The following is a 56,531-nucleotide window of genomic DNA, read 5'->3' on the forward strand; positions in this document are numbered from 1 at the left end:
TATGTGTATTATATATGACCGTTGCCAATTCTATAACCGGGTTCCGACGCCAGTGATCGTCGGTCACTGTGCCACCATTCGATCGTTTTCTATCGTCGTCGCGATCAGTTCCGAAATCGCGCGCCGAAGCCGCTGTGAAACCGCCGAGTCCGAGATCTCGAGTCGCTCGGCGAGATCGTCCTGTGTACTGTCCCGTGGAATGTCGAAATACCCACTGTAGTACGCCATCATGAGAATCTCGTACTGTTGCTCCGTCAGATGATACGTCCCGCTATCGGAGACCGACGTGTCGTACAACTGCGTCACGCGAAACGAGACGTCGCGGTCCCGATACCACGCTCGAAGCGCCGTCAACGCGTCCCTGTCTGGCAGATGTATCCGGGCCGTCCAGCCGCGTTCGGCGCTCGTGATCGTAAATACGAACAGCCCCTGTTCACCACAGCGGTCCGGAACGATCTCGAGATCAGTCTCGACTTCGAGCCGGTAGATCGACCGGTTCTCGAAGGTCGCAACACACGTCGGATCGGAGACGGTCGGGTCCGACGTCATCGTCTCCTCGACCGACGTATAGTCGTCGCCGAACACGGAGGCGAACTGTAGCCGCCGGTCGTCGGGCGTCATCTCGTACTCGTATCGAAACGTCGTCTCGGGATGCTCCGAGATCGTCGGCGCCAACGCGAGCTCGTCGTGGGCGAGCTGAACTTCGGCGATAAATCCCATGCGATTCCCCGTTTCCCTACGACATCGTTGGGCCGCTCTGGTATACCTATACGACGAGTAACCGACTGTTGTGACTGCTGCAACTCGACGTTTTCTACCGTCTCATACTGTTGGACAGCACGATTCGACGGTCGGTCGCGCGACTGTGGCCGTCACCGGGGAACGGCCACGAATTCGCGAGCGACGGGGTACTGATGTCTGTCCGGCAGTAGAGACCCGGTCCAAAACCGGTCGACAACGACGCCTCTCATACGGACTGCTGTAGTCAATTACCGCCGATCGCCGACCCCGGATCTGGCGATCGGCGGTAAATAGTTACAGCGATCCGTATCAGTCGCGTTTCGTCGTTACTTTCTCCGCGAGCAGTTCCGAGATCGGATCGAGCGAGACGTACAACCGCGCTGCCAGTATCGCCAGTGGCGGCAGTGCAAACGCGAGGAAGACGACGTCGTAGATCCACGTCATGCCGTCGAGTATCGGCACGATCGCCGGTGCGAGACCGCGGTGAGCGACCAGGACAGCGACCAGGACGACGAACAGCTGGGAAACCGCGGCCACGTCCTCGACGACCGATTCAGGGCCTTCGAGCGTCGACCGTACGAGCGTGGCGAGGGCGGGTGCCAGGGACAACAACAGCCCGACGACGACGATCGTCACGATCGCGCTGACGATGGCGACGAACGTGATCGGCGTTCCGGGAACGAGTCGGTCCACGCCGGGTAAGACCGTGACGAGTCCGAGGACGAACAGAAGCGAGAGCGTCGCAAGTACGAGTTTGCTTACCGACTGTACGACGTCCCGATCGAGCGACGCGGGGATGGAGGGTCGAGCGTCAGTCATGTGCCAGTCGTCAGTCGACCGTGACCGAACAAATATCCGTACGGTCGTCCACATCCGATTTGTTCGCTTTCGGACCGTTCAGAACCGTTTATCGCCTGGGAAAACGAGCAGCGTTCGAGGGGAAGCGGTAGTGGCGAAAGCAGCAAGACGGTCGCCCTACGAAGAGGACAGGGCGTAGCCGGGCTCGAGGTCGTCGGGATCGAGACCGAGGAGATACGTGTCGGCCTCGACGGTGCCCTCGATCAGCCAGCCGACGCCACAGTAGAAGGGGTGGTCGGCCATCTCCTGGATGTCCGTCGCGAGCTGGGGGAGCCACCAGCCGTGAGCTGCCAGGAACGCTCGGCGGAGTTCGTCGGCACCGTCGCGGGCCAGTATCTCGAGGGCGGCGAGTTCGACGGCGGCGTGGTCAGCTTCCTCACGGAGCTGTTCGGAGGGGCGGATGCCGAGGTCGCGATAGGAGCGTTTGACCGCCGCGAGGGGTTCGCCGAGGTAGTCGTCGGCGTACCACGACTCGTGAATCTGCATCCGTGGGCGTGGCCCGACGAACAGCCGGGTGTGGACGCGTTTGAGTTCGTCGGCGGCGTCGGACGGGTCGTCTACGTCGGCGCGCCACGTTCGGAGCTGCCGGTAGCCGTTCGACAGCGCCTGTGGCGAGGCCTCTCTTGGAAACCCCTCGGCGACGAGCCGTTCGACTGCCGCTTCGTCCGGTGGGTCCGCGAGCACGCTCGACAGGAAGGCGTACAGATCTGCGATCTCGGTCGTCTCGTCCGTCGTATCGGTCGTTCGTGTCATATCACTCGAGTCAGTTCGGTCCGGTCGTTTACAACAGCGAAACGAGGGGGTGGCCAGAGATCGATGCCGTGGGCTACATCGGCAGCGGGATCGCCGTGAACTCGGCGGCCAGTAGGTACGTCAGCGCGAGCGTGATTTTTCCGACGATCACTAACACTCCTGCGGCGACGTAGGCCCCCGTGGCTGCAGTCGGTGAGAGCGCGTCACGGCGCTGGCCAACGACGGCCCCGACCGACAGCAGGATCGGGAGGACCAGCCCGCCAAGGATAGCCCCGCCGACGAACAGCGTCGCGTACGTGCTCAGCATGTTCTCGACGGCCGGCTCTGCGGCCGGGACTTGCTCGGGCAACAGGGCGACCGTTGCGAGAACGGCTACCAGCGTCGCCGCCAACAGCCCGGACGCCACCAGCGAGTAGCTCTGAATCGTTCGGCCGACCGAGCGTTTTTCCAGCGCAGCGAGTCCGACCGCAACCGCGGCTCCTGCGCCGAGGCCGGAGAAGACCTGGACCGGAATGAGGTACGTCTTGTCCCACAACGGCACGCGGTCGGCCGGACCGGTACCGTAGGCCATCGCCGAGTAGACCAGTACGCCGGCGGCGAAGACGCCGAAGAGGGCGCCGATTCCGAGCCGAACCGTCTCCGTCGGTCGGGTCCTGTCTGCGAGTGCGTCGAGGTAGTCGAGAATTCCGACACGGTTGAAGACGTTACGGATGCCGCCGGCCTGGCCGCCGGTCGCGGCTTTCGCTGGGCCACTGTCCGTACCGCCGTCGGAGGCGACATCGCGGCCACCGTCGGCGGCGGCGCCCTCGCCCTCTGTTGTGACGGACGGTCCGTGCGGACGCTCCCGCCCGAACGCGACCCAGAGGAACAACAGCAACGAGCCGACCACGAGGCCGCCGAGCAGGTACGGGCCGATCGCCATCCACGAGCCGAAGTTCGTCATTATCAGCGGCACCATCATCGCCCGGAACGGTGTCGCGAGGTGGGACAACAAGACGGGGCCGCCGATGCCGACGCCGACGAGCCCAGTGAGGTATCCCCACTTGGCGATTCGGCCGTGTTCGCGTTCGTCGTGTCGCCGTGAGCGAACGTCGGCGAGATATCCCATCAGATACGCGCCGCTTGCGATGCCGATCAACGCGATGTAGAATCCAACCTTCCAGTCCCACTGCGTGTACGGTAGTTCGAACGTGATTTCGACTGCCATGGTTAGTCACCTCCGACGATCATGTCCGCGTCATCTCCGAAGATGATCGCCGCGGCCTCCTCGTCGAACGGCTGGGTAGTGTCGTCCTCCTCGAGCCGTTCGGACAGTTCCTCGGGGGTGCCAAACAGCAACGCGTCGGTCGGACACTCCGAAGAACAGGCCGGCTCGAGACCCTGTTCCTGACGCGGTTCGCAGGTCGTACATTTGTCCATCAGGCCGTCGCTCTTTGCACCCATCAGGTTCTCCTCGTCGGCCTCGGGGACCTCCCCGTCGGGGTACTGGGGTGCGCCGAACGGACAGCCCACGCCACAGTAGTGACAGCCAATACACCGGCCCGCGTCCACGCGGACGGTGTCGCTCTGGCTGTAATGGAGTGCTTCCGTGGGACAGACGTCGATACACGGCGCGTCCCGACAGTTGTAACACTGCATCGGCTTGTTCGTCTCGTCGTCGGTCCCGTGGGCGAGGGCAACGACCTGGATCCGATCGCTCTCCGGCGGGAGATCCCAGGTTCGCTGGCACGCTACCTCGCAGGCGCCACAGTCGATACACGACTCCCAGTTCGGGATGACTCGTGCCGTTCCGTTGTCGTCTTGTGTACTCATTTGCGTTCACCTATCGTTTGTCGCGGTTCATCCGCTGTTCTTGCCACTGGAGTTGCTGCTCGGACAGTTCCGGAATCTCCTCGTCGTCGGCCACGCGAACGTTACACAGTGTCACTTTGGTCTCTTGCATCTGCGTCTCCCTGTCGTAGGCCGGGGCGGTGCCGGCGTTGATCGACTCACCGATCACCAGCGGCTCGAGGCCCTCCATCTCCCCGCCGTAGTTCTCCGTCAGGTCTTCGCCCTCGAGGATGCCCGACCAGTGATACGGCGCGAACGCGTGATCCTGTGGCACCCGTTCGGTGACGTTCGTCTGGACGAACATCTCGGCGTGGGGCGTCGTGACGGCGATCCAGTCGCCATCGTCGACGCCCAGTTCGTCAGCCACGTCGGGGTTGATCTCGAGGTACATCATCGGCGACCGCGAGGCCGTCCCGAGCGTGCTCCGTGTCTTCGCGCCGGCACCGGTGTGTTCGACCTGGCGACCCGAGGTGAGGACCATCGGCTCGACGTCGCCGTGTTCCTCGAGTTCTTCGTAGGCGTCTAAGTTCTCCTGCTGGACGGCCTCGTTGTCGAGTTCGACGCGCCAGTGGTCCTCGGTGTGCTCGTTACACGGGTAGTCGTCGACGAGATCGGGACGCGGTGTCACCGCGGGCTCGCGGTGGACGGGAATCTCGTCCTCGAGGTTCCAGGCTTTCATCCGGGCGCGGCCACGTCCCCATGGCGCGTCGGGCTGTTCGTTGTCGAACTCCTCGTAGCGGTCGAGGTCGACGTCGTATCCCTCCTCGTCCAGCGCCTCGGCGACGTCCGCGACCGAGACCTCCTCGTCGAGTGCACCCTCGATCGGGATCGTCAGCGACGCTGGCTCGGACGGATCGTCAGGAAGGACGTTCGCGTACAGCGGGTACTGTGGAACACCCTCGAGCGTTCCGTCCCACCAGTCGGGCTCGAACGACTCACGGAGATGGTCGTCGGGTTCGACCTCGGGGTCCTCGTCGTTCTCGACTTCGTCGACCGCGGCGTCCCACCAGTTGGCCCGGAAGTCCATGCCGCCGTCCTCGGGGTGGAGGGAGGCGTCGTAGAGGATCGGCGTTCCGGGGTGGTCCTCGTGCCAACACGGCCACGGGAGGCCATAGACCTCACCGTCCTGGATCTCGACGGTCTCGCCGTCCTCGATCTCGACTTCCTCGTCGTCGTCGAGATCGGCCCGAAGGTCCTCGACGCTGAACAGGTCCGACGCCTCCTGGTGGGCTTTCAGCCGTTCGGGCGTCTGACCGATGTAGCCGACCGACCGGACGCCGAGGTTGATCTCTCTGAGGACGTCTTCGACCTCGTCGTAGTCGAAGTGGTCGCCGAACCCGAGTCGTTCGGCGAACTGGGTCATCAACACCCAGTCTCGCCTGGCGTTGTGCCGTGGTGAAACCGCCTGATTTCGCCACTGAAGCTGCCGACCGGTGTTCGTTGCGCTACCTGCCTCCTCTATGTTGGTCGCCGCCGGGAGCATGTAGACGTCCGTGTCGGCGTCGGCGAGTTCGGCGACCTGGTTCGGGAAGATGTCGATGTTGACGATAAATTCGAGTTCGTTGACCGCCTCGCGGACGCGTTTGTACTCGCTCAGCGAACCGAGGCCGTGGCCCCAGAAGATCGCTGCGCGGAGCGGATCCGGCTGATAGATCTCCCACTGGTCGTCCAGGACGCCCTCGAACCAGCGAGCCACGGTAAAACCGTTTTTCTCCATCAGCTCCGTCGAGTGGAACCGATCGTGCAGCCACTCGTAGTCCATGTCGCCGGAGGTGTACGGCGACTCGTCCCAGACGTTGGCCCAGTGCTCCCAGGCACCCTGGTCGAGCCCGTAGTAGCCGGGCGTATTCCCGGAGTCGACGCCGAGGTCGGTCGCCCCCTGGACGTTGTCGTGACCGCGGTAGATGGGCGTCCCGCCGCCGGGTTGGGCGGCGTGGCCAAGCGCCAGGTTCAACATCGCGTACGCTCGCGTGTTGCCGGTCCCGTTGTTGTGTTGGGTCCCGCCCATCGCCCACTCGACGGAGCTAACGTCGGCGTCGGCGAGCGTCTCGGCGAGCCCCTCGAGTTCCTCGACTGGCGTGCCACAGATGTCCGAGACCGTCTCGACGTCGTACTGTGGAAGCACGTCGTCGCGGAACTCCTCCCAGGTGGGCTCCATCACCCGACTCTGAATGAACTCCTCGTCGTGGAGGTCGTTCTCGACGATGTGGTGGATGAGGCCGTAGATGAACGCGACGTCGGTACCCGACCGGAAGTGGATGTAGTCGTCGGCGGCGGCCGCGGTCTTGGTGTACCGCGGCTCGGCGACGATGTGGGTCCCCCCTCGTCGCTGGGCCTCCTGGAAGTGTTGCCACGCGACTGGGTGGCTCTCGAGGGGGTTGTGCCCGATGATGAGGTTGACGTCGATATTTCGCATGTCGTTGTTGTTGTTCGTCATCGCGCCGACGCCCCACGTGTTCGCGATGCCTGTCACCGTCGTGGAGTGACAGATCCGTGCCTGGTGGTCGACGTTGTTCGTGCCGTACAACGCCGCTAACTTTCGGATCAGGTATGCAGCTTCGTTGCTGTGACAGGCCGATCCACACCAGAACGTACCGTGTGGCCCGGTCTCCTCGCGGATGTCGTCTAACCGTCCAGCGATCTCGTCTAAGATCGCGTCCCACTCCATTCGAACCCACTCGCCGTCCTCGAGTTTCAGCGGCTCTTTCAGGCGTTGTTCGGAGTTTTCGGTCTGGGTAAGTGACGCCCCCTTCGAGCAGAGACCGCCCTGGTTGACCGGGTTGTCGTCCCAACTCTCCTGACCGACGACCGTGTCTTCTTCGACCGCGATCTGTAATCCACAGCCGACCGAACAGTGCGTACAGACGGTCTTGACCAGGTCATCACCTGTGCCTGGATCGACACGTTGCGTCTCCTCGTCGTCCTGTTGAAGTAGCGTTCGTCCACCGACTGCCGTTGCGAGTGCCCCTGCAGCACCGGCTTTGAGGAACCCCCGCCGATCGAGGTCCAGTGAGTGCCGTGCCATAGAATGACAGACAGACTCTTCTACAATAAGTGTCACTGAACAGGTACTCTCGATGAAATTTCATTATATCGCCGGGGGGTATATGTGTAATATATAGTGTATAAGGAACTATCCATTACTCTGTACACCAACGCATTACGCTGTCAGTACGGGATCGGTGAGAGGAGCGCGATCAGGTATCGCGATTCGTAGCGGTTCGTGTCACTCCCCTCTCTATCGGACGATTCGAACCACACACCTCGCTTTGCTCCATTTCCTGCAACGGATACTCGAGAACCGATCCGACGAGACGGGGTGACTACGTGGCGGTGCGTTCTCTTCGACGTTCTTGCAAGGACTGTTCCTCGAGGTCAGTTCGCGTCGAACGTATCACACGCTGTCGATCGTCGCAGTCTCAGTCCCGCAGTACGTCGTCGTGAGGTCCCCTCTGCCGTACCCTGATTCGAAAACGTTTGTCTCACGGAGTTGTTCGCGCAAAAATAGTCCCGGGCGGATTCGAACCGCGAGGACTCGAATCCTCTCGTCCTCTGGGCTCGAACCACCGGGGATACCTGCTGCTCACGAATTTATTCGCAGCAGGATAGTCCCGGGCGGATTCGAACCGCCGTCATGGGCTTGCTTCCGTGACGGACTGAACCGAACACGTCCAAAGGCCCATATGATTGGCCACTACACCACGGGACTCCTCGTCGGTTGCGTGATAGACGACGGTCACACAATAGTGTTACTTTTCGTCGCCGACGAGGACCGTGATCGCTCCCTCTTCGGCGCGGCGATGACAGCTCCGACAGAGCGTCACGACGTTGTCCATCGTGTGGGCGTCCTCGAGTCGGTCGAACGATCGAACCGGCTCGATGTGATGGACGTCCGGATTCCGTCCGAGTTCGTCCCTGTCGGCGCCACAGTGCTGACACTCGTATCCGTCCCGCTCGAGTGCGCGCCGCCGGATCCGCCACCACCGCTGGCCGTAGTCGAACGCACCGCCCTCCCACTGGTGGTGGTCGGAGCCGACGACGTGCTCCGAGAGCCACTCGCCGTAACACTCGAGCGTACAGAAGACCCCGTACCGTTGATCGGCCGCTCGTGAGGGGACGACCGTGAGGTCCGTCCCGCAGTGTTCACAGCGCACGGAAATTCGCTCGCCGGACTCTGACGGATTCTCGGGCAAGAGCCCGTCAGCGTCTTCGACACAGTCGGAGCAGTACGTTCCATCCTTGTTCGAGGGATAGTAGGAAAACGAGCCCCCGCAGCGATCACAGGTCGCCGTCTCCGTCGCGTCGGACCAGTTCCCGTTGTGCGCTCCGGCGTTCGGATCGCAGTCGTCGCAGTACGCCCGCCGCGACTTTGAATCGTAAAACTCCGTCTCACATCCCTTGCACGTCCGATTCGGCAGCGACTCACCGTGAACTTTCGTGTGGTGCTGGCGCATTCCCTGTTCCGTCGCCAGCGACTTCCCGCACGTAGGACAGTCCATGCGGGGGTTCGCCGCGGCATCCGGGATAAACCCACGGTCGCTCGAGTCCGTGAACCGACTCGCTCGCCGTCGTCCGTACACTCCCTCGAGCGCAACGGTACTCTATAGCGACGACGCCGCGTGCACGCTCACGAACGACGGCGACGGCCGTCACTTTCAGGTTCCGTTCGAGAAAACCCGTACTCCGTTCCGATACGATCCACTGTACGTCAGCACCGCGAAATTATCGGTAAGTCGTCGGCTTGCCGGGAAAGTATAGTACCAACTGAAACGATGTCCGCACCGATCGCAGGGCCCACGGGTCACGCCGGCCCCCGCTCGCCAGTTCGCGGCGGTCGCTTCGGTGGTCGGGTCGACCCACGCTCCCGTCGGGCGATCGGGTGTGCAGTGACAGTCAGTGGCTACTATACGACGGGGGAACCGTATGCCGCCGTGACCGAACCGCCGAACTACAGATAGCCTTCTTCAGCCAGCCGCTCGATGCCTTCCTCGAGGCGCTCTTCGCTTGCCGCATACGAGATCCGTGCGTAGCCGGGTGTGCCGAAGGCGCTGCCGGGGACGGTTGCGACGTGGGCGTCTTCGATCGCGCCCTCACACCAGGCCTGGTCGTCGTCGTCGACGGGAACCATCATGTAGAACGCACCCTCGGGAACGGCGACGTCGACGCCGTGGTCCTCGAGGAGGTCGACGACGAGGTCGCGACGCTGTTCGAACGCCTCGGTCATCTCTTCGACGGCCTCGTCGGTGTTTTCCAGTGCCTCGATGCCGGCGTGCTGGACGAAGTTTACGGCCGAGGAGACGGAGTGGCTGTGGAGTTTGCCGGCCTGGTCGATCAGTTCCTCGGGGCCGGCGAAGTAGCCCAGCCGCCAGCCGGTCATCGAGTAGGCTTTCGAGAAGCCGTTGACCGTGACGGTGCGGTCGGCCATCCCCTCGAGCGTGCCCAGGCTCGTCGGCTCGACGCCGTAGGTGATCTCCTTGTAGATCTCGTCGGAGATGACCGTGATATCGTGTTCGACGGCCAGATCGCGGACGCCCTCGAGCGCTTCGTCGGAGTAGACGGCGCCGGTGGGGTTCGACGGCGAGTTGACGATCAGCAGTTCGGTCTCGTCGGAGACGGCCGCCTCGAGGTCCTCGAGGGCGGGCTCGAGCTGGAACTCCGACTCGGAGAGGTCGACGCGGGTCAGTTCGCCGCCGGCCATCTTGACCATTGCCTCGTAGGAGACCCACGCGGGGTCGAGTAGGACGACTTCGTCGCCGTCCCCGACGAGTGCCTGAACGATCTCGTAGAGGGCCTGTTTGGCGCCGGGCGTGACGATGATCTCCTCGGGACCGTGATCTAAGCCGTCGTCGGCGAGTTTCTCCGAGATGGCCTCGCGTAGTTCGAGGATACCGGCGGAGGTCGTGTAGCCGGTGTGGCCGGCGTCCATCGCCTCCTGGCCGGCGTCGATGATGTTCTGTGGCGTCGGAAAGTCAGGCTCTCCGACGGAGAGATCGACGACGTCTGCGCCGTCGTTTTCGAGTTCGGTTGCGAGCGCGGAGATCGCAAGCGTTGCAGACGGTTCGACTCGAGTCAGGCGGTCGGTGAATTCCATAGTCATGGGTGAATCGTAGCGTTAGGCTGTGTCTTCGTCCGTGTCTCCGCCGGCGTCGGGGTCGGGATCGGGAAGCTGGTCGACGAGCTCGAGCGCGCCATCGACGGCTTTGGCCGCGTTTTCGACGCGCTCGCGCGCTTCCGCGGCGGACATCCCGGGCCCCGTCACGCCGAGGGTCACGGGCGTGTCACGCTCGAGACTGACGTCGGACAGTCGCTGGGCGGTCGCGTCGGTGATCACCTGGTCGTGGTCGGTGTCACCGGTGATGACCGTGCCGATGACGGCGACGGCGTCGACGGCCTCGAGGCGGGCGAGGCGGTCGGCTGCCAGCGGGGCGTCGTACGCACCCGGGACGTGGACCGTCTCGTACACTTCAGCGCCCGCTTTTTGGGCTGCCTCGAGGGCCTCCTGCTCCATCTGCTCGGTGATCGGCCGGTTGAACTCAGCGACCACCAGTCCGAGCGTGGTCATACCCCAGCGGTAGAGTGGGCGAGTAAAAGAGGTACCGTTCTCGAGCGGCTCGTAGCCGGTCGACCGGTGGGCCAGTTGAAAATCCTTATGCGCGGGCGAAGACAACCGGCGCCTAATGACAACGCTACGGACGCCAGGGCCGACGCTCGGGGTCGTCGGCGGGGGACAGCTCGGACGGATGCTCGCCGAAGCGGCGTCGCCGCTTGGCGTCGAGGTGGTCGTCCTCGATCCGACACCGGACTGTCCGGCTGCGCCGGTCGCTCGCGACCAGATCGTCGCCGACTTCGACGACGAAGCGGGGATCCGCGAACTTGCCGCGCGCGCAGACATTCTTACATTCGAGATCGAACTCGCCGATCAAGACGTCCTCGAACGGGTCAGCGAGGAGTCGGGGACGCCCGTCCACCCGAAGCCGGAGACGTTACGGACGATCCACGACAAACTCGTCCAGAAACGGGAACTCGAGGACGCTGGCATCCCGGTGCCGCCGTTTCGCGAGGTCGAAGACGCCGACGACGTCCGCGAGGCGATCGACGACTACGGCGCGCCGGTGATGCTCAAAGCGCGGACCGGGGGCTACGACGGACGTGGGAACGTTCCCGTCGAGTCCAAAGCCGACGCTGAAGAGGCCCTCGAGTCCGTCGCCGGCCCCGCGATGGTCGAGTCGTTCGTCGACTTCGAGCGAGAGGTTTCGGTCATCGCAGTCAAGGGCGAAGACGAAGTCGCCACCTTCCCGCTGGGAGAGAACGTCCACGTCGACGAGATCCTTCGGGAGACGATCGTTCCCGCACGCTCGAGCAACGCAGCCGCCGAACGGGCCTACGACGTGGCGCGTGACGTCCTCGAAGTGATGGACGGACGGGGCGTCTACGGGATCGAACTGTTCGAGACGCGCGAGGGCGAGATGCTGCTCAACGAGATCGCTCCGCGTCCGCACAACTCCGGTCACTGGACGATCGAAGGCGCACAGTCGTCGCAGTTCGAACAACACGCCCGCGCGGTGCTTGGCTGGCCGCTTGGCTCGACCGAGCTTCGCTCGCCGACCGTGTTGACGAACCTGCTTGCCGACGTCGAAAAGGAACGAGAGGCCGAGCTACACGATATCGATCGGATCCTCGAGACTCCCGGCGCGAACCTCCACTGGTATGGAAAGCGACAGGCGCGACCGCTGCGCAAGATGGGCCACGTGACGGTTTCCGGAGACGTAGACGCCGACGTCGAAGCCGTTCTCGAGACCGCCCGCGAACTCGAGGACGCGGTGACGTTCGCGACGGAGTGAAGTCGGCCGGATTGAAGTCACCGCATCGCCCATCACTACCTATGACCGACAGCGTCAGCGACCTGATCGACCGCTTACACCGCGAAGCCGACGAGGATCGACCGAGCGAGGAGACGCCCGACGTGGGGATCGTCATGGGCAGCGACTCGGATCTCGAGACGATGATGACCGGCGGGAAGCGACGCGGGGCCTACGACGCCTTCGTCGACGAACTTGGCTTCGCCGAGCAGACGGACTACGGGAACCCGCCCGAGGAGCGCTTTACGTTCGAGACGTACGTCACTTCGGCACATCGTACACCCGACTTAATGACGGCTTACGCCGAGACGGCCGAGGACCGCGGCCTCGAGGTTATCATCGCCGGTGCGGGCGGCAAATCCGCGGATCTGCCGAACATGACCGCCTCGATCGCGTATCCGCTGCCGGTGATCGGCGTCCCGGTCCAGGAGAAGTCCGTCGACAGCGTCATCGGGATGCCCACCGGCGCGCCGCTGGTCGCGGTCGACGCCGGAAAGTCGTTCAACGCCGCGCTCTCGGCGGCCCAGATACTCGCGCGCCAGCACGAGGCGGTACGCGACCGACTCGTCGCCTATCACGACGGTCTCCGCGAGGGCGTCGGTGACGTCTCTCGACGGCTGCACGATCAGGGGACAGCATCGTTCTCGAGTGAGTAACGCGGTCCGAACCGCCGTCGGTTCCAGCACCGTTCGTTTCTGGAACTCGATCTGAGAAAGTTGTCATTCGTCGGATTACGAAATCCAGTGAATAGTACCGATATCTCGTTATCGTGGTGCCGTCTTGCGATTCTGGGTTCGGAGTAAGCCAGCGATACCGGCCGACGAACTTGTAAATTGAACATATATCGTATAAGGACATTATTCTGGCGGTTTTACGACCGCAGAAGTCGGCGTTGTAGCCCGTCTGCGGCCGGAAAACGAACAATCAACCCTTATATGCATGGGGTCTGAATCTCCGAACGTTACGGAGATGAACGACTGGATCGCTATTGGGGCGCTGGCGCTCGTCGGGTTGTTGATACCACTCGGAATGATGGTGGTATCGTACCTCCTGCGGCCGTCAGTTCCCGAAACGAGTAAACGTGCCACCTACGAGAGTGGCGAGATTCCGACCGGCGGAACACGCGTTCGGTTCAACATCCAGTACTACATGGTCGCGCTTCTGTTCCTCGTTTTCGATATCGAGACCGTCTTCCTGTTCCCATGGGCGGTCGCGTACCTGGATGCGCTCGAATCGGATGCCGTTTCGTTGCTCGAGGCTCTCGGACCAATGTTGCTGTTCGTCGCAATCCTGTTGGTCGGACTCGCGTGGGCGTGGCGCAATGGGGCAGTACAGTGGGCACAGACACCGCGTCAGGTTGAGGCCGACTCTGATCGACAATGAGTAGCAACAATCCAAAACAATCGATTCACGACAGCACCGCGCCGTCGACGGACACCCGCGACTCGCGGATCGGCGAGGGGCCGGACGACCGGTTTAACTCGAAGCTTCGGGAGGCGTTCGGTTCGTCACCGTTTATCCTCACGAAGTTCGACAAGTTCATGAACTGGGTACGGGGCAACTCCATGTTCATGCTGCAGTTCGGGATCGCCTGTTGTAGTATCGAGATGATTCACACCTACGCGATCAAACACGACATCGATCGCTACGGTGCCGGCGTTCCACGCGCCTCGCCGCGACAGGCGGACGTGATGATCGTTCCCGGGACGATCGTCTCGAAGTTCGGGCCCCGCATGAAGCGGGTCTACGACCAGATGCCCGAACCCAAGTTCGTCGTCGGGATGGGGTCGTGTACGATCTCCGGGGGCCCATTCCAGGAGGGCTACAACGTCGTCAAAGGCGCCGAGGAGATCATTCCGATCGACATCCACGTGCCGGGCTGTCCGCCCCGGCCCGAAGCGCTGATCTACGGCGTGTTGAAACTCCAGGAGCGGATTCAAAACGGCGAGTCGTCGCCCGTCGTCGTCAAACCGTACGAACTCGAGCAGTTCGGCGACCTCGAACGGGACGAACTCGTCCAGAAGCTCGCCGACGATATCGACGAAGACGACCTCGTGATGCGTTACAACTGGGCTGATTCACCATGAGCACGGGACTCGAGCGACAGCGACAGCCACCGGTGGAAGTCACCGAGGAGGAGCTAGCGGCCGTAATCGGTGATCGCGCGCTCGCTCGCGACGATCATCTGAACGCACCGGGATTCGTCGTCCGTCCGGACGACGTTCAGGACGTCCTCTCGGATCTCAAAGAGCAGGCCGGTTTCGATCACCTCTCCTGTCTCACCGCCCAGCAGTACGAGGATCGGTACGAGTCGATCTATCACCTAAAGAAGTACGCCGATCCGACACAGGAGGTGTCGGTCGTCGTTCCGACGTCGATCGACGACCCGGTCAGTCAGTCGGCCGAACCCGTCTTCCGGACCGCCGACTGGCACGAGCGGGAGGCCTTTGACCTCGTCGGGATCGACTACGAGGGCCATCCCGATCCGCGACGGATCCTCCTGCCCGAAACCTGGCAGGGCCATCCGCTCTCGCTGGACTACGATCAGGAGAAACCCCAGATCGTCACCCTCACGGAACACGCCAATCCGATTCAACCCGACCACCACAAGGACGAGTCGGATACGATGTTCTTGAACGTCGGGCCACACCACCCGGCGACCCACGGTGTGCTCCACGTCAAGACGGTTCTGGACGGTGAGACGATCGTCGACGTCGACCCCGACATCGGCTACCTCCACCGCTGTGAGGAACAGATGTGCCAGCAGGGGACCTACCGCCACCAGATCATGCCTTATCCCGACCGCTGGGACTACGTCTCGGCGGGGCTGTTAAACGAGTGGGCGTACGCCCGCACGGCCGAGGATCTGGCGGACATCGAGGTGCCCGAGTACGCCCAGATCATCCGGACCATGAGCGCCGAGCTCTGCCGAATCGCCTCACACATGCTCGCGCTCGGGACGTTCTGTCTGGACGTCTACGGCGACTTCACCGCCATCTTCCAGTATGCCTTCCGCGATCGGGAGGTCGTCCAGGACATCCTGGAGGATCTCACCGGCCAGCGGCTGATGTTCAACTACTTCCGGCTTGGCGGAGTCGCCTGGGACCTGCCGGAACCGCGCGACGAGTTCATCGAGAAGACCCGTGACTTCCTCGACGAACTCCCCGCGAAGGTCGACGAGTACAACGACCTGGTCACCAGCAACGAGATCTTCCAGGTCCGAACGATCGATACGGGCATCTTAGAGCCCGAAGTCGCCAAAGACTACGGCTGTACCGGCCCGGTCGCCCGTGGCTCCGGGATCGATTACGACCTCCGTCGGGACGATCCATACGGCTACTACGACGAACTCGACTGGGACGTCATCACCATGGACGGCTGTGACAACTACAGCCGCGTCCTCGTACGCATGCAAGAAGTCGAGGAGTCCGCGAAGATCATCGAGCAGTGTCTCGACTTACTCGAGGACTGGCCGGAAGACGAACGGGAGATTCAGGCGAACGTCCCGCGGACGCTCAAACCCGACGCCGACACGGAGATCTACCGCGCCGTCGAGGGTGCGAAAGGCGAACTCGGGATCTACATCCGTTCGGATGGCACCGACAAGCCCGCCCGGTTCAAGATCCGGAGCCCGTGTTTCCACAACCTCTCGGCGCTCGAGGAGATGGTCCAGGACGAGTACATCCCTGACCTGATCGCCTCGCTGGGGAGTCTCGACATCGTGCTCGGGGAGGTGGACCGGTAAGTATGGTCGGGTCAGTGACAACGCTACCGCTGCAGGCAGACGACACCGTCTTGCTCCCCGAACGGATCGGGGACCTGACGGGACTCGACGCCTACGGCGTCGGTGGCGAACTGCTCGCGGCCTTCATCGCGGCCTTCATCGTCGGGAACCTGATGCTCGCGATGACCGGCGTCGCCGGGCCGTGGGCGAAACGAAAGATCACGGCCGCGTTTACGGACCGAATCGCCGTGACCCACCTCGGTCCGGCCGGCCTGCTGATCATCGTCGCCGACGCCGTGCGACTGCTCTCGAAGGAGATTATCATTCCCGAGAACGCCGATCGGCCGGCGTACGACCTCGCGCCGATCGTCGTCGCCTCCTCTGCCCTGCTCGGCTTCGCCGTGATCCCGATGGGCAGTGGCATTCACCTCGCCGACCCCGAAGTCGGACTCGCGTTCGTCTTCGCGGTCGCCGGTATCGCCAGCATCGGGCTGGTAATGGCCGGCTACGCGTCGGCGAACAAGTACTCGATGCTCGGCGGACTCCGGGCGGTCGCACAGAACGTCGCCTACGAGATCCCGCTTGTAGTGACGGGGATGTCGGTCGTTATCTTCGCCGGCTCTCTCCAGATGAGTACGATCGTCGAGGCACAGGCCCAGACGCTCGTCTCGATCGGCGGGATCGACATTCCGGCGTGGTACGCGCTGGTCAACCCCTTCGCGTTCGTCCTCTTCCTGGTGGCGAACTTCGCGGAGGTCGGCCGCAACCCCTTCGACACGCCCGAAGCACCGACTGAGATCGTCGCCGGGTATCAGACCGAGTACTCCTCGGTCTACTTCGTGCTGATCTACCTCGGGGAGTTCCTCCACATCTTCCTCGGGGGTGCGCTCATCGCGACGATCTTCCTCGGCGGTCCGGCAGGGCCCGGGCCGGCCGAACTCGGTATCGTCTGGTTCCTCATCAAGATCTGGGGGATCTTCCTGCTGACCCAGTGGCTCCGTTCTGCGGTGCCACGCGTCCGGATCGATCAACTGATCGAAATCGGCTGGAAGGGACTGCTCGTCCTCTCCTTTGCGAACCTAATCCTCACTGCAGTGATCGTGGGGCTGATAGCATGATCGGACTACTCAAATCGATGGCTACGACGATGAAACACGCACTGGACGGGTCGACCTTCACGGTCGAATATCCCGAGACAGCACCGGACGTTTCCCCACGGTTCAGGGGTGTCCACAAGTTCAGCCAGGAGCGGTGTATCTGGTGTCGCCAGTGTGAGAACGTCTGTCCGAACGATACGATCCAGATCGTGACGGACGACAAACGACAGGGCGAACAGTACAACCTCCACATCGGACAGTGCATTTACTGCCGGCTCTGTGAGGAAGTCTGTCCAGTCGACGCCATCCTGCTGACGCAGAACTTCGAGTTCACCGCCGACACGAAACACGACTTCGTGTACAACAAAGAGCAGCTGAAAGCGGTACCGTGGTACAAAGACATCGACCCGCTCGAGTCACGCGAACCCGATCGCGGCGCGTGGATCGGCGAGGGTGAAGGAGACGTCGACTACCAGTAACCATGATGTACGAGATCGCGTTCGCGCTGTTTGCGTTCGTGACGGTCGCCAGCGCGCTGGGTGTCGTCCTACTGCAAGACCCCTGGCACGCGGCGCTCATGCTGGGTGTCGCGCTGATGAGCATCGCGGTACATTTCGTGATGCTGGCCGCCGAGTTCGTGGCCGTGATGCAGGTCCTCGTCTACGTCGGCGGGGTGCTCATCCTCATCACGTTCGCCGTGATGCTCACCCAGCGTGAAGAGGCGCCGTCCGAGGAGGTGGTACAGTCATGACGACCGGGCCGAAACTTCGCACCGGGAAGACGCTCGTTCCCGGACTGCTTGCGGCTGCGCTGTTCGCGCTGATGGCGCTGATCGTGCTCAACACGTCGTTCCAGCCGCTTGCCGACGGTGGCTTCGAGGCCGACTCGATCACCGCCGCTATCGGCTACGCACTGCTCGACCTCGAGCCGCTCCAGGAGTCGGCTGGCGTCACCGGCACCGAGCCGTTCCTCGCGGCCTTCTTGCTGATCGCCGTCGCGCTCGACGCCGCACTCGACGCGGCGCTCGTCCTCGCGAAACGCGAGGAGGAGGGTCAACCGGTGGCCGCGCTCGCGAGTTCGGGGCCCGACGATTCGGGGGCTGCACCCGACTCGAGTGGCTTTGGCCGCTCGGAGCCGACGGCGGCCGACGGTGGAACGAGTGGGGCCGACACCGACTTGCAGACCGGAGGTGAGAGCCGATGATCGGCGTCGAGTACTACGTCCTGCTGTCGATGGCCGTCTTCAGTATCGGCCTCGTCGGCGTGTTGACGCGTCGTAACGCACTGACGTTCCTGATGTCCGTCGAACTCATGTTGAACGCGGCGAACATCAACCTGATCGCCTTCGCGTTCTATCACGGCAACCTCACGGGGCAGGTCTTCGCGCTGTTTACCATGGCGCTTGCTGCCGCCGAGGTCGCCGTTGGACTCGGGATCATCCTGGTGTTGTATCGCAACTTCCGTGACATCGACGTCACGGTTCCGACGACGATGAGGTGGTAAGATGGAAGGGGCATTCTCCTACGCACCGGCGATAGCGGCGTTCCCCCTCGTGGCCTTCGTGGTCGCACTGGCCTTCGGCAAGTGGCTGCCGAAGAAAGGTGCGATCCCGGGCATCGCGGCGACGGCAGCCTCGCTGCTGTTCTCGCTGTGGATGCTCGTTGCGGTCGCGAGCGGCGAAACGTATCACGAGACGTTGTACGAGTGGACGGCCGGCGAGGCCGCAAGCGAGGTCGGCGCCGACGGGATCGCGTTCTCGTTTGGCCTGTTGATTGACCCGCTTTCGGCGCTGATGTTGGTCATCGTCTCGCTGGTCGCCTTCCTCGTCCACGTGTTCAGTCTCGGCTACATGAACGCCGAGGGCGAGACCGGCCTCCCGCGGTACTACGCCGGACTCGGGCTCTTTACGTTCAGCATGCTCGCGTTCGTCTACGCGGACAACCTGCTGATGGCGTTCATGTTCTTCGAGCTCGTCGGCCTCTGTTCGTACCTGCTGATCGGCTTCTGGTTCCGTACGCGATCCGCACCGTCGGCAGCGAAGAAGGCGTTCCTGGTCACCCGCTTCGGTGACTACTTCTTCCTGATCGGCGTCGTCGCGATCGCAGCGACCTTCGGGACGCTGCAGTTTGCCGGCGACCAGTCGTTCGTCGCGGCCGCGGAGACGGCGATCGACGACGGCGCGACCCTGTTCGGCTTCGACGCCGAGACGTGGGTGACGATCACCGGGCTGCTCGTGCTCGGTGGCGTCCTCGGGAAATCCGCACAGTTCCCGTTCCACACCTGGCTACCCGACGCGATGGAAGGCCCAACCACCGTCTCTGCGCTGATTCACGCGGCGACGATGGTCGCGGCTGGCGTCTATCTCGTCGCCCGGATGTTCGGCTACTACGCTCTGTCGCCGACGGCACTGGCGATCATCGCCTTCGTCGGTGGCTTCACTGCGCTGTTTGCCGCGACGATGGGTGTCGTCAAAGACGACATCAAGCAGGTGCTCGCCTACTCGACGATCAGCCAGTATGGATACATGATGCTCGGACTCGGCGTCGGCGGCTACGTCGCCGGGGTCTTCCACCTCATGAACCATGCCTTCTTCAAGGCGCTGCTGTTCCTGGGCGCCGGTGCCGTGATCATCCTCATGCACCACGAACAGGACATGTGGAAGATGGGCGGACTGAAGGACAAAGCGCCCGTCACCTACTGGACTTTCCTCGCCGGCGCGCTCGCGCTCGCGGGGATCATCCCGTTCTCGGGCTTCTGGTCGAAAGACGAGATCCTCTACGACGCGATCATCGTCGGCTTGGAGGAGCCGGTTATTCTCGCGGCCTACGCGATGGGGCTCGTGGCCGTCTTCTTCACCGGCTTCTACACGTTCCGGATGGTCTTCCTGACCTTCCACGGTGAGCCCCGTTCCGAGGCAGCCGAGGATCCGCATCCGGTCGGCTGGTCGGTCAAGTTCCCGCTGATCGTCCTCGGGCTCCTCGCGCTCGTCGCGGGTGTCGCTAACCTCGCACCCGTCGCCAAACTCGCAAACGTCGACATCACGTTCTTAGAACACTGGCTCGACGGCGAGTACGGCGCGATCGAGGGCCTGACCTACGGCGCCTACGGTGAGCTGCTGGCCTACGAGACTGGCGTGATCGGCACCGAACAACAGACGGTGTTGATCGCCGCCGGTCTCTCCTTGCTGCTTGCCTTCTCCGGCGCGGGACTGGCCTGGAAGCTGTACAACGCGCCCGAACCGGTCGCTCACAAGGAGCGGCTCGGCTCGGCCGGGACGGTCGTCGAGGACAACTACTACCAGGACGAGTACCAGGTCTGGCTCGCGGAAGGGGTCACGCTCCCGCTTGCGCGGGTCGCCGACCGCTTCGACCAGACCGTCATCGACGGTCTCGTCAACGGGGTCTCGAGCGCCAGCCTGTTCAGCAGTAGCTGGGTGAAACGTATCCAGACGGGAATCGTGACGAACTACGCCGCGCTGATCGTGGCCGGATTCGTCGCCTTACTCCTCGGTCTGGGACTCTACGGAGGGTGGTTCTGATGATGATCGAAGCACTGATCGCGGTCGCACTGGTCGGCGCACTCGTCACGTTCGTCGCGCCGAATCGCGTCGCGGGCAAGCTGGCCTTTGCGATCAGCCTGGTGCCAGTCGCGCTCAGCCTGTGGCTGTTCACGGCCTTCGACGGCAGCGGCAACGCGTTGCTCGATGGCACCCTCGCCTTCGAATCTCACTACGAGTGGATCCAGCTTGGCGAGTACACGATCTCGTGGTTCGTCGGTCTCGACGGCATTAGCCTGCCGCTTGTCGTCCTGACGACGATCCTCACGTCGCTGGCTATCATGAGTTCCTGGACGCCGATCGACGAGCGTGAGTCCCAGTTCTACGGACTCGTGCTCTTCATCGAGGCGAGCCTGATCGGCGTCTTCGCCGCGCTGGATTTCTTCCTCTGGTTCATCTTCTGGGAAGCCGTCCTGATCCCGATGTACCTGCTGATCGGGATCTGGGGCGGTCCACGCCGGAAGTACGCCGCGATCAAGTTCTTCGTCTACACGAACGTGGCGTCGCTGCTGATGTTCGGTGCCTTCATCGCGCTCGTCTTCGGGCTCGGTGACGCCGTCACGAGTTTCGCACTCCCCGAGGTTACGGACGCGATGCTCAACGGCGGCCCCGAAGGCTTCTTCGGCCTCGAGGGAACCACTCTCGCGTCGGTTGTCTTCGTCGCACTGTTCATCGGCTTTGCAGTGAAGGTCCCGGTGGTTCCGTTCCACACGTGGCTGCCTGACGCCCACGTCGAGGCACCGACGCCCGCGTCGGTGCTTCTGGCCGGCGTCCTGCTGAAGATGGGGACCTACGCCCTGCTCCGGTTCAACTTCACGATGTTCCCGGACCAGGTCGAGGCCTATGCGGTTCCGATCGCTGCGATCGCGGTCATCAGCGTCATCTACGGCGCGATGCTGGCACTGGCCCAGACCGACCTAAAGCGGATCGTCGCCTACTCCTCCGTGTCGTCGATGGGCTATGTCATCCTTGGCCTGATCGCCTACACGCAGTTCGGAGTCGGTGGCGCGACGTTCCAGATGGTCAGTCACGGCCTCATCTCCGGGTTGATGTTCATGGCCGTCGGCGTTATCTACAACGCCACCCACACCCGGCTCGTCACCGACATGTCCGGGATCGCAGACCGGATGCCCGTCGCGGTGGGGATCCTGGTCGCCGGTGCCTTCGGCTACATGGGACTCCCGCTGATGAGCGGCTTCGCCGCCGAATACTTCATCTTCTTCGGCGCGTTCGGTGCCGACTTCGCCTACGCGCCCCTGTTTACGGGGCTGGCGATGTTCGGTATCGTCCTCGTGGCCGGCTACCTGCTGTTTGCGCTCCAGCGCACCGTCTTCGGTCCGTACCGACTCGAAACCGACTACGAGGTGAGCCGCGCCCCGCTGCACGACCTCGCACCGATGTTCGTCCTGCTGGGACTGATCATCGCACTGGGCGTGGCCCCCGATCTGATCTTCGAGATGATAACCGACGCAGTCGATCCGATTCTCGAGGGAGGTGACCTGTAATGGCGATCTACGAACTCCCACAGTGGGCGGCGCTCGGTCCGGCGCTGCTGTTGGCGGCGACCGCACTGATGCTGTTTCTCTTCGACAGCATCTCGCCACGGTCGACGAACCGTTCGCTGCTTGCCGGCACTGCAGCGGCTGGCTCGCTGGCTTCGCTGGCCGTCGCCGTCTGGTTTACTGCCGCCGGCGTCGGCACGCCGACCGCCGAGGGCGGTCGTGGCGTCATCGACCCGACCCACGGCTTCGTCGTCGACCAGCTGGCGCTGTACTTCATGATCGTCGTCGCCATCGTGACGGCGCTGATCGTCGTCGCCAGCTACGACTACCTGGTCGATCACGCCTACCAGGCCGAGTACTACTCGCTCGTCATCCTCGCGGCGACCGGCATGTCGCTGATGGCCGCCGCCGACAGCCTCGTGACGATCTTTATCGCACTCGAGCTGGCGAGCCTGCCGTCGTATGCCCTCGTGGCGATCCTAAAGGACAACCGCGGCAGCGTCGAGGCCGGTCTGAAGTACTTCCTGATCGGCGCGTTGTCGTCGGCGATCTTCGTCTACGGGATCTCGCTGGTCTACGGTGCGACGGGCCACCTCGAGCTGTCGGCCATCGCCGAGGTCATCACCGACGGCGAGGCCGATCCCTACGGCGGACTGCTCGGACTCGGTCTGTTGATGCTGATCGGCGGTGTCGCGTTCAAGACCGCGAGCGTTCCGTTCCACTTCTGGGCGCCAGAGGCCTACGAGGGCGCGCCCGCACCGATCAGCGCGTTCCTCTCCTCGGCCTCGAAGGCAGCCGGCTTCGTTATCGCCTTCCGCATCTTCACCGAGGCGTTCCCCCTCGGTGAGATCGGCGCCGTGATCGGCTTCGACTGGACGGTCGCGTTCATCGTGCTCGCGATCGTCACCATGACGCTTGGGAACTTCGCGGCGGCCACCCAGGACAACGTCAAGCGGATGCTCGCCTACTCCTCGATCGGCCACGCCGGCTACGCGCTGATCGGGCTGGCAGGCTTGACCGTCGACGGCGGTGAGCTCGTCATGGGCGCGGCGATGATGCACCTGCTCGTCTACGGCTTCATGAACACGGGTGCGTTCCTGTTCGTCGCGCTGGCCGAACACTGGGGTGTCGGCCGCACCTTCGAGGATTACAACGGTCTCTCGGCACAGGCACCGGTCGCCTGCGCTGCGATGGCCGTCTTCCTCTTTAGCCTCGCGGGGATCCCGCCCTTCGGTGGCTTCTTCAGCAAGTACTTCCTGTTCGTCGGGGCGATCGAGGCCGCAGCCGCCAACATGGCGATGCTCGTCGTGGCTGCCGCGCTCGTGGTCAACAGCGCGCTCTCGCTGTACTACTACTCGCGGCTGGTCAAGGCACTGTGGATCGAAGAGCCACCCGCGACCCGTGATCGCCTCGCCCAGCCGACCGGAATCTACGCGGCGATCGTCGTCGCCGCCGTGATGACGATCGTCATCCTGCCCGGCTTCGGACCGGTCGTCGACGCGGCGATCGGCGCTGCCGAGGCGGTCGTCGGCTAACGCCGACGATCGACGTTCGGTCGAACCGCTGTAACGACGTCCGGCCGGCGTCTGCGAACCGAGCCGGTAGCTTTTCACCCTCGGAATTGCAACACGCGACATATGGTTTTCCGGCTCGTGCTCGGGTGTGCAACGGTGGGCCGCCAGGTCGTCGAACAGCTCCCCGAGCGCGACGGCGGCGAGTCCGACCGTCTGCTCGTCGTCACCGACGACGACGGCGTCGTCGAGACGCTGCGCGACGAAAGCGTCCCCGCACGTCACGCGGATCCGACCGATCCATCGGCGATCGCGAACCTCGAGCCCCCGGACGTGATCTTCATCGCCGGCGATCGTACCGACGTCAACCGGGTCGCCCTCGAGATCGCCCGGGATCGTTTCCCGACGGCGTCGATCGTCGCTTATCTGGGCGGCAACGCGACGGCCGACGACCGCGATCGGTTCGACGAACTCGCCGATCACATCGTCGACGCCGAGCGAGCCATGGTCGAACACGTCGTCGAGAGCGCGGTGAGTCCGTCCGCGGACGCAGCGATCAGGCTTCGAAACCAGCTGGCGACCATCGACGGCCGGCTGGCTGTCGTCATGCACGACAACCCCGACCCGGACGCGATCGCAAGCGCCGTCGCACTGGTCGACATCGCCGACGAGATGAACGTCGACGCCGACGCCTGTTACTTCGGCGAGATCTCCCACCAGGAGAACCGGGCGATGGTCAACTTACTCGATCTCGACCTCCAGAACCACTCGCCCGACGACTCGCTCGAGGCCTACGATGCCTTCGCGTTGGTCGACCACTCCAGACCCGGTGTCAACGATCAACTGCCCGAGGACCTCGACGTCGACATCGTCATCGATCACCACCCGCCTCGTGGGCCGGTGCCCGGCGAGTTCGTCGACCTGCGTGAACGGGCCGGCGCGACCAGTACCGTCCTGACCGAGTACCTAGAGCGGTTCAGACTCGAGCCTCGACGTTCGACGGCGACGGCGCTACTGTATGGTATTCGGATCGACACGAACGATTTCACGCGGGAAGTCTCCGCGGCCGACTTCAACGCCGCATCGATCCTCTGGCCGTACGTCGATACGTCGGTTCTCGAGCAGGTCGAACAGCCGACGGTCGAGGGGGAAACCCTGGAGACGATCGCGCGAGCGATCAAGAACCGCATCCAGCGCGACTCGGTCGCGATCGCCAGCGTTGGACAGATCAGCAACCGTGATGCCTTACCACAGGCGGCCGATCAGCTGCTGTCGATGGGAGGGATCGAGACGACGTTGGTCTTCGGGTTCCGCGACGAGATGGTCTATCTCTCTGCGCGGTCGCGAGACGCCGACGTCGACCTCGGTGAGGCGGTCCGTGACGCCTTCGACCGGATCGGCAGCGGTGGCGGTCACGCCGACATGGCCGGCGCGCAACTCGAGTTGGGAATCATGGGCAGCGTCGACGACGACGACGAGGTCGAATCCATCGTCAGCGTCGTCGAGGAAGTGATCACGAACCGCTTTCTCGAGGCGATCGACACCAGCCCGGGGACGCCGGTCGGCGCCTACAGCCAGACCAGCCAGTGGCTGTTCTCGGTCGACGAGGGCGGCGGACCGGCGGGCGATCGGACTCGATCCGACGACGACGGCGAGGCCGGAAGCGAGGAATCCGCGTGAAACGAGACAGTCTTTTGCGCGCGGGGTCCGTTGAAACGCCCATGGAAGTCGCGTCGGAGCGAAGCAAGCCCCAGGTCAAGGAGTATATGACGCGTGACGTGGCGACGGTCGCCCCCGAGACGACGGTCGGACAGGTCGCCACGCGGATCGCCGAGAGCGACAAGCACAGCGGGTTTCCCGTCTGCGAACGCCGCCGCGTGGAAGGGTTCGTCAGCGCACGGGATCTGTTACTGGCCGACGACGACGATCCCATCTTCAAGGTGATGACGACCGATCTGCTGGTCGCCCATCCTGACATGAAGGTGACCGACGCCGCCCGCGTCATCCTCCGGTCGGGGATCCAGAAGCTCCCCGTCGTCGACGACGCTGGGAACCTCGTGGGAATCATCTCGAACGCCGACGTCATCCGCAGCCAGATCGAGCGCGCCACCCCCGAGAAGGTGGGGAAGCTGATGCGTACCCTCGAGGAGATCCACAACGTCTCTCTCGAGCAGGAACGGCGAACGGTTCCGCTTTCGGAGCTGACGCCGACTCAGGGGCGGGTGTACGCCGACGAACTCGAGGGGCGCCGTTACGAACTCGAGCGCGGCTTAGCCGAGCCGCTAGTCGTCATCGACAACGACGGCACGCTGTTGCTCGCCGACGGTCACCACCGCGTGCTCGCAGCGGACCGCCTCGAGATCGACGAGATGGACGCCTACGTGATCGTCGTCGACGAGACCATCGATCTCGGGATGGCCCGGACCGCCGCCAAGGAGGACCTCGAACAGATCGACGATATCGACGTCGTCGACTACGCCCGGCATCCACTCGTCCAGACGACGAAACGGTTGCAGTCGGGCGACTGACTGATCGTTTCTCGGAGCATCCCGACCCGTCTCGGAGTCGTTCCGAGCCGTCCCCTATTTTGCTGACCGTTTTACGGAGACGTTCTTGACACTTGCTATCATTCCCCGGAATCCTTAATGCCGCGCCTGGCAAAAATTGCGAGTATGTACGACGACGAGGACCTCGAGTCGATCCGGGAGGCACGGGCGGAGTGGGAGCGGGAGACACTCGAGCCGACCCTCGACGCCCATGGCGAACGCAAAGACCGGTTCGCGACCGTCTCGAATCTCGACGTCGACCGGTTGTATACGCCCGCCGACGTCGACGACCTCGACTACCTCGAGGATCTCGGCTTTCCAGGCGAGGAGCCGTACACCCGTGGTCCGTACCCGACGATGTACCGCGGCCGGACGTGGACGATGCGACAGTTCGCCGGCTTCGGGACCGCCGAAGAGACCAACGAACGGTTTCACTACCTGATCGACGAGGGCCAGACCGGACTCTCCGTCGCGTTCGACATGCCGACGCTGATGGGTCTGGACTCGGACGACCCCATGAGCGAGGGCGAGATCGGAAAGGAAGGCGTCGCCGTCGACACGCTGCGGGACATGGAGATCCTCTTCGACGGGATCGATCTCGAGGCGATCTCGACGTCGTTTACGATCAACCCCTCCGCGCCGGTGATCTACGCGATGTACATCGCGCTGGCCGACCAGCAGGGCATCCCCCGCGAGAAGCTCCGCGGGACCCTCCAGAACGACATGTTCAAGGAGTTCATCGCCCAGAAGGAGTGGGTGATCCCCCCGGAATCCTCCCTCGACCTCGTCACCGACGTCGTCGAGTTCTCTACCGAGCAGACGCCGACGTTCCATCCGATCTCGATCTCGGGATACCATATCCGCGAGGCTGGCTCGACCGCGGTCCAGGAACTCGCGTTTACCCTCGCCGACGGCTTCGCCTACGTCGAAGACGCGATGGAACGCGGCCTCGAGGTCGACGCGTTCGCCCCGCGGCTGTCCTTTTTCTTCAACTGTCACAACTCCTTTTTCGAAGAGATCGCCAAGTACCGCGCGGCACGGCGCATCTACGCCCGCGTGATGGACGACTGGTACGACGCCGACGCGGCCGAATCGAAGCGGTTGAAGTTCCACACCCAGACCGCGGGTCAGTCCCTTACTGCCCAACAGCCACTGAACAACATCGTCCGCGTGACGATCCAGGCGCTTGCAGGCGTCCTCGGCGGAACGCAGTCGCTGCACACGAACAGCTTCGACGAGGCGCTGGCGCTGCCCGGTGAGAAGGCCGTCCGCGTCGCACTGCGCACCCAGCAGATCATCGCCGAGGAGTCCGGCGCCGCCGACATCGTCGATCCGATGGGCGGCAGCTTCGCCATCGAGGCGCTGACCGACGAGACCGAGACGCGTACGATGCGGTATCTCGAGGAGATCCGCGAAATGGGCGACGGCTCCGTTCGTGACGGCGTCCTGAAGGGGATCGAGGACGGCTACTTCCTTCGGGAGATCCAGGAGGCCTCCTACGAGTACCAAGAGCGCGTCGAACGCGGCGAGGAGGTCGTCGTCGGCGTCAACGAGTACACGCTCGAAGAGGACACCAGCCCCGATATCCTCCAGATCGACGAGACGACGGCCGAGCGACAACTCGCGCGTCTCGAGGACGTCAAAACGGATCGGGACGATTCGGCCGTCGAGGATGCCCTCGAGGAACTCCGCGAAGCGACCGAACGCGGCGAGAATACGATGCCCTACATCGTCGACGCGGTGAAAGCCTACGCGACGATGGGCGAGATCATGGGCGTCTTCGAGGATGTCCACGGCGAGTACAGCGAGCAGATCGGACTCGCCTGATACGGTCCCCTGTCGTCACGTTCCGCCGATCGCCGACCCGTTCTGGCAGTTGGCGGGAGATCAGGACAGCAGTCCGTATGAGGCGGCCGGCTACCAGGGTTCGCCGGCGGCGAGATCGATCTCGCTGTCGCCCTTTTCGGAGGGACAGATGTCGGCCAGCACGCAGTCGCTGCAGTCGGGGTTGCGGGCCGTACAGGTCGCTCGGCCGTGGTCGATACAGAGATGGGTGAACTGCTGCCAGTACCCCTCCGGGACGATCTCCATCAGCTCCTGCTCGATCGTCTCCGGCCGTTTCGCCTCGGTCAGGCCGAGTCGCCGCGAGAGTCGCTGGACGTGTGTGTCGACGACGATCCCCTCGACGACGTCGTGGCCATGTTGGAGGACGACGTTGGCCGTCTTCCGGCCGACTCCGGAGAGTTCCGTCAGTTCGTCCATCGTGTCGGGCACCTCGCCGTCGTGGTCCTCGAGGATCGTCTCGCAGGCGCTGCGGATGTATTTGGCCTTGTTGTTGTAGTAGGTGATCGAGTTCAGATCCTCCGCGAGTTCCTCCTGTGGGGCGTTGGCGTAGTCCTCGGGACCGTCGTACTTCTCGAAGAGGTGTTCGGTCTCCTCGTTGACGCGCTCGTCGGTACACTGTGCCGAGAGGATCACTGCGATCAGCAGTTCGAGTCGGCTCGAGTATCGCAACGAGATCGTCGAGTCCGGATACGCTTCCTCGAGGCGATCGATGACTTCCTCGGCCTGTGCCGACCGCGACTCCAGTGGGGTTCCCATGCGCGACCGATAGGCGCGCCGTCTGTTGAGCGTTCGGATTCCGTACGGGTCGGCTCACTGATACTGCCGGACAGAACTATTATGAGAATTCGCCGCTTCTATCCGGCGAATTCTCTTCATTGACTTCTGTCCGGTAGTATAACTACTGTCCGCCAGTATGAGACGCGGATGCCGTGACCTTTAAGCGGTCATCATCCGCGTATGCGGGTATGAAAGCGACCGCGATGGCTCACCCCATCCAGGGGTTAGTCAAGTACCACGGGATGCGAGACGAGATCGAGCGACTGCCCTATCACGACAGTATCAGCCTCTGTACCGCACCGAGTCACACCCGTACCACCGTCGAGTTCTCGATGGAGTACGAAGAGGATACCTTCGTCGTCGATGGCGAGGAACTCGAGGGCCGGGCCTACGAACGCGTCGAGGCCGTCGTCGAGAAGGCTCGCTCGAAGTCCGACGCTGCCCACACCGTCTATCCCGTTCGCCTCGAGAGCGAGAACAGTTTCCCCTCTAACGTCGGTCTCGGCTCGTCGTCGTCTGGCTTTGCAGCCGCTGCGATGGCGCTTGCCGAAGCCGCCGAACTCGACGCCTCGCGCCAGGAGATCTCGACGATCGCCCGCGTCGGGTCGGCGTCCTCCGCCCGTGCCGTCACCGGCGCGTTCTCCCAGCTCTATACCGGGATGAACGACGAGGACTGTCGCTCCCGACGGATCCCGACGGATCTCCACGAGGACCTGAAGATCGTCGTCGGCCTCGTTCCCTACCACAAGGAGACCGAAGATGCCCACGAGGAGGCCGCCGACAGCCACATGTTCCAGGCACGCAACGCCCACATCCACGAGCAGATCGCCGAGATGCGCGACGCCTTACGGAACAACGACTTCGAGCGTACGTTCGAACTCGCCGAGATGGACTCGCTTTCGCTCGCCGCGACGACGATGACCGGTCCTTCGGGATGGGTCTACTGGCAACCGGCCACCCTGCGGATCTTCAACCGCGTGCGTGAACTCCGTGAGGAAGAAGACATTCCCGTCTACTTCTCGACGGACACCGGCGCCAGCGTCTACGTCAACACCACCGAGGAACACGTCGACCGCGTTGAGGAGGAAGTCGCCGACTGTGGCGTCTCGACGACCGTCTGGGACGTCGGTGGCCCCGCGAAGCTACTCGACGAAGAGAAGCACCTGTTCTAGTACCGTCCCCAGCGTCGAGTGATGCGTACACACAGCCGACCGCTATCGGTTGTACCCATCACTGCAGGCTGGGGACGCCACTAGTGGCGGTCCACGCCTGAACTGCTGGGCGAAGTCAGCCGACACCCATCGATTTCACCCAGCAGTCGACGGCTGGAACGCTATAGTAACAACTGCAACGGTTTACACACTGATCGCCGATCCGTCTGGCGATCAGGTGTGCAATGACTTGCAGTGGCTACTATAGTAGGGACTGCTGTCCGCCAGCACCGGCGATCCTCCGACCCACGACCCGCCTGTGGGTTCGCGGGCGGACGGGACACCGTACGAGGTCGGGTCCGGCCGCGACTCGAGTGAGTCCACGACCGCGGATCGTGATGTCACTATAGTATCGACAGTAACGATAGTAATCGAAATATAGATACTATAATCGATCATTCCAATAAATTGAATATTCTATCCTCCCTACTACGTACTATGTCGAACCGCCCGACACGGTCCTCCAGATCGGCTGAATCGACACCGGACACCTCGCTCGGTCGGCGACGGCTCCTCCAGGGAAGCGGCGCCGCTGCGATGCTCGCTCTCGCCGGCTGTCTCGACACGCTTGGCTCGGAGTCGGACGACGAATCGAACGGTGACGAATCCGACGACGACGAGTCAAACGGGAACGGAGACACCACTCCGGAACAGATCGACGTCGTCGACGCCTACCTCGAGGCCGCCGCCGACGAGGAGATCGAGACGATGAGCGACCTCTCCCACGAACTGAATCCGTACGATCCGGCATCGTGGGTCGAAGAGGGATGGGAGTTCGAGGGTGGCGACGGTGAGGACGTCCCCGAGTACGACGCCGAGGTGCGAACGACCGACGGTGACGTCGAGGACGTCTACGCGATCGAAGGCGCCGAGTTCTGGTTTCATGACGTCGATCTCGAGGAGGAACTCGAGGGAGAATCGATCGCCGTCGTCGAACTGACGGTCGACGAGGAGACTGAAGAACGAAGTCTCTGGGTGCTCGCCACCGAAGACGGCGAGTGGAAGATCCTCATTCAGGGCACCGAAGACGACACGCCCGATGATCCCGAGGAAGCCTTCGACGAACCGATCGAGGACGAAGCCGACGACGTCGTCGTCGGGATCGATTGGGAGCACGATCCGGACGACGGATTCGACGTCGATGACGAGGACGAGACCGCGACGGACGATCAAGACGACGAGTTCGACTTCGAGGTTACCCAGGCCGAGGTGACCCTGACCGATTCGCCGGGGCTCGAGGCACACACTGTTCGGATCGAGTCGGCGATCGACGGCTACGAAGGCGAAATCGGCGGTCCGGACCGAGAGCCGGGCGGCTGGGCAGGGATGCGACTGTATCCCACGTACGATCCCGACGGCGACCAGATCGAGGTCACCGCGATCAGCGACGACGGCGAGACGGTCGTCCACCGGGAGCAGTACGAACCGGAACAGTAGGCAGTGGTACGGCTCATGACACCACGTTCAGTACAGGTGTGAGCGTCGTGTGAGGATGGCGCAAAACCTCGTTTTATGTATCGTAACGAAACTGATCGCACAGCCGACGTGCGATCGGCGCGTGAACCGTGTTGTCCGACAGTATACGTTTCGCCGTCGGTGGATGTCAGGAAGATGCGTCAGGGTGGTCGCCGGCGTCCGTCTCGGGTTCGTCGCCGTGATCGTGACCGCCGTCGTCAACGACGTTGCGACGTACGTCCGTCCGTACGATCGCACACGCTTCCGGGCAGACGAGTTGGTCGTCTCGCACCGACTCGATGCGATCCTCAGAATCGGTAGCTTCCTCGACCCCCCATGCTCGCCTTTTCAGACAGCTGTTACACCTGTCTCGAATGACTGTCTCGACGTCTGTACGGTCTGCGTCAGCGAGACACTGGAGGTGACCAGTCTGTCGGTCGGCCATCTCACGGAACGACACCGGCTCGAGACGACCGGTACGGTCACGGTGCCAGGTCGCGATCGATGCGGGATAGACGTCGTCGACTGCCTGGACGATACCCCTTGCATCGAGGAAGAGACGCCAGCCGCGTCGGAGTGTGTCGCTTCCGCGGAGCGGCCGATAGTCGCCGTCTGTGTCGGTCCGTGCGAGTGCCGGAAGTTCAAACAAATCGATTTGCTTAAGTGACTCGGATTCAGCGTCGAGGTCCTCGATATGACGGAGCTCGTACCGGCGATTCCCGGTCCGATCGCGTTCTACTCTCACTGCGAGTTGACCCCACGTTCGACACACTCCCTACCGGAGATCGTCGTACCGTGTGTCGATTGATCGGTCGGCTACATCGGCACCCTCGAGCCACCGGAGAAACGCTCGTCCCGGCGTTTCACGGCCGCCGACGATTCGATCCCAGTAAAACCAGTCGGTGACAAACGGAGCGTGGTGATCGATGACTTCCTCGAGAGTAGCGTACCGATGTGTGCCATCGTAGTCGTTGACGCGAACCCCGGATTCGGTCGCGGCTATGGAAACGATCGTGGGGTCATCGTAAGCGACGTCGCTCTCGTAACGATGTCCGACGATGTCACCTTTCTCGAGCGTCGTACGGAGTGTCGTACGGATATGGTCGGGTACCTCGAGTTCGTCCATCACGAACCGTTCACCCCCGTCGCAGTTTCGAGGACGCGTCGAACGATAACGTCTGCTAGAGCAGGGTGGGTTCCGATCGGCTCGGTGTATCGGACGTTTCGGCCGTCGATCTCACCAACGTGCGTTGTCGTCGTGTCGTCGATCCGGTGTGCGTGATCGAAACCGAGCAACTCGGGCACATCCGTCGTGACGTGGTCTCCTCGTCCGACAAAAAGCGGCACGGCGACGATCTGCTGGCGATCGAGCGATTTGAGGACCTCGCTCACGTACGGCGGCTCCTCGAGGTAGAACGCCTCGGAGACCGCCTTCGGGTTCCGGCGGCGAAGACGTTCCACGTGGTCGGTTGCTGCGACGGCGCTTCGGGGATCGTTCTCGGCCCCGTGAGCGATGATCGCGACGGCGACGTCCGACAGATCGCAAACAGTGTCGTCGGCACGGCAGGCCTCGAGCGCACGCGACGCGATCAAGTCCGTGACTGCTGGCGCCGTACCGACGGGGCGGGTAATCGTCACGTCGTCGACCGTGATGTTCGGTGCTGCGTCCAGTTCACGTGGCAGGACCGTTCGCGTGAAGTAGCCCTCGCTGACGAACAGCGGAACAACAAACCGGTGCGTGGCCGTTGTCGCCCGCAGCGCCTCCGCGAAGCTGGGTTCCTCCTGCCAGAAGGACACTCGCACCTCGTCGAACACGGGTCGCTCTCGGAGACGTCGTGCGTGGGCGTATACCGGATCTCCGGAGCCACGGCTCCGGGAAGAACCGTGAGCGGCGAGCACGACCGCCAGGTCGCGTTCGAGTGCTCGTGTTGTCGAGTTCGTTGGTCGGTACTGATGTCGATAGCCGTGTGGTGATGACTCTGTCATTGCTATGGAATCGTATTCGACGGTGATGAGCCGTCAGTCGATGTCGACCTCGTCTCGAGCGGACGTTCCGGATAGATCCGGATCTCGTCGTCAGCCCGGGAGACCATGCCGTCGATTTCGAACACGTCGGCGAGCAACGCTTCCGTCAACACCGTCGACGGCGGACCGCTGTCGTAGACCTCGCCGTCGTCCAGTGCGACGATATGGTCGCCGAAGCGAGCGGCGTACTGGAGGTCATGCATCGCCGCAACGACCGTTCGATTCTCGAGACCGGTCAACACCTCGAGGACGAGGAGTTGATTACGCAAGTCGAGGTGCGTAAGCGGTTCGTCGACGAGCAGGACGTTGGAGTTCTGGGCGAGGCACATCCCGATCCACGCGAGTTGTTGCTGGCCGCCGCTTAGATCGTCGACGGGCCGATCACGAATGGATGCGAGCCTGGCTTGTTCTATCGCCCGCTCGATCGCCTCTCGGTCCTGCTGACTCATCCCGTCGAAGAACCCCCGGTGAGGATAGCGGCCGTGTTCGACGAGTTCTTCGACTGTGAGCCCGTCGGGTGACGGACGACGCTGTGCGAGAAACCCGAGCTGGCGCGCAAGCTCGCGTGTATCGTACTGCTGAATCGCACATCCGTTCAGAACGACCTGTCCGTCGGACGGCGAGAGTTTCCGGGACAGCCCCCGCAATAGCGTGCTCTTGCCGCTTCCGTTCGGCCCGATCAATGCTACTGTCGATCCAGCCGGAACGTCTATCGTTACGTCTTCGATGACGGGATCCGTAGCGTCGGGATACTCGAGCCGAAGCCCGGACCCAGTCAGTACGGCGTTCGGTTTGTCTCGCCCATTGTAGTTAGCGTCTGTCATAAGTTACCGAGTTGTCGTCGTTTCCGCATGAGATACAGGAAGTACGGTCCACCCACGAGTCCGGTGACGATCCCGACCGGCACTTCGACCGGAGAGAACGCGAGGCGAGCCACGACGTCTGCAGCCAGCAACAGCGCTGGGCCGACGAAGAGACAGCCGAGAACGACGCGAGCGTGTGCTGTTCCGACGATCGTCCGGACAACGTGAGGAACGATCAATCCAATAAAGCCGACGATTCCGGCGATTGCAACGCTTATTCCCGCTGAAAGGATCGCCACGCAGGAGAGTCCGAATCGGATCCGTTCGACCGGCATTCCCAGCGAGTGTGCCGTCTCTTCACCGAGCAACAACACGTCGAGCTGTCTCGCACCCGCAATCGTCAACACGACAGTAACGGCGGTCACGAGTATCCCGATCCGGACCTGAGGCCAATCGACAGAGACGAGCGAGCCAGTCGTCCAAGCCAAGGCCCCTTGGACGACGCCGAGATCGTCAGCGACGAAAAAGAGCCCAGTCTGGAGCGAACTGAAGACGGTACCGACGATCACACCCGCGAGCACGAGTCTAACCGGACTGGTCCCGCCGTTCCAGGCGATGGCGTATACCAGCAGGAACGCGACCGCACCGCCCAGAGCCGCGAAAATCGGCAGCAAATAGATGAGACTTCCGAAAAACAGCAGTGTGAGGATGACTGCGAGTCCTGCCCCCGAACTCACTCCTAAAATGAAGGGACTGGCGAGTTCGTTCCGAGTCACTGCCTGAAAGACCGCCCCAGAGATTGCGAGGTTGATACCAACGATGAATGCAGCGAGGGCCCGTGGCAGTCGTAGCTCCCAGACGATCGTCGTCTCTGTCGAGAGTTCGGTCGCCTCGCCGAACAAGGACGACGCGATCCCCTCTCCGAGCAAGAACCGGCCCAAAGTAGCCGGATCACCCCACACTGCCGGATCGAAGACGGCACGCCAGGCTGTGACCACTGTCATCGAGTACGCGCCGAACGTCACCTGTATCACCCCCATTACGAGACAGACTGTGAGGCTGCCGAGGACGATGGGAACGAGACGCGAGTCGATCGACTCGAGGCCGACCACGGTACGGACAGAATCGACGCGTGAGGAATCACTCGCCATGACGGTTATGCGGTCGCAATCAGTTCGCGGAGCCGGTCACGATCGAACAGCCACTCGTCGTCTGGAACTTCGCCGACGCCGTGGAACTCCCCGAATTCCTCGGGGTACAACTGTTTTGCAAGCATCTCGAGCTGGAACAGGCTCGTGATCGGCCCTTGGTAGGGTGTGCCGCCGAGATAGAGACGCTCGTTTCTGACCGCGCTGATGTCATCCGCAACCGGGCTCTCATGGAGTGCTCGTTCCGTTTCAGCGGCGTTGTCGGGGTGGACGACACCGAAATTAAAGACGATAGCGTCGGGATCGGCTTCGGCTATCGCTTCGTGACCGATTCGGCTGGTTGCGCCTGTTTCATGAACCGACTCGTCGAACGCTTCGTGAACACCGAGCTGTCGATACTGCATCTGTCCGTAGGTGTCTTCACGCGCTGGCAACGTGTTGTAGAGGAAGTATGCATCACCTCGCCCTTCCGGGTTCGGGCCTGCCAGGAGTAACGCGACACGAGGGCGGTTCGATTCCGGCGGAAGGCGTGCAGTAATAGACGAGCGGACATCGTCGCGGAACGCGACTATGTCTTCCATTCGATCGACAGCATCGAACAGCTCCGCGTATTTCAATAGTAGCTCGTCGTACTCGTAGTACCGGTATTCGCCGTCGGGCCAGTTCGGCCAACCACTTTCCCGTGCTTCTCGGCTATAGTTGCCAAAAAACGGAGCAACGTTGCGCTCGAGTTCATCGAGGTCGTTGACCTCGAGCCCGTTGTTGGCTACGAGTCGGTTGGGGTCGACTGCGATCACATCCGGATCCAGACTGTAGACGAGTTCCTTGTTCACCTGATGTGTCTCCGGTTCGATATCGGTGACATCCGTGAGGTCGATGTCGAGGCCCAGTGTCTCGTAGAAGTCGGTAAAGACGTCGTCCGGTCGGATCATCCCGACCAGCGAGTCGAGTTCACCGAGACAGAGCGCCACGTCAACTGCAAAATCCCGTCCACCGATCCAGCGTTCAGGTGGCTGTTCAAGCGGAACCGTCCCGACTGGCTCGATCGAGATGTCGCCGTTGCCGTTCTCGTCGTCGGCGTCGGTGCCGCTCAGACATCCGGCACTAGCGCCGCTGAGAACCGCTGCTGCGATCGATCCGAGGGCTGTCCGTCGTCTGATCCGTACATGTCGACTACCGGCGCTATTCATGTTCGACTCAGTCTTAATAATTCTGAATGCATAGTATTTATCATTCATAATTTTGTCTCCTATGTTATTATCTACGACAACGCAAGACCAACACGGGGCGGCGTAGCGGCCCGTCGGATGGGAGTGCCGGCGAGAAGACGACGTGGACGGGACGGTACGAAAAGACCGACCACGAGCAGCAGCAACCACTTGCCTGACGCTTGCAGGCTACGTCTCACCTCACGGAGCGACTGAAGGGAGCGGGTAGAATGAGGCCGTTCACCGGTTGGCGGACCACGCGGCGTAGTGGGTCCGAGACGACTTGCCACCGACGATCTACTCACGACTACGATTTTGCCCCTCGAGCCCGTACGACCAGTATGCACGTCGTCGTCCTCGGCGGTGGCTACGCGGGACTGACCCTGACGCGTTCGCTCGAGTCCGACCTTCCGGACGACGTCGAGATTACGCTCGTCGACGAGTCGCCGGACCACCTCGTGCAACACGAACTCCACCGGGTGATCCGGCGGCCCGAGTTGGCAAACGAAATCCGGGTATCGTTGCCCGCAGCCCTCGAGCGAGCGACGGTTCGCGTTGCACGCGTCGAGGAAATCGATCGTGACGAGCGTGTCGTCGCGCTCTCCGACGGCAGTCTCGAGTACGACCTGGTGGCGATCTGTCTCGGCGCGCAAACGGCGTACTACGGACTCGAGGGCGTCCCAGAGTACGGCATCCCCCTGAAGCGGCTTTCGCACGCACGCCGGATTCGACGGCGGGCGCTCGAGGTCGTTCGGGGCGACGGCGACCGACTCGTCGTCGGCGGAGCCGGCCTCTCTGGTGTCCAGGTCGCGGGCGAACTCGCGGCGCTCGTCGACGAGACGGCAGGGACGGCGTCGGTCACGCTCCTAGAGCAAACCGAGCAGGTTGCACCCGGGTTCCCGGCGAACTTCCAGCGCGCCCTCGAACGTACACTGACCGATGCCGACGTCGAGGTTCGGACGGAAGCGGCCGTGGTCGGTGCCGACGCCGACTGCGTTCGCCTCGAGTCCGGCGAGCGACTGCCCGTCGACGCGTTCGTCTGGACCGGCGGGATTTGCGGCCCGGACGCGTTCGACGGCGACCGACCCGTGGTCAGTGCCGACCTGCGTCTCGACGAACACGCGTTCGCGCTCGGCGACGCCGTTCGGGTCGTCGACGCCGATGGAACTGCGGTGCCCGCAAGCGCACAAGCGGCCGTCCGTGAGGCACGGACGGCAGCAGCAAACATCGGTCGACTGGTCGAGGCCGAACGCGCCGACTCGGACGCCGATGCGTTCGAGCCCCGCCTCGAGTCGTTTACCTTCGATTCGCCGGGCTGGCTGGTCAGCGTCGGCGACGACGCGGTCGCACAGGTTGGGCCGACGGTCTTGACCGGCCGGGCGGCCAAGACGCTGAAGACGACGGTCGGCGTGGGCTACCTCTCGTCGGTCGGCGCCGTTGGAAACGCGGTCGACCGCGTCTCTCGGGAGTTCGGATCGGAGCAATCCGATTGATACGGACTGCTGTAGTCAACTACCGCCGATCGCCGACCCGTTCCTGGCGATCGTCGGCCTCTGGTTGTGGTGAGTGGTCGATCGGCTGACACCAGGGAGTAGTAGTGCGAGCTCAGGTCCAGCGATCGAGTCCCGTCTGCGTGACGCTCTCTTCGATCCGTTCGAAGCCGCGGGCGACCTCGTCGGGATCGACGGCCCACTCGTCGGTGACGTACTCCCGTGCGGCCTCGAGGTCCGGATCTAGCGTCGTCTCGAACTCGTAATCGTCGGTCACGTTGGGGTCTCGGAATAGTTGGCGAACGCGGTCGCCGTACTCGATCGTGTCGCCGCGGGCCTCGAGGACGCTCCAGAGATCGCCGTGTTCCGTGATCTCCGAAATCGCCGTCTTCGGACCGATCCCCGAGACGCCCTCGTTGAAGTCGGTCCCGATCAAGATGGCAGCGTCGATCACTTGCTCGAGCGTGAGATCGTGGCGTTCGAGGGTTGCCTCGAGATCCATCAGTTCGGGATCACCCTTGCTCGTGAGCTGGCGCAAGGTCAGGGGCGCGCCGAACAGCAAGGCGTCGTAGTCCTCCGAACCGACGTAGTCGGCGTCGCCCCGGCGGACCATGTGGGCCGCCTGCGCCTCGCCCTCGGCGGGGGCTTCGACGATGGGAACGTCGAGCAGTCTGAGGAGTTCGCGGCTCGTCTCCTGGATCGTCGGCGTCAACCGCTGGGTCCGGGACTCGAGTTGGGCGATGGCGACTTCGTCACCCTCCTCGCGGGCGACCTCGAGCTGTTCCTCGTACGAGCGGCGTTGTTCGCGGCGGGACTCGATTTCGTCGGCTTTGAGTTCGGAGGGTCCGCCATCAAAGACCATCACCGGCGTGATGTCGTTCTCGAAGAACTTGGGCAGTCCCTGGACGATACCGAGCAGGTTCGCGACCTCTGTCCCGTCGGCGGTCGTGTACGTCGAGCTATCGGTCCACTTGACCGTCGTCGTCAGATACCGGTAGAGCCAGTTGTGGGCGTCGACGGCGACGACACCCTCGATATCGGAGAACGGCACCTCCTCGATAACGGCGATGTCGCGCAGTGCAGCGTTTCCCATTACGCCGCAGTTAGGTGGACTGGGATTTGAATCGTTGGCTTCCCGGCCGAGGACTTGTTCGAGCGGAAAATATTTATCATCCCGATAACACACTGTAGCAACGGAATGGTCCCCGGAACGCACTCGAGTCGCCGAGCGGTGCTCGGCGGCATCGGTACCCTCCTGATCGGCGGCTGTCTCGACCGGACGAGACGCTCGACCGAAGCGGACGACTGGCGAATGTACGGCCGAGATCCCGGGCGGACACGGTACGTCCCGGACGTCGAGGTTCCAGACGCCGAGCCGGAAATCGCGTGGGACCGCAGCGTCGGCGCCTCTGGCTGGCGACCGCCGATCGTCGCCGACGCGACCGTCTACTGCCAGTACGCAAACGGGCTGTTCGTCATAGATCCCACGACCGGCGAGGGAACGCTCCTGAACACCTACGGCGCGTTCGGCCGGGGAACGGGACCGATGGCGTTCGCGCCGACGGAAATCTATCGCGACGGTGCGCTGGTCGTCCCCTACGGTGGGGCCATCGCCGGCTACGCCGCCGACCCCGAGGGCTGGCCGGACGAGGTGTCGGGCTTCGGCGGCGAACTGCTCCGGTGGTGGAGCGACGGGGAACACGTCGGAACCGGCGGTGCAGGTATCGCTTTACGCTCCGGCGAGTCGCGGTCGATCGCGTCGCCGCTCGTCACCGACGGGACGCTCGTGACCGTTCACCATTTCTCCGACAGCGTCTCCGCCGTCCGGCCCGACGACGGCAACCCGCGCTGGCGATACGCCCTCGAGGACGCGATACCGGACGACTGGGACTACGACCTCCACCCGATCGGACATGTCGTCGACGAGACGACCGGCACCGTCGTCGTCAAGGGACGGCTCTTCGGAACGCCGTACCTGATCGGGCTCGATCTCGCCGACGGGGATCTCGAGTGGACGGTCGACGAACGAGAGACCGATGCCGAGTTCAACGAACGGGAAGATAGCCTGCTCGCACGCGAGGGAGTGGTTTACACAGTCGGACAGACCGAAGACCGCGACCGGCGGATCCTCGAGGTCGACGCGGAGACCGGGGAACGAGGCTGGGACCGGACGCTAGATCGATCCGATCACGTCGGCCTCGCCGCCGACGAACGGAGACTGTATCACGTCGGGACCGTCGCCCGCGACGGAATCGATCCGCTGGCAGTCACGGCACTCGACCTCGACGACGGGAGCGTCCGCTGGGAGGTGATCTTCGACGGCGATTCGTTCGCTACTACTTCGTTCTCCTTCCAGCCGCCGACGGTAGCCGGCGACTCGCTGCTCGTTCCCGGAGACGACGGCCTGCACGCACTCGACTGCGAGACCGGCGACCTCCTGTGGACGTTTACGGAGATGGTCGGCACGTCGGGTGGAAGCGAGAAAGAGCGAGAGGCATTGACGCCACCCGTCGTCACGAACGACCGGATCGTCCTCGGCACCACGCTCGCGCTGTACGGACTCGATATTTCCTAACTATGTCGACTGACTCTGCTTCCACGACCGACACCACCGATACGAGCCCCGGATTCGCCACTGTCGTTCGCACCGTCGTCGCGATGGTTCGCGATCGTCCCGCGTCGCTCGTCCCGTTTCTCCTCGCCGGACTCGTCGGCGCAGCCAGTACTCTCGGGAGAATCGAGACGCCGTATCCGGTCGGCGTCTCGTCGTTCGGCGCGAGCGGATCGCTCCGGATACCGATCCCGCTCGTCCCGCGCCTCGAGCCGACCGTCGAACTCGCACCGACGATCCTGCCCGGCCTGCGACTCGAGTACGCCGTCGCCCTCCTCGGCTGGCAGGTCGCGCTCGCAGCGGTGACGGCGGTCACGTTCGCCGTCGGCATCTGGCTCGTCGCTTCCGGGACAGCGGGGTTCGCTCCGCCGATCGCTCGAGTCGGCTGGCTCGCAGTCTACGTGTTCGCCGTCCAGGGCGTATCCTTCGGGGCGATCTACGTGCTCGGGAGCTGGTTCACCGGGATCGGAACTACCGTGGTGACCGTACTCGCCGCAGTCGTCGTCGCGGGCGGACTCCTGGTGGCTCCTGCATCGATCGTCCTCGGTGGAACCCGACCCGACGCGGCGGTGCTCGAGAGTCTCGCCTACGCCGGCTCCAGACCGTTCTCGAGTGCCGGCCTGGTTCTCTGTCTCGGAATTCTCGCGGCACTCTTCACTGGCGTTGCGACGATCGTATCGGGGGTTCCAGGGCTCGCAGCCGGCACGATCACGAGCGTCGCAGTCGCGGGGACGGCCCACGCGGCAGTCGTCGCCAGCATCTACGAGCACGGCAGCGAAAACGACGTGTCGGCGAGCGACTCGTAGCTGACCCGGGAACGCTACTCCGTACGTTCCAGCGTCGGCGGATCGCTGTCCGCTCTCGATTCGAGAAACGACTCTTCCTCGACCGAGAGGTCGCGCTCGTGAAACTCCTCGAGGCCGCGTTGGTAGGCTTCTCGCTGGTTCGTCCAGTCTTCGGGTCGTGGATACTCGAGGATAAGTTCGGCAATTCCCGTCGTCGCTCCGGTGTAGCCAAAGCCAGCGCGATACAGTGCCTCGTAGGCGAAGGGGTTGTTGACGGCGATCCGAAGTCGTTCGTAGCCACGCTCGAGTGCGCGGTCGCGGGTGAAAGCGACCAGTTCGGGACCGATCCCTTCGCCGCGACGGTCGCCGGCGACGGTGACGTATCGCAGCCAGAGGGTGGTCGCGTCGGTGCGGTCCTCGTTGAACGCGATGGCGGCGACGATCGGGGGATCGGCAACCGGCCCGTTGCCGTCCGACTCGTCCGTGTCTCCTTTGTCGGTCGCGTCTCGAGCGACGGCTTTGCCGGTGTTGGTCATCACGAACTTGCCGGCGTAGCTGAACCGTTCGTGGTCTAAGCGTAGCTTCGGTCCGTCTGGCGGCCAGCCGAGCAGGTCGTACTCCACGGTAGCGGTCGTTCGCACGCCAGCCACTAAGGTACGGGGTGGTTTCGCTCGTACCGATTTATCGCCCGCGGACCGCGATTCCGATCTCGGATCGTTGCCAGTGTCCCCGCAACACAGTTATACGACCGAACTGAAGGGACGATCACAACTGTACGATCGAGCTATGACCGTCGAACGACCGTCGCCGGACGACCGGCGCGCCAACCCGGAGGAGTTAGACACCGCGTTTCGAGTACTTCGTCATCGGCGCCGCCGACTCGCCTGTTACGTCCTCCTCGAGCACGAAACCGCGTCGCTTTCGGACGTCGCCGACGCCGTCGCCGGCTGGCAGTACGCGACGGGTGACGGCATCGTCGAACCGCAGTGTCGTCGACAGTGTTACCTCGATCTCCGTCACACACACGTCCCGGTCCTGGTCGATGCCGGCGTGGTCCGCTACGACGAGGAAAGCGACACGCTCTCGCTGGTGCCGTGTCCGGAGCCGATTCGGGACCTCGTAATGCGAGCCTGTGCGTTCGAAACCGGTTCGTGACCCTCTACTCCCGTCTCCACTCAATGACTCTCTCCGACTGCTTCGATCGAATCGAGGATCCGCCACGGACGATCACCGTCTATGCACCGCCACCACGGCCGACGCTCGTCGAGCGACTAGAGCGGGAAACGGGGATCGACGCGGTCGCGTACAGACGGCTTCCGGAGGTCGCCGGCCCCAACCAGGGGTTTCTCGTCGTCCACGAGGGCGACGAGTTCGTCGCCGCGATCGGCCTCGAAGCCGCCCGCCAGTTCCTCGAGCCGCCGATCCGCGAGCCATGGGACGATCACGACGATCCCGCCTATCGGCGCGTGATCGAAACGTTCGACACGACGATCTGGCACGCGCTCGATCGACGACAACTGCTCGCGATCAGTCGCGAAATCGAGGCCCTCGCCTGGCGAACCAGCAGCGGCACGCTCCGGGCCAGTTTTCAGCGCGCGAGCGCACTCGAGGCGGCGGCGCCGGTGTACGTTCGACTCGCCGGGGAGACGGCCCTCGACGTCCACATCTACATCGACGACGACTGGAATCGACCATCGATTCCCGGCGTCACGATCCACGATGATGTCGGCGGCGAGATCGGCTCGTTCTGGGCGCTCGCCTTCGACGGCGGCGGCGACCGCCTTCGGGCAAGTGGCCTACTCGCCAGAGAAGTCGACGCGGGCACGTTCAGGGGCTGCTGGACCAACGACGTGCAGCTGGTCTCGCGGCTCGAACGGTCGCTCGCCACGGCAGGGGAGTAATCGGCGGTTCTCATACGGTCTCCTGTCGTCACTGACCCCGATCGCTACACGGGAGTGGCGATCGGCGGGAGATCAGGACAGCAGTCCGTCTCAGAACCGGTTTCGCCACCGTTGGGTCCGCAACACCTCGTCTTTCATCGCCGAACAGTGTTCTTTCGCGCGCTCGTCCTCGAACTCGTCGGTTAGGTCCTCGGCACACTCCTCCCACGAGCCGCCGATCGACGACCAGTACTCGAGGACGCTGTCCCGGTCCCACCCCTCCGGCAGGTCGTCGAGACCGTTGACGTCCTCGTCGACGATGTCGGTCTCGGCGTCGCCATCGGTCGATTGCGTCGCGTCGTCATCCTCGAGATTGCTGGCTTCCAGCGCCGACGCACGGTAGACCGCCGAGCCGACGGTCTCGAGACCGACGACGTACGCTGGCTGGTCGTCGCTGGCCGAGACGTCGGCGTAGTCGTCCTCGCCGCCCCCTTGGGGAAACGCGAAGTCGTCGGTCAGAACGGCGGCGACGACGCCACGCCCGTCAGGGGTCGCTACCTCGTCGCCCTCGCCGTATCTCGTTGCAGACTCACTCATACCCGCGGTTCGCCGTTCGTACAGGTATGGTCGGGGCACGGATGCGCAAGGAGTCGCCACGGGGACGTCCGGTCCGGTCGTCACTCGATCGATGTCTGTCGATGGCGAACGTCGCTGCCACAGTTCGGACACGTTCCCGGGTTGGTCGTCGCCGTCATGATCGTCCCACACGAGAAACACTCGTAGGTACTCTCGTCGGCGGGATCGTACTCGATGTCTCGGATCGTCGTCTTGAGGACCTTCTTCGACGCTTCCTCGTCGAGCGCCTCGATGACGTCACCCGCCGTGACGGCACCGACCAGTTCCTTGGACTCGTCGACGACCGGGAGTGCCATGAACTGCTGCCGGGAGAACACCGTCGCGACGCGGTCGACCGAGTCGTCGGTCTCGACGAAGACGACGCTGTCCGTGGCGATCTCGCCGATCGGCGTGTCGCCGCCGGCGTTCAACAGTTCGCGAAGCGACGTCACGCCCTCGAGCGTGCCGTCCCCGTCGACGACGTACGCGTAGTAGACGGTCCGTTCCGACCCCGCTGTCGACGTCCGAATCTCGTCGATTACGTCGTCGACCGGCGTCGTCGCTTCGAAGGACGTTACCGTCTCGTCGAGGATATCGCGTGCAGTTGCCATGGTGATGGTAGTACGTTCGGATCGCTTATGTCATTATGGGTGGCTGTGGTCGAACGTCGTCCCTCTCGACACACACGGACGAGACTCGAGTAGCGGACGTCTTATCCGACCGTCAGAACCAACTGAATCCGCGGTTCTGTAGCATCGACCGATCGAGGTAGAGCCGTTCGAGCCCCACGTCTCGGGCGTACTCGATCACCTCGTCGTACTCGTCTTCGGTGATCGGACGGTTGATGTCCGCGTAGACGTCCTCGGTTTTGGCCTTGTAGTGGGGTTGATACTGGGCCATGATGTCGACGACGGTCTCCTCGGAGAGCTCCTCGGCGAGAAACGCCAGCACTCGCTTGGCGTTCTCGACGTGATTCGGCATCACGAGATGCCGGACGAGCAATCCGCCGGTCGCCAGCCCGGTGTCGTCGATCCGGAGATCACCGACCTGTCGGTGCATCTCCCGTAGCGATTCCCTGACGTTCGACCAGTAGTTCGGCGCCTTCGAGTACATCGCTGCAGCAGCGTCGTCCGACCATTTCACGTCCGGCATGTAGATGTCGACGATGCCCTCGAGTCGCTCGAGGATCGCTGGCCGCTCGTAGCCGCCACAGTTCCAGACGATCGGAAGCTCCAGTCCGCGATCCGTGGCGATCTTGACGGCCTCGACCAGGTGGGGGGAGTGGTGGGTCGGCGAGACGAAGTTGATATTGTGACAGCCCTGGGCCTCGAGTTCGAGTGCCATCTCGGCGATCTCCTCGGGCGTCGCGGGCTCGCCCTCGGCCTCGTGGCCGGTCTCGAAGTTCTGGCAGAAGACACACTTCATGTTACAGTTCGCCAGGAATATCGTCCCGCTCCCGTTGTGGCCCTTGAGACAGTCCTCCTCACCGAAGTGGGGGAAGTACGTCGAGACGGACGCGGTGTCGTCGACCTGGCAGGTTCCCTCCTGGCCGGCGGTCCGATCGACGTGACACTCGTAGGCACAGAGGTCACAGTCGGCGTAGCGCTCCCAGAGGTCGGTACAGCGCTCCTCGAACGCCTCGTCCGAGAGGGCCTGGTAGTTCGGGGTCGTAGCTGGAGCGTCGACGCTCATACCAGGTGTTTGGGACTAGATACCAAAGGTGTGTCGTGGGTCAGCCGAGTGGTGACTCGAGTGTGCTGACGTGTTCGTCGAGAGCGGTCAGCTCACGTCACGACTGCCGCTGCTCACGGATTTGTTCGCCGCAGGAATGCGCGGACCGGGATTTGAACTACCTGAAGACGGTCTCGCTCGCACCGCTCGCGAGCGTGCGTCTTCCGTCGTTCAAACCCTTCATGTGATCCTGCTGCTCACGGATTTGTTCGCCGCAGGAATGCGCGGACCGGGATTTGAACCCGGGCCATGAGCTTGGAAGGCTCAGGTCCTACCACTAGACCATCCGCGCGCAGTCTTCGATTCTCCCTCGGGGGTTAAGACAGTTCCGTTTTCGATCAACTCGCTCGAGTCGACGTGCCCGACTCGAGACCCAGGTCAGCGATCCGAGCCGGCCACCGTCGCATAACAGTTGCCACTCGAGAGCTCCCACTCGAGGAGTTCGAGTGCGCTGGCCTCGAGTGCGGCCTCGAACTCCGCGGGCGAGTAGATGTGATAGAACCGGTCGACGGTCTCGCCGCCGGGGAGGGTCCACTCGAGGGTCGTATCGAACCCCTCGGTCGCTTCGAATCGGTCGTGGGCCGTCGACCAGGCGCTGACGAGCGCGCGACCGTCGGGGGCGAGCACCCGTGCGAGTTCGTCGAGGCTGTGCCGGCGCGCCTGCGGGGTCGGCAGGTGGTGGAGCGTGGCGACGTAGACGGCGAGGTCGACGCCATCGGTGGCAAGCGGCAACGCAGCGGCGTCACCCTGACAGAGCGCGACGTCGAACTCGCGGTCGGCGGCGCGCTCGCGTCCGGTCTCGAGGAGGCCGCGACTGGCGTCGAGCCCGACGACGGGCTCACAGTGGGGGGCCAGCAGTTCGGCGTGTCGACAGTTCCCACAGCCGAGGTCGAGACCGACGCGGTCCGTGTCGTCCGCCTCGAACTCGTCGGTAATCGTCTCGACGAACGCTTCAACCTCGGGCCAGGCGTACTCTCTGGTCGAAGCGAAGTGCGAGGCGATCCGATCGTACGTGTCGCGTACGGCAGCGCGACGGGCCGCGTCGTCGATTCGGTCCTGCTGGTCGGCCATCGTCGGCTCTCGTCGGGGAACGTCCAAAAAGCGTTCGCAACGACGACGCTCGGCATCACCCAAGGGGGCACAACTATCGTGATACTGATAGATCGTGCGTTACGTTCATACGGTGTGAGTCCGAACACTTCGGTACGGAATGAGGCGCGAGCATTTCACGGTAGATGTCAGAAACGTCGACTGGGTCGAGACCGATAGCGAACCGAGCAAACCCTCGGTATTGATCGACTTCACCGGCCCAGCGGCGATGCTTCGCGAGCGCCTTACCGGTCCCGATGGCGAGACCCTCGACGCCACGGAAACCGACGTCGCGCTCCGACTGCAAGAACCACTGGGAACGGATACGGCTGGTGTCGTTAGCGTGACCAATCGCATTACTGGCGAGTTCATCCTCGAACTCAACGAGGACGCCGGCGACGTCCTCCAGTTCATTCGAGCGGCCCGCGGCTACGGCGAGGATGCGCTCGACGACGAGGGCCGCTACGAAGTCGAGATCACCCTCGACGGCGACGAGTTCGTCACCTATGACAAACGAACGTTTCTCGTCTACGACGACGACGGCAATCTGCTTCGTCAGCACAGTCTGATCCCCAGCGGCGTCGAACTCTAGCCGTCGGTCGTTCCAGTTCGTTCGCATCGACCGGTAGCTATAAGTGTTTTAGGCCCACCTAAATCGAATAGACACCGGTGGACACCGGAGGATCGATCAATGGCGAACGGACAACTACTCACGACAGCTGCTGAGGAACGACGACCAGAGCGCCGCACCGACGACGTGGTGCTCGAGCTCGACGGCGTCGCCAAGCAGTACGGCGCCGAGGAAGTGATCCCAGACCTCTCGTTGTCCGTCCGCGACGGTGAAATCCTCACGCTGCTCGGTCCATCGGGATGTGGGAAGACGACGACGCTGCGTCTCATCGCCGGTCTCGAGAAGCCAAACGCCGGCACGATCCAACTCCGGAACGACGACGTCGCCGGCAACGGTCGGTTCGTGCCACCGGAGGAACGCGGCGTCGGCGTCGTCTTCCAGGAGTTCGCGCTCTTTCCGCACCTGACCGCCCGCGAAAACGTTGCCTTCGGCCTCCAGGACTGGCCCGAGGAAGAACGCGACGCCCGCGTCGCGGAACTGCTCGAGCTCGTCGGTCTCGAAAAACAGGGCGACGCCTATCCCGACGAACTCTCCGGTGGCCAACAACAGCGGGTCGCGCTGGCTCGCTCGCTGGCTCCCGAACCCGAGATGCTCTTGCTCGACGAGCCGTTCTCGAACTTAGACGTCGACCTGCGTGTCGAGATGCGCGAGGAGGTCCGCCGGATCATCAAGGAGGCCGGCGTCACGGCCGTCTCGGTGACCCACGACCAGGAGGAGGCGCTGTCGATCTCCGATCGCGTCGCCGTGATGAACCAGGGAGACATCGAGCAGATCGACACGCCACAGCAGGTCTTCCAGCAGCCCAAATCACGGTTCGTCGCGGGCTTTCTCGGCCACGCCAGTTTCCTCTCGGGGACGGTCCACGGCGACAGCGTCGACACCGCCATCGGTCGGGTTCTCCGCGACGACGTCAACGGTCTCGCTCATCAGTACGACGGGAGCAAGATCGATTTGCTGGTTCGTCCCGACGACGTGACAGCGTTCCCGGCTACCGACGAAGAGGCGAACGGGACCGTCGTCTACCGACGGTATCTCGGGCCCACCGTCCTCTATCGCGTCGAACTCGACTCCGGAGAAACGATCGAGTGTATGCACAACCACTCCGACCAGATCAACCTGGACGAACGCGTCGCCGTCCGCGTCACCGCCGACCACGAACTCGCCTGGTTCCCGGTCGGCCAGCGCGAAAACGGAACGATCGCTGCGGACTAACATTTCGCTATCTATCGCCTCAAGTCCGGTGTCGGCTCCCGATTCGTTCGTACTGACGACCGATACCGGCACCCACCACCGGCACCAGTCGACAGTGGCGAAACGCGAGCAAACGCCCGGAATCACGCCGTTGACCCGTTCCTCCGCCCTTGTAGTCCCCTCGCACACAACGCTTAAGCCGGGACCGTTCCTATACGTGACCATGCATAAAGACGAACTCCTCGAGCTCCACGAAGAACTCGTCGTCATCATGGAGTACTTCGCCGACCGGGAGGACGTCGACGAGGAGTTGTTCGAGCCCTACCGCCAGCTCGACGTCGACCCCTCCCACGTCCACAAATCGAAAAGCGAGCACAAACACGCCGTTTTCGTGCTTGGCAACGCCCTGGCGAAGGGGATGAGCGAAGACGAGTTCTCGAGTGCGGGCCGGATCGGCAAGCGGATGAAGGAACTCGCCGAGGACGCCGAGTCAAAAATCTAGACAGTATCTAGGCGAAACGTATTTGGTCCGGTTCCCGTTTGTTGACGTATGGACCCGCGCACGCAAGAGCGCGTCGAACAATGGGATTCTCGCCCGTTCAGTGGCGGTTACGACGGTCTCTCCGATCTCGCTGACGACGATTTCTCCGGCGCCGTCACCGACACTGGGACGTGGCTGTTCATGTTAAATGGCCGCGTCGTCGGCGTCGTCGACGGCACGATCGAGGACTTCGAGACGGCGTCGGGCACCGTCTACGAGGCACCGGATCCTGCGTTGCCCCTGCTCTGTACGATGGAGTCCCAGGGCGGCGAGCCAAGAGCGAAGTACTACACCAACGAGACACCCCTCCAGGAGGTCGACCAGACGCTCCAGGATGGATCGTTTACGGGGTATATCGAACTGAGCGAGAACGTCCTCAGCGGCGACTACTACGCCGTCTACTACGGTGGTCGACGGATGGCCGCCGCCTACATCGGCAACGCCGAGCGGTTGCTCACCGGCGAGGAGGCGTTCGAGCGGGCCGCCGACGAGGTCGGGATCTACGAGGTCACCGACGTCGAAATCGACGTCACCGACGTTCCCGGGACGGACACCGACGAATCGGCCACCGATTCCGGCTCCGACACCGTCGACGACGGATCGGACGCTGACTCAGTAGCGAACGCCTCGTCTCGAGCCGAGCCGAGTGCCGACCCGACCGAGTCGGCGATCGACGCGGTCGATATCTCGAGCGCCGAGCCGACTGCCCAAACGGATACGACGGATACTGACGACGGAGCCACAGGCACGTCGATCGGGGACGTCACGATCGGCGAGCCCGCCGACGGTACGACGGCCGACTCGAGCGACGATCCTGTCGGCGGTTCGACGACGGACCCGACCGACGTCGATACCGACGTGACGGACGGACCGTCGGGAATCACCACGACGGACGACACCGAGCCGGACCCACCCTCGAGTGGGATCACCGACGCGGACGTCCCAGCATCCGCGAGTGAAACGACCGTCGACGAGTCTCCGGCCCTCGGCGGAGAGTCGGACGCGGCCGGTAACGAACGGACGACCGCACCAGCCCGCGGGACGTCCACCGCGTCCGAGTCGGTACCGACAGCAGCCGAACTGGCCGAGCAGCCGGAACCCGACTCGAGTGAGACGACAGTCGAGACGGCAGAACGGTCGACCCCCTCTTCTGCGGTGTCCGAGTCGACAGAGGACGATGTCGACGACCAACAGGGAACCGCCGAGATCGCAGGTGACACCGGTCCCTCCCCAGCCGAGGTCGAAGCCGCGGCACAGCAACTCGAGGAAAGCGACATCTCCTGGACCGAAGACGACGTCGACGCCCCAGACGAGGCGCCGACCGTCGAGCCGACAGAAACGGCCTCGACTGCGGAGACGGATGTGGAGCCGGCGCCCGCGGAGGGCACCGAAGAGCGATTCGAAGAAGAGGCCCAGTGGCGCGAGACGCGCAGCATTCCGTCGATCGATCCCGACAACAGCGAGGTTCCGGGCTCGAGCCAAGCCGGAGCGGAGAGCCACGACGAGGCAAGCCAGCGCACGCAGACCGGTCGTTCCGACGTGCGTACAGATCGAGCCGACAGCGAGACGCGAGAGCGGCCGGCGCGTCGACGAGAGGCCAGTACCGAGCACCGCGAAACTCACTCCAGGACTCGAGCCGGAGCGACTCAGGAGACGGAAGCGGAACCGAGTCCGGAGAGTGATCGTGAGGCCGAACCGGCGACGACCGGCGACGCGACCGCGTCCGACGAACGGACCGCTGCCCTCACCCAGCGAATCGAGACGCTAGAAGCCAAACGCGACGAACTCGCCAGAATGGCCGAGGAACTCGAGGCCGAACGCGACCGGTTACGGTCGGAAAACGAGGAGCTCTCGGCGACGGTCGACCAGCTTCGGTCCCGAATCGAGGACCTCGAGGCCGAACTGGAACGCGCCCGCGAGACTGCCGACGACGAGCCGGCTGCACGCACCGAACTCCCGCCCGAGCGGGCGCTTGCGGAGACGAACCTCTTCGTCCGGTACGCCTCGAAGAGCCAGCCGACCCTCGAGTCGGCCCACGACGGCGAGGGAGACCGCGAGGCGGTCGCTACCAACCTGCGACTCGAGCGCCACACCGGGTTCGATGCGACCGACGTCGCCGTCGACGGACGGGACTACGAGTCGTTCCTGACCGAGACGATCGAACACCGGTTCGTCGACTGGCTCACCGGAACGGCGCTGTTCGAGATTCGCGAGACGGGCAACGCCGACGGGCTCGGCGACCTCTACGACGCCATCCCGCGAATCGACCGCGTCGAACTCGACGCGACGATCTCGCTCGCCGACGACGACACTGAGGACGTCCCCGATCGAGCCGAGTTCGACGTCGTCGCGTTCGACAAGATGGGGAATCCGCTCGTCGTCGCCAACTTCAACGACTCGCGCGACCCCGCGACGCGGGAGATGCTCGAGACGGTAGAAGAGACGGCCTCGGCAGTCAAGGCCAACTATCCGGACCTGGCGGCGGCGGTCGTCGTCACCGCGAGTTACTTCGAGCCAGGCGCACTCGAGGTCGCCGAACAGGCGACGAGCAGCGGCTTACTCAGCCGCGGCTCGAAGCTGAGTTACGTCAACCTCTCGCGGAAACGGGGGTATCACCTCTGTCTCGTCGAGTCCCGGTCGGAAGGGTTCCACGTGAACGTGCCCGAGTTGTGATTCGATCGGCGACTGTTCGATCGTGATCGTCGTCGATCGCCGGCGAACGGACTCGAGTGAGGTGAGTATCGGCGGAAACGAGACGCCGAGACGGGGTCTCCTCGAGTGAGTATCGATGATAAGGGACCGTCGACCGCCGCGTGTCGATATCGACGGCGGCGATCGGTCGGGCGGTTCGCGTTCGAGACGAATCAGTCTCGAAACGGCTCGACACTGGTGCTCTCGAGCCGAGATAGCGGAAGAGAGACTACCCTTCGACTTCGGCGACGTCCTCGATCTTCATCCCGTCGAGTTTGTCGATGATGTCGTCGAGCTTGTCGTCGAGTTCGTCGACGAATTCGGCGGTGCGCTCGGTCTTGATCGCACCCTGGCTGGAGGGCTCGATGAGGTTTTCTTCCTCGAGAACGCGAAGGGAGTAGCGGACCTTGTGGTGGGGGTAGCCCGTCTCGTTAGACATCTTCACGATCCCGATCGGTTCGTTCTCGATAACCATCTTCAGGACCTGAAGATGTCGTTCCAGCATATCGACTTCCTTCTCAAGTCGGTCTATCATGGCATTTGTTAACTTGTCTTTGTACCCTTTAAAAGTTACTCTCGCAGTCCGACAGGCCACTCTCAACTAAATGGTCGTTCCTGTCAGTAGTTAACGCTTCGGGTTGCAGCGCAATCCAACGATTATTCCCGCGTATCATTTATGATTGTTCAGGATATATCTTTCTTCGAGAGCGAACGTCGACTTCTATCGACGATCTCGAGTGTGGTATCCGTGACTCGGACGCGGGCCGTAAGGAATCTATCGATCGATCGCCGATCGAAATCACGTCCGGTAGTCACGTTCGTGTATATTCAGCCTCGACTCACCCGGCAATACCGTAATCTGTTTATCGGCACGGCAAGAACCCGCCGCTGTTATGACCGTCACAATCGTCGGGTCACAACTCGGCGACGAAGGCAAAGGCGGAGTCGTCGACCTCTACGGCGACACCGCCGACGTCGTCGCCCGCTATCAGGGCGGCGACAACGCTGGCCATACCGTCGTCCACGACGGTGAGAAGTACAAGCTATCGCTCGTGCCGTCGGGCGCCGTCCGGGGGAAGGTCGGCGTCCTCGGCAACGGCTGTGTCGTCAACCCCGAGACGTTGTTCGACGAGATCGACCAGCTCCGGGAGCGGGGACTCGACCCGGACGTCCGCGTGGCAGAGCGCGCACACGTGATCCTCCCGTACCACCGCGCCCTCGACGGAATCGAGGAAGAAGAGAAGGAGGATCTCGCAGCCGGCACGACCAAACGCGGTATCGGCCCCACCTACGAGGACAAGGCGGGCCGGCGCGGCGTTCGTATCGGCGACCTGCTCGATCCCGACACGCTCCGCGAGCGACTCGAGTACGTCGTCCCCCAGAAGAAAGCCCTCGCCGAGGAGGTCTTCGACAAGGAAACCGGCGACGAGTTCGATATCGACCACCTCTACGAGACGTACCGCGAGTACGGCAAGCGTCTCGAGGAGGAGAACATGACCGTCGACTGTGGGACCTTCCTCCAGGAGCGCATCGACGACGGTGACAACGTCATGCTCGAGGGTGCACAGGGGACCTCGATCGACATCGATCACGGCATCTACCCCTACGTCACTTCCTCGAACCCGACCGCCGGCGGCGCGACCGTCGGTACGGGGCTCGGGCCGACCGTCGTCGGTCAGGGCGAGGTCATCGGCATCGTCAAGGCCTACCTCTCACGAGTCGGCACCGGACCGCTGCCGACCGAACTCGGCGGCGTCGACGGACAGACGCCCGACTACGACGGCGATGAGGGCGCTGGCGAGACCGAAGAAGAACTGGCGACCTACATCCGCGACGAGGGCGGCGAGTACGGCACCGTCACCGGCCGACCGCGACGAGTCGGCTGGCTCGACATGCCGATGCTCCGCCACGCGGCCCGCGCGAACGGCTTTACGGGGCTCGCGATCAACCACATCGACGTCCTCGCAGGGCTCGACGAGGTAAAAGTCGGCCACAGCTACGAGTTCGACGGCGACGAGATCCTCACGATGCCCCCCACCACAGAGCAGTGGGGCCGCTGTGAGGCGAACCTGAAGACGTTCGACGGCTGGCCCGAAGTCGACTGGGCAGACGTCGCAGCGGAGGGGTACGACGCGATCCCCGAGAACGCCCGGACCTACCTCGAGTACGTCAGTGACGAACTCGACGCGCCGATCTACGCCGTCGGCGTCGGTCCCGGCCGCGGGGAGACCGTCGTGGTCGAGAACCCCTACGAGTAAGACGGACTGACAACACACTGCGCACCGATCGCACTCGAGACGTCGTCGCGAGACGACGGGCGTCTCATAGTTTTTCACCGGTGGCGATATCTGGTCGACCCGTTTACTGCGTACTCCGTTTTTTTGCCGCTTCGGGTCCTACTCGTCGCTAACAAGGTGTATTCGATGGGTGATCAACGTTCCGCGATCGCACGGCGACTCGAGTCGGTGTCCGACCGATCGGCGGCGATCGCACGACGGTTCGAACGGGTCGATAGCGCGATCGCCGATCGGATGGGACGGTGGGGGATCCCGGTGCTTCGTCTCGCCCTCGGCATCGTCTTCGTCTGGTTCGGCGCGCTAAAGGTGTTCGACGTGAGCCCAGCCGGGGAGCTCGTGGCCGCGACGGTCTATCTCGTTCCGGCGGAGCTGTTCGTTCCCGTTTTGGGCGTCTGGGAAGTGCTCATCGGGCTCTGCCTGCTCTATCGGCCCCTGATCAGAGTCGGGATCCTCCTCTTGTTCCTCCAGATGCCCGGAACCTTCCTGCCGCTGGTGTTGCTTCCAGGGGTGACCTTCGTCTCGATTCCGTTCGTGTTGACCGTCGAGGGCCAGTACATCGTCAAAAACCTCGTCATCATCGGTGCCGCGCTCGTCGTCGGCAGTAGCGTCCGCGAGGAGACACGACCGGAGTAACTTCGGTACGGCTCTGGACCGAATGGCAGTCGCCTGGTCGCCCGCGCCGACTTCGTTCCCGAAACCTTTTGCTTGATGCGGCCACCGTTCGTACTATGAACGAGTCGTTGCTTGAGATCCTCTGCTGCCCGCTGGACAAACACGAGTTGGAACTCGAGGACGCCGAATACGACGCCGATGGCGACGAAATCATCGACGGGACGCTCGTCTGCAGCGAGTGTGGCGAGCGGTACCCGATCGACGACGGGATCCCGAACCTGCTGCCGCCGGACATGCGTGAGGAGTCCCCGGCCTGATCGGCCAGATTTATCGTGTCCCCGGAGGTCACCGTCCACGTCAACCGCGGCGCCGCCGATTCGCTCGAGCCGAGCGTCGACAGCGTCGAGACACGGGGTTCGATCGGCCTCCGGCTCGTGAGTCACGGCTCACCCGCACACGTTCATTGTCGTCTCGCCGGCGATCTCGAACGGATCGCCGACCTCGAGACCGCGAACTACTACGTCGACGCCGAAAGCGAAACGTTCGTTCCGATCGCCGTCGACGCCGAGCGGATCGACGCCCCGGTCAGCGGTGACCTCGAGGTCCTGACCGGCTACGGCTCCGAGTCGGTCTCGATCCCCGTCGTCGTCGAGCCAGCCCCGGGACCCGTCGACGTCGACGAGTCGCTTGCCGAACCCGGCGGCGGTCGGGACCCAGCGGGCGACTCGACTGCGCTCGATCGGTTGCGTGAGACGTCCGGCCTCGAGCCGGCAACGCTCGCCGTCGTCGTCCTCGGATTAGTCGCGGCCGCCGTCGGCGCGGTGACGGCGGCGGCGATCGGCGGTCTCGTCGCGACCCTCGGGATCGCGATCGTCGTCCTCGGAACCGTCGTCGCGCTCGGTCTGTTGTTCCGGTGACGGAGCGCCGACGCGACGACTGATTTTCCGTCCGATCGAATCCGATCAGACGGACTGCTGTCCCGATCTCCCGTCGATCGCCAGCACGGGCACGGGCACGGGGTCGGCGATCGGCGAGACGTGACGACAGGGGACCGTATCAGTCGTCGAGCCGTCTGGCCTCGAGGTCGCCCTCCTTGTCGACTCGCTTCGCGCGAAGGTAGCGGGCCCGATAGCGGTTCGCGCCGTCGTCGAGGTCGGCCTCGCGGATCTCGTCGGTTCGGCCGTCGGCGACGGCGTCGATCAGTTCCGCGAGCTGGTTGTACTCGCTTGTGGTCAACTCGAGTTCGTAGGTGTGTTCCGCCTCGGACTCGATAATCGTCCACTTGCGAGCGGCGGCGATGACGAGCGAACAGGGCTCCCGGCAGGGGAACGGGCCGTCGCCGCCGTCGACGTCGAGTTCGTCGTCCGCGTCGTACTGCCACTCTCGGCGGCGTAGACACTGGGAATCGACACAGCAGGCCTCGGCCATCCACTCGACGGCCTCGCGTGGCAGTTCGTCGACGACGTCGTAGATACCGGTCTGTCGCTCGGCGGTCTCGGTCCAGTGATCGACGTCTACGTTCCCCCAGAGCTCTCGATGCCAGTTGGCGACCGTCGCGGGGTAGAAATAGCCGACGGCCTCGACGAGTTCGACCCCCGAGAGGCCGGTAAACGCCCAGCCAGACGGGAGCGTGGGAGCGGTCTTCAGCGGTCGGTAGCGTCCATCCTCGTCGTAGGTGGCGATCTCGCGGGCATCGCGGGGCTCGTCGGAGACCTCGAGGTCGGCGATGTCGCTGTCTGCGTCGTCGACGTGCCACAGATCGTAGACGCGCTCGCCGGCGGCGTGCTCGGCGTCGTCGACGAGGCGGGCGGTGATACACAGCTGTCCCCATTCCCGATCGAGTCCCTCGTGCAGGGCGTCGTATCGTTCGGGGACGGCAAGCGGGTCGTCGACCGAGGGATGATCGTCGGCCACATCGG

The 56,531-nt window shown here is 63.5% G+C and carries 55 protein-coding genes and 2 tRNA genes (1 of these 57 running past the window's edge); 31 read left to right on the forward strand and 26 right to left on the reverse strand.

Features of this window, described 5'->3' with window-relative positions:
- Nucleotides 1–63 precede the first annotated feature (63 nt).
- From RBH26_RS15900 to ribH, 10 genes are all read right to left on the reverse strand, one after another.
- The gene (locus RBH26_RS15900; RefSeq protein WP_306759362.1) at nt 64–720 is read right to left on the reverse strand and encodes a helix-turn-helix domain-containing protein; all 657 of its coding nucleotides are present in this window, start codon (nt 718–720) and stop codon (nt 64–66) included.
- A 330-nt stretch (nt 721–1,050) separates the two neighbouring features.
- Nucleotides 1,051–1,560 carry a hypothetical protein gene (locus RBH26_RS15905; RefSeq protein ID WP_306759363.1) on the reverse strand — a complete coding sequence of 170 codons (510 nt, stop codon included), beginning with the start codon at nt 1,558–1,560 and terminating at the stop codon, nt 1,051–1,053.
- 156 nt (nt 1,561–1,716) lie between these two features.
- Nucleotides 1,717–2,352: a molecular chaperone TorD family protein gene (locus tag RBH26_RS15910; RefSeq protein WP_306759364.1), complete on the reverse strand. Its 636-nt coding sequence runs from the start codon at nt 2,350–2,352 to the stop codon at nt 1,717–1,719.
- Between the two features lie 73 nt (nt 2,353–2,425).
- Entirely contained in the window at nt 2,426–3,559 is a 1,134-nt protein-coding gene (locus tag RBH26_RS15915) for a dehydrogenase (RefSeq protein ID WP_306759365.1), read from the reverse strand.
- 2 nt (nt 3,560–3,561) lie between these two features.
- The gene (locus RBH26_RS15920; protein ID WP_306759366.1) at nt 3,562–4,164 is read right to left on the reverse strand and encodes a 4Fe-4S dicluster domain-containing protein; all 603 of its coding nucleotides are present in this window, start codon (nt 4,162–4,164) and stop codon (nt 3,562–3,564) included.
- Nucleotides 4,165–4,174: 10 nt separating this feature from the next.
- Nucleotides 4,175–7,207, reverse strand: coding sequence for a molybdopterin-dependent oxidoreductase (locus RBH26_RS15925; protein ID WP_306759367.1), 3,033 nt, complete (start codon nt 7,205–7,207; stop codon nt 4,175–4,177).
- 581 nt (nt 7,208–7,788) lie between these two features.
- Nucleotides 7,789–7,891 (reverse strand) — tRNA-Gln (locus RBH26_RS15930).
- Nucleotides 7,892–7,931: 40 nt separating this feature from the next.
- The gene (locus RBH26_RS15935; protein WP_306759368.1) at nt 7,932–8,681 is read right to left on the reverse strand and encodes an HNH endonuclease; all 750 of its coding nucleotides are present in this window, start codon (nt 8,679–8,681) and stop codon (nt 7,932–7,934) included.
- 449 nt (nt 8,682–9,130) lie between these two features.
- Nucleotides 9,131–10,279 (reverse strand): pyridoxal phosphate-dependent aminotransferase, encoded by a 1,149-nt coding sequence (locus tag RBH26_RS15940; protein WP_306759369.1) that lies wholly within the window; start codon nt 10,277–10,279, stop codon nt 9,131–9,133.
- 15 nt (nt 10,280–10,294) lie between these two features.
- Nucleotides 10,295–10,744 carry a 6,7-dimethyl-8-ribityllumazine synthase gene (gene ribH / locus RBH26_RS15945; RefSeq protein WP_306759370.1) on the reverse strand — a complete coding sequence of 150 codons (450 nt, stop codon included), beginning with the start codon at nt 10,742–10,744 and terminating at the stop codon, nt 10,295–10,297.
- Nucleotides 10,745–10,859: 115 nt separating this feature from the next.
- Here ribH and RBH26_RS15950 point away from each other — a divergent pair, with 115 nt between their 5' ends.
- The 16 genes from RBH26_RS15950 (at nt 10,860) to RBH26_RS16025 (ending at nt 27,803) form a co-directional block, all read left to right on the forward strand.
- Nucleotides 10,860–12,023, forward strand: coding sequence for a 5-(carboxyamino)imidazole ribonucleotide synthase (locus tag RBH26_RS15950; RefSeq protein ID WP_306759371.1), 1,164 nt, complete (start codon nt 10,860–10,862; stop codon nt 12,021–12,023).
- Between the two features lie 41 nt (nt 12,024–12,064).
- On the forward strand, nt 12,065–12,697 hold the full coding sequence (locus RBH26_RS15955) for an AIR carboxylase family protein (RefSeq protein ID WP_306759372.1): 633 nt from the start codon (nt 12,065–12,067) through the stop codon (nt 12,695–12,697).
- 313 nt (nt 12,698–13,010) lie between these two features.
- Nucleotides 13,011–13,424, forward strand: coding sequence for an NADH-quinone oxidoreductase subunit A (locus RBH26_RS15960; protein ID WP_306759430.1), 414 nt, complete (start codon nt 13,011–13,013; stop codon nt 13,422–13,424).
- Entirely contained in the window at nt 13,421–14,128 is a 708-nt protein-coding gene (locus RBH26_RS15965; RefSeq protein ID WP_306759373.1) for an NADH-quinone oxidoreductase subunit B, read from the forward strand. Before RBH26_RS15960 ends, RBH26_RS15965 begins: the two co-directional genes overlap by 4 nt.
- A complete protein-coding gene (locus tag RBH26_RS15970) occupies nt 14,125–15,786 on the forward strand; it encodes an NADH-quinone oxidoreductase subunit D (RefSeq protein WP_306759374.1) in 1,662 nt (553 codons plus the stop codon). Before RBH26_RS15965 ends, RBH26_RS15970 begins: the two co-directional genes overlap by 4 nt.
- Nucleotides 15,787–15,788: 2 nt before the next feature.
- Nucleotides 15,789–16,883 carry a complex I subunit 1 family protein gene (locus RBH26_RS15975; RefSeq protein WP_306759375.1) on the forward strand — a complete coding sequence of 365 codons (1,095 nt, stop codon included), beginning with the start codon at nt 15,789–15,791 and terminating at the stop codon, nt 16,881–16,883.
- A complete protein-coding gene (locus RBH26_RS15980) occupies nt 16,880–17,341 on the forward strand; it encodes an NADH-quinone oxidoreductase subunit I (RefSeq protein ID WP_306759376.1) in 462 nt (153 codons plus the stop codon). The genes RBH26_RS15975 and RBH26_RS15980 overlap by 4 nt, the downstream gene beginning before the upstream one ends.
- 2 nt (nt 17,342–17,343) lie before the next feature.
- Nucleotides 17,344–17,613, forward strand: coding sequence for an NADH-quinone oxidoreductase subunit J (locus RBH26_RS15985; RefSeq protein ID WP_306759377.1), 270 nt, complete (start codon nt 17,344–17,346; stop codon nt 17,611–17,613).
- Nucleotides 17,610–18,065 carry a hypothetical protein gene (locus tag RBH26_RS15990; protein WP_306759378.1) on the forward strand — a complete coding sequence of 152 codons (456 nt, stop codon included), beginning with the start codon at nt 17,610–17,612 and terminating at the stop codon, nt 18,063–18,065. Before RBH26_RS15985 ends, RBH26_RS15990 begins: the two co-directional genes overlap by 4 nt.
- Nucleotides 18,062–18,364, forward strand: coding sequence for an NADH-quinone oxidoreductase subunit NuoK (gene nuoK, locus RBH26_RS15995; RefSeq protein ID WP_306759379.1), 303 nt, complete (start codon nt 18,062–18,064; stop codon nt 18,362–18,364). The genes RBH26_RS15990 and nuoK overlap by 4 nt, the downstream gene beginning before the upstream one ends.
- Before the next feature lies 1 nt (nt 18,365).
- Entirely contained in the window at nt 18,366–20,399 is a 2,034-nt protein-coding gene (nuoL, locus tag RBH26_RS16000) for an NADH-quinone oxidoreductase subunit L (RefSeq protein WP_306759380.1), read from the forward strand.
- Complete coding sequence (locus RBH26_RS16005; RefSeq protein WP_306759381.1) at nt 20,399–21,922, forward strand: NuoM family protein; 1,524 nt, start codon at nt 20,399–20,401, stop codon at nt 21,920–21,922. The genes nuoL and RBH26_RS16005 overlap by 1 nt, the downstream gene beginning before the upstream one ends.
- Nucleotides 21,922–23,454, forward strand: a complete 1,533-nt coding sequence (locus tag RBH26_RS16010; RefSeq protein ID WP_306759382.1) for an NADH-quinone oxidoreductase subunit N — start codon at nt 21,922–21,924, stop codon at nt 23,452–23,454. The genes RBH26_RS16005 and RBH26_RS16010 overlap by 1 nt, the downstream gene beginning before the upstream one ends.
- Before the next feature lie 102 nt (nt 23,455–23,556).
- A complete protein-coding gene (locus RBH26_RS16015; RefSeq protein WP_306759383.1) occupies nt 23,557–25,110 on the forward strand; it encodes a DHH family phosphoesterase in 1,554 nt (517 codons plus the stop codon).
- Between the two features lie 41 nt (nt 25,111–25,151).
- Complete coding sequence (locus RBH26_RS16020) at nt 25,152–25,958, forward strand: CBS domain-containing protein (protein ID WP_306759384.1); 807 nt, start codon at nt 25,152–25,154, stop codon at nt 25,956–25,958.
- A 144-nt stretch (nt 25,959–26,102) separates the two neighbouring features.
- On the forward strand, nt 26,103–27,803 hold the full coding sequence (locus RBH26_RS16025; protein ID WP_306759385.1) for a methylmalonyl-CoA mutase family protein: 1,701 nt from the start codon (nt 26,103–26,105) through the stop codon (nt 27,801–27,803).
- 90 nt (nt 27,804–27,893) lie between these two features.
- Here RBH26_RS16025 and nth read toward each other — a convergent pair whose 3' ends face one another.
- Entirely contained in the window at nt 27,894–28,577 is a 684-nt protein-coding gene (gene nth, locus RBH26_RS16030; RefSeq protein ID WP_306759386.1) for an endonuclease III, read from the reverse strand.
- A 209-nt stretch (nt 28,578–28,786) separates the two neighbouring features.
- On the opposite strand from nth, the gene mvaD reads away from it, so the two are divergent.
- Together mvaD and RBH26_RS16040 are read left to right on the forward strand one after the other, a co-directional pair.
- A complete protein-coding gene (gene mvaD / locus RBH26_RS16035) occupies nt 28,787–29,770 on the forward strand; it encodes a phosphomevalonate decarboxylase MvaD (RefSeq protein WP_306759387.1) in 984 nt (327 codons plus the stop codon).
- A gap of 477 nt (nt 29,771–30,247) precedes the next feature.
- The gene (locus RBH26_RS16040; protein ID WP_306759388.1) at nt 30,248–31,246 is read left to right on the forward strand and encodes a hypothetical protein; all 999 of its coding nucleotides are present in this window, start codon (nt 30,248–30,250) and stop codon (nt 31,244–31,246) included.
- Nucleotides 31,247–31,412: 166 nt separating this feature from the next.
- Here RBH26_RS16040 and RBH26_RS16045 read toward each other — a convergent pair whose 3' ends face one another.
- From RBH26_RS16045 to RBH26_RS16070, 6 genes are read right to left on the reverse strand one after another with little or no spacing between them, the layout of a single operon-like run.
- Nucleotides 31,413–32,036, reverse strand: a complete 624-nt coding sequence (locus tag RBH26_RS16045) for a DR2241 family protein (RefSeq protein ID WP_306759389.1) — start codon at nt 32,034–32,036, stop codon at nt 31,413–31,415.
- Nucleotides 32,037–32,039: 3 nt separating this feature from the next.
- Nucleotides 32,040–32,393, reverse strand: coding sequence for a hypothetical protein (locus tag RBH26_RS16050; RefSeq protein WP_306759390.1), 354 nt, complete (start codon nt 32,391–32,393; stop codon nt 32,040–32,042).
- On the reverse strand, nt 32,390–33,250 hold the full coding sequence (locus tag RBH26_RS16055) for a CbiX/SirB N-terminal domain-containing protein (RefSeq protein WP_306759391.1): 861 nt from the start codon (nt 33,248–33,250) through the stop codon (nt 32,390–32,392). The genes RBH26_RS16050 and RBH26_RS16055 overlap by 4 nt, the downstream gene beginning before the upstream one ends.
- A gap of 2 nt (nt 33,251–33,252) precedes the next feature.
- Entirely contained in the window at nt 33,253–34,113 is an 861-nt protein-coding gene (locus RBH26_RS16060) for an ABC transporter ATP-binding protein (RefSeq protein ID WP_306759392.1), read from the reverse strand.
- Nucleotides 34,110–35,243 (reverse strand): iron ABC transporter permease, encoded by a 1,134-nt coding sequence (locus RBH26_RS16065; RefSeq protein WP_306759393.1) that lies wholly within the window; start codon nt 35,241–35,243, stop codon nt 34,110–34,112. Before RBH26_RS16065 ends, RBH26_RS16060 begins: the two co-directional genes overlap by 4 nt.
- A gap of 5 nt (nt 35,244–35,248) precedes the next feature.
- Nucleotides 35,249–36,430, reverse strand: coding sequence for an ABC transporter substrate-binding protein (locus RBH26_RS16070; protein WP_306759394.1), 1,182 nt, complete (start codon nt 36,428–36,430; stop codon nt 35,249–35,251).
- 359 nt (nt 36,431–36,789) lie between these two features.
- On the opposite strand from RBH26_RS16070, the gene RBH26_RS16075 reads away from it, so the two are divergent.
- Nucleotides 36,790–37,941 carry an FAD-dependent oxidoreductase gene (locus tag RBH26_RS16075; protein WP_306759395.1) on the forward strand — a complete coding sequence of 384 codons (1,152 nt, stop codon included), beginning with the start codon at nt 36,790–36,792 and terminating at the stop codon, nt 37,939–37,941.
- Between the two features lie 112 nt (nt 37,942–38,053).
- Here the strand turns inward: RBH26_RS16075 and fen are convergent, their stop codons facing one another.
- Entirely contained in the window at nt 38,054–39,031 is a 978-nt protein-coding gene (fen, locus tag RBH26_RS16080; protein ID WP_306759396.1) for a flap endonuclease-1, read from the reverse strand.
- 105 nt (nt 39,032–39,136) lie between these two features.
- Here fen and RBH26_RS16085 point away from each other — a divergent pair, with 105 nt between their 5' ends.
- Both RBH26_RS16085 and RBH26_RS16090 read left to right on the forward strand, forming a co-directional pair.
- Nucleotides 39,137–40,513, forward strand: coding sequence for a PQQ-binding-like beta-propeller repeat protein (locus RBH26_RS16085; RefSeq protein WP_306759397.1), 1,377 nt, complete (start codon nt 39,137–39,139; stop codon nt 40,511–40,513).
- Between the two features lie 2 nt (nt 40,514–40,515).
- Nucleotides 40,516–41,355: a hypothetical protein gene (locus RBH26_RS16090; protein WP_306759398.1), complete on the forward strand. Its 840-nt coding sequence runs from the start codon at nt 40,516–40,518 to the stop codon at nt 41,353–41,355.
- Nucleotides 41,356–41,369: 14 nt separating this feature from the next.
- On the opposite strand, the gene RBH26_RS16095 is transcribed toward RBH26_RS16090, so the two are convergent.
- Nucleotides 41,370–41,957, reverse strand: coding sequence for a GNAT family N-acetyltransferase (locus RBH26_RS16095; RefSeq protein ID WP_306759399.1), 588 nt, complete (start codon nt 41,955–41,957; stop codon nt 41,370–41,372).
- A gap of 163 nt (nt 41,958–42,120) precedes the next feature.
- Here RBH26_RS16095 and RBH26_RS16100 point away from each other — a divergent pair, with 163 nt between their 5' ends.
- Both RBH26_RS16100 and RBH26_RS16105 read left to right on the forward strand, forming a co-directional pair.
- Nucleotides 42,121–42,489 (forward strand): hypothetical protein, encoded by a 369-nt coding sequence (locus RBH26_RS16100; protein ID WP_306759400.1) that lies wholly within the window; start codon nt 42,121–42,123, stop codon nt 42,487–42,489.
- A 23-nt stretch (nt 42,490–42,512) separates the two neighbouring features.
- Nucleotides 42,513–43,235 (forward strand): DICT sensory domain-containing protein, encoded by a 723-nt coding sequence (locus tag RBH26_RS16105; RefSeq protein ID WP_306759401.1) that lies wholly within the window; start codon nt 42,513–42,515, stop codon nt 43,233–43,235.
- Nucleotides 43,236–43,325: 90 nt separating this feature from the next.
- On the opposite strand, the gene RBH26_RS16110 is transcribed toward RBH26_RS16105, so the two are convergent.
- From RBH26_RS16110 to RBH26_RS16130, 5 genes are all read right to left on the reverse strand, one after another.
- Entirely contained in the window at nt 43,326–43,811 is a 486-nt protein-coding gene (locus RBH26_RS16110; RefSeq protein WP_306759402.1) for a hypothetical protein, read from the reverse strand.
- A gap of 80 nt (nt 43,812–43,891) precedes the next feature.
- Entirely contained in the window at nt 43,892–44,440 is a 549-nt protein-coding gene (locus RBH26_RS16115) for a rubrerythrin-like domain-containing protein (protein WP_306759403.1), read from the reverse strand.
- 112 nt (nt 44,441–44,552) lie between these two features.
- Complete coding sequence (locus RBH26_RS16120; protein ID WP_306759404.1) at nt 44,553–45,521, reverse strand: radical SAM protein; 969 nt, start codon at nt 45,519–45,521, stop codon at nt 44,553–44,555.
- Between the two features lie 260 nt (nt 45,522–45,781).
- Nucleotides 45,782–45,852, reverse strand: a tRNA-Gly gene (locus RBH26_RS16125).
- Between the two features lie 86 nt (nt 45,853–45,938).
- Nucleotides 45,939–46,631, reverse strand: coding sequence for a class I SAM-dependent methyltransferase (locus RBH26_RS16130; RefSeq protein ID WP_306759405.1), 693 nt, complete (start codon nt 46,629–46,631; stop codon nt 45,939–45,941).
- A gap of 139 nt (nt 46,632–46,770) precedes the next feature.
- Between RBH26_RS16130 and RBH26_RS16135 the strand changes: the two genes are divergently transcribed.
- The 4 genes from RBH26_RS16135 to RBH26_RS16150 all read left to right on the forward strand — a co-directional run bounded on the left by RBH26_RS16135 (nt 46,771) and on the right by RBH26_RS16150 (nt 51,685).
- Nucleotides 46,771–47,241, forward strand: a complete 471-nt coding sequence (locus tag RBH26_RS16135; protein WP_306759406.1) for a DUF5793 family protein — start codon at nt 46,771–46,773, stop codon at nt 47,239–47,241.
- A gap of 99 nt (nt 47,242–47,340) precedes the next feature.
- Nucleotides 47,341–48,492 carry an ABC transporter ATP-binding protein gene (locus tag RBH26_RS16140; RefSeq protein WP_306759407.1) on the forward strand — a complete coding sequence of 384 codons (1,152 nt, stop codon included), beginning with the start codon at nt 47,341–47,343 and terminating at the stop codon, nt 48,490–48,492.
- A 202-nt stretch (nt 48,493–48,694) separates the two neighbouring features.
- Nucleotides 48,695–48,973, forward strand: a complete 279-nt coding sequence (locus RBH26_RS16145) for a UPF0058 family protein (RefSeq protein ID WP_007257910.1) — start codon at nt 48,695–48,697, stop codon at nt 48,971–48,973.
- Nucleotides 48,974–49,021: 48 nt separating this feature from the next.
- Nucleotides 49,022–51,685, forward strand: coding sequence for a transcriptional regulator (locus RBH26_RS16150; RefSeq protein WP_306759408.1), 2,664 nt, complete (start codon nt 49,022–49,024; stop codon nt 51,683–51,685).
- A 247-nt stretch (nt 51,686–51,932) separates the two neighbouring features.
- On the opposite strand, the gene RBH26_RS16155 is transcribed toward RBH26_RS16150, so the two are convergent.
- Nucleotides 51,933–52,238, reverse strand: a complete 306-nt coding sequence (locus tag RBH26_RS16155) for a hypothetical protein (protein ID WP_306759409.1) — start codon at nt 52,236–52,238, stop codon at nt 51,933–51,935.
- Between the two features lie 358 nt (nt 52,239–52,596).
- On the opposite strand from RBH26_RS16155, the gene RBH26_RS16160 reads away from it, so the two are divergent.
- The 4 genes from RBH26_RS16160 to RBH26_RS16175 all read left to right on the forward strand — a co-directional run bounded on the left by RBH26_RS16160 (nt 52,597) and on the right by RBH26_RS16175 (nt 55,529).
- The gene (locus RBH26_RS16160) at nt 52,597–53,961 is read left to right on the forward strand and encodes an adenylosuccinate synthase (RefSeq protein WP_306759410.1); all 1,365 of its coding nucleotides are present in this window, start codon (nt 52,597–52,599) and stop codon (nt 53,959–53,961) included.
- Nucleotides 53,962–54,126: 165 nt separating this feature from the next.
- Nucleotides 54,127–54,633: a hypothetical protein gene (locus RBH26_RS16165; RefSeq protein ID WP_306759411.1), complete on the forward strand. Its 507-nt coding sequence runs from the start codon at nt 54,127–54,129 to the stop codon at nt 54,631–54,633.
- A gap of 95 nt (nt 54,634–54,728) precedes the next feature.
- A complete protein-coding gene (locus tag RBH26_RS16170) occupies nt 54,729–54,929 on the forward strand; it encodes a methytransferase partner Trm112 (RefSeq protein WP_306759412.1) in 201 nt (66 codons plus the stop codon).
- Between the two features lie 15 nt (nt 54,930–54,944).
- On the forward strand, nt 54,945–55,529 hold the full coding sequence (locus tag RBH26_RS16175) for a hypothetical protein (protein WP_306759413.1): 585 nt from the start codon (nt 54,945–54,947) through the stop codon (nt 55,527–55,529).
- A 139-nt stretch (nt 55,530–55,668) separates the two neighbouring features.
- Here the strand turns inward: RBH26_RS16175 and RBH26_RS16180 are convergent, their stop codons facing one another.
- A protein-coding gene (locus tag RBH26_RS16180; RefSeq protein WP_306759414.1) for a DR2241 family protein crosses the window boundary here: on the reverse strand, nt 55,669–56,531 show its 3' portion. Its footprint extends 301 nt past the window's final position; only the last 863 of its 1,164 coding nucleotides appear in the window; the start codon falls outside the window, past its right edge; its stop codon occupies nt 55,669–55,671.

Source organism: Natronolimnohabitans sp. A-GB9 (assembly GCF_030848565.1).
In the GTDB taxonomy this organism is placed as follows: Archaea; Halobacteriota; Halobacteria; order Halobacteriales; family Natrialbaceae; genus Natronolimnohabitans.

Excerpts from the sequence above, each read along its gene's own strand:
- RBH26_RS15900 (WP_306759362.1), bottom strand. The coding sequence starts at position 720 with ATGGGATTTATCGCCGAAGTTCAGCTCGCCCACGACGAGCTCGCGTTG.
- RBH26_RS15905 (WP_306759363.1), bottom strand. The coding sequence starts at position 1,560 with ATGACTGACGCTCGACCCTCCATCCCCGCGTCGCTCGATCGGGACGTC.
- RBH26_RS15910 (WP_306759364.1), bottom strand. The coding sequence starts at position 2,352 with ATGACACGAACGACCGATACGACGGACGAGACGACCGAGATCGCAGAT.
- RBH26_RS15915 (WP_306759365.1), bottom strand. The coding sequence starts at position 3,559 with ATGGCAGTCGAAATCACGTTCGAACTACCGTACACGCAGTGGGACTGG.
- RBH26_RS15920 (WP_306759366.1), bottom strand. The coding sequence starts at position 4,164 with ATGAGTACACAAGACGACAACGGAACGGCACGAGTCATCCCGAACTGG.
- RBH26_RS15925 (WP_306759367.1), bottom strand. The coding sequence starts at position 7,207 with ATGGCACGGCACTCACTGGACCTCGATCGGCGGGGGTTCCTCAAAGCC.
- RBH26_RS15935 (WP_306759368.1), bottom strand. The coding sequence starts at position 8,681 with ATGGACTGTCCTACGTGCGGGAAGTCGCTGGCGACGGAACAGGGAATG.
- RBH26_RS15940 (WP_306759369.1), bottom strand. The coding sequence starts at position 10,279 with ATGACTATGGAATTCACCGACCGCCTGACTCGAGTCGAACCGTCTGCA.
- ribH (WP_306759370.1), bottom strand. The coding sequence starts at position 10,744 with ATGACCACGCTCGGACTGGTGGTCGCTGAGTTCAACCGGCCGATCACC.
- RBH26_RS15950 (WP_306759371.1), top strand. The coding sequence starts at position 10,860 with ATGACAACGCTACGGACGCCAGGGCCGACGCTCGGGGTCGTCGGCGGG.
- RBH26_RS15955 (WP_306759372.1), top strand. The coding sequence starts at position 12,065 with ATGACCGACAGCGTCAGCGACCTGATCGACCGCTTACACCGCGAAGCC.
- RBH26_RS15960 (WP_306759430.1), top strand. The coding sequence starts at position 13,011 with ATGAACGACTGGATCGCTATTGGGGCGCTGGCGCTCGTCGGGTTGTTG.
- RBH26_RS15965 (WP_306759373.1), top strand. The coding sequence starts at position 13,421 with ATGAGTAGCAACAATCCAAAACAATCGATTCACGACAGCACCGCGCCG.
- RBH26_RS15970 (WP_306759374.1), top strand. The coding sequence starts at position 14,125 with ATGAGCACGGGACTCGAGCGACAGCGACAGCCACCGGTGGAAGTCACC.
- RBH26_RS15975 (WP_306759375.1), top strand. The coding sequence starts at position 15,789 with ATGGTCGGGTCAGTGACAACGCTACCGCTGCAGGCAGACGACACCGTC.
- RBH26_RS15980 (WP_306759376.1), top strand. The coding sequence starts at position 16,880 with ATGATCGGACTACTCAAATCGATGGCTACGACGATGAAACACGCACTG.
- RBH26_RS15985 (WP_306759377.1), top strand. The coding sequence starts at position 17,344 with ATGATGTACGAGATCGCGTTCGCGCTGTTTGCGTTCGTGACGGTCGCC.
- RBH26_RS15990 (WP_306759378.1), top strand. The coding sequence starts at position 17,610 with ATGACGACCGGGCCGAAACTTCGCACCGGGAAGACGCTCGTTCCCGGA.
- nuoK (WP_306759379.1), top strand. The coding sequence starts at position 18,062 with ATGATCGGCGTCGAGTACTACGTCCTGCTGTCGATGGCCGTCTTCAGT.
- nuoL (WP_306759380.1), top strand. The coding sequence starts at position 18,366 with ATGGAAGGGGCATTCTCCTACGCACCGGCGATAGCGGCGTTCCCCCTC.
- RBH26_RS16005 (WP_306759381.1), top strand. The coding sequence starts at position 20,399 with ATGATGATCGAAGCACTGATCGCGGTCGCACTGGTCGGCGCACTCGTC.
- RBH26_RS16010 (WP_306759382.1), top strand. The coding sequence starts at position 21,922 with ATGGCGATCTACGAACTCCCACAGTGGGCGGCGCTCGGTCCGGCGCTG.
- RBH26_RS16015 (WP_306759383.1), top strand. The coding sequence starts at position 23,557 with ATGGTTTTCCGGCTCGTGCTCGGGTGTGCAACGGTGGGCCGCCAGGTC.
- RBH26_RS16020 (WP_306759384.1), top strand. The coding sequence starts at position 25,152 with ATGGAAGTCGCGTCGGAGCGAAGCAAGCCCCAGGTCAAGGAGTATATG.
- RBH26_RS16025 (WP_306759385.1), top strand. The coding sequence starts at position 26,103 with ATGTACGACGACGAGGACCTCGAGTCGATCCGGGAGGCACGGGCGGAG.
- nth (WP_306759386.1), bottom strand. The coding sequence starts at position 28,577 with ATGGGAACCCCACTGGAGTCGCGGTCGGCACAGGCCGAGGAAGTCATC.
- mvaD (WP_306759387.1), top strand. The coding sequence starts at position 28,787 with ATGAAAGCGACCGCGATGGCTCACCCCATCCAGGGGTTAGTCAAGTAC.
- RBH26_RS16040 (WP_306759388.1), top strand. The coding sequence starts at position 30,248 with ATGTCGAACCGCCCGACACGGTCCTCCAGATCGGCTGAATCGACACCG.
- RBH26_RS16055 (WP_306759391.1), bottom strand. The coding sequence starts at position 33,250 with ATGACAGAGTCATCACCACACGGCTATCGACATCAGTACCGACCAACG.
- RBH26_RS16060 (WP_306759392.1), bottom strand. The coding sequence starts at position 34,113 with ATGACAGACGCTAACTACAATGGGCGAGACAAACCGAACGCCGTACTG.
- RBH26_RS16065 (WP_306759393.1), bottom strand. The coding sequence starts at position 35,243 with ATGGCGAGTGATTCCTCACGCGTCGATTCTGTCCGTACCGTGGTCGGC.
- RBH26_RS16070 (WP_306759394.1), bottom strand. The coding sequence starts at position 36,430 with ATGAATAGCGCCGGTAGTCGACATGTACGGATCAGACGACGGACAGCC.
- RBH26_RS16075 (WP_306759395.1), top strand. The coding sequence starts at position 36,790 with ATGCACGTCGTCGTCCTCGGCGGTGGCTACGCGGGACTGACCCTGACG.
- fen (WP_306759396.1), bottom strand. The coding sequence starts at position 39,031 with ATGGGAAACGCTGCACTGCGCGACATCGCCGTTATCGAGGAGGTGCCG.
- RBH26_RS16085 (WP_306759397.1), top strand. The coding sequence starts at position 39,137 with ATGGTCCCCGGAACGCACTCGAGTCGCCGAGCGGTGCTCGGCGGCATC.
- RBH26_RS16090 (WP_306759398.1), top strand. The coding sequence starts at position 40,516 with ATGTCGACTGACTCTGCTTCCACGACCGACACCACCGATACGAGCCCC.
- RBH26_RS16100 (WP_306759400.1), top strand. The coding sequence starts at position 42,121 with ATGACCGTCGAACGACCGTCGCCGGACGACCGGCGCGCCAACCCGGAG.
- RBH26_RS16105 (WP_306759401.1), top strand. The coding sequence starts at position 42,513 with ATGACTCTCTCCGACTGCTTCGATCGAATCGAGGATCCGCCACGGACG.
- RBH26_RS16110 (WP_306759402.1), bottom strand. The coding sequence starts at position 43,811 with ATGAGTGAGTCTGCAACGAGATACGGCGAGGGCGACGAGGTAGCGACC.
- RBH26_RS16115 (WP_306759403.1), bottom strand. The coding sequence starts at position 44,440 with ATGGCAACTGCACGCGATATCCTCGACGAGACGGTAACGTCCTTCGAA.
- RBH26_RS16120 (WP_306759404.1), bottom strand. The coding sequence starts at position 45,521 with ATGAGCGTCGACGCTCCAGCTACGACCCCGAACTACCAGGCCCTCTCG.
- RBH26_RS16130 (WP_306759405.1), bottom strand. The coding sequence starts at position 46,631 with ATGGCCGACCAGCAGGACCGAATCGACGACGCGGCCCGTCGCGCTGCC.
- RBH26_RS16135 (WP_306759406.1), top strand. The coding sequence starts at position 46,771 with ATGAGGCGCGAGCATTTCACGGTAGATGTCAGAAACGTCGACTGGGTC.
- RBH26_RS16140 (WP_306759407.1), top strand. The coding sequence starts at position 47,341 with ATGGCGAACGGACAACTACTCACGACAGCTGCTGAGGAACGACGACCA.
- RBH26_RS16145 (WP_007257910.1), top strand. The coding sequence starts at position 48,695 with ATGCATAAAGACGAACTCCTCGAGCTCCACGAAGAACTCGTCGTCATC.
- RBH26_RS16150 (WP_306759408.1), top strand. The coding sequence starts at position 49,022 with ATGGACCCGCGCACGCAAGAGCGCGTCGAACAATGGGATTCTCGCCCG.
- RBH26_RS16155 (WP_306759409.1), bottom strand. The coding sequence starts at position 52,238 with ATGATAGACCGACTTGAGAAGGAAGTCGATATGCTGGAACGACATCTT.
- RBH26_RS16160 (WP_306759410.1), top strand. The coding sequence starts at position 52,597 with ATGACCGTCACAATCGTCGGGTCACAACTCGGCGACGAAGGCAAAGGC.
- RBH26_RS16165 (WP_306759411.1), top strand. The coding sequence starts at position 54,127 with ATGGGTGATCAACGTTCCGCGATCGCACGGCGACTCGAGTCGGTGTCC.
- RBH26_RS16170 (WP_306759412.1), top strand. The coding sequence starts at position 54,729 with ATGAACGAGTCGTTGCTTGAGATCCTCTGCTGCCCGCTGGACAAACAC.